The organism is Clostridium gelidum (genome assembly GCF_019977655.1).
In the GTDB taxonomy this organism is placed as follows: domain Bacteria; phylum Bacillota; class Clostridia; order Clostridiales; family Clostridiaceae; genus Clostridium; species Clostridium gelidum.
This window is the reverse complement of sequence record NZ_AP024849.1, coordinates 5,812,672-5,870,342: the sequence shown is the minus strand read 5'-3', so window position 1 is coordinate 5,870,342 and position 57,671 is coordinate 5,812,672. Positions and strand designations below refer to the sequence as shown.

Annotated in this window: 56 protein-coding genes, 1 tRNA gene, 3 pseudogenes and 1 riboswitch (1 of these 61 running past the window's edge); of the genes and pseudogenes, 47 read left to right on the top strand and 13 right to left on the bottom strand. The window is 27.6% G+C overall.

Annotated features, from left to right (window positions below; genetic code table 11):
• Nucleotides 1-246 precede the first annotated feature (246 nt).
• From psyc5s11_RS26900 to psyc5s11_RS26840, 13 genes are all read left to right on the top strand, one after another.
• Nucleotides 247-1,008, top strand: a complete 762-nt coding sequence (locus tag psyc5s11_RS26900) for a sigma-70 family RNA polymerase sigma factor (protein ID WP_224035501.1) — start codon at nt 247-249, stop codon at nt 1,006-1,008.
• A 20-nt stretch (nt 1,009-1,028) separates the two neighbouring features.
• Entirely contained in the window at nt 1,029-1,391 is a 363-nt protein-coding gene (locus tag psyc5s11_RS26895) for a DUF1492 domain-containing protein (RefSeq protein WP_224035500.1), read from the top strand.
• Between the two features lie 197 nt (nt 1,392-1,588).
• Nucleotides 1,589-3,067, top strand: a complete 1,479-nt coding sequence (locus psyc5s11_RS26890; RefSeq protein ID WP_224033258.1) for an ISLre2 family transposase — start codon at nt 1,589-1,591, stop codon at nt 3,065-3,067.
• A gap of 187 nt (nt 3,068-3,254) precedes the next feature.
• Nucleotides 3,255-4,031, top strand: a complete 777-nt coding sequence (locus psyc5s11_RS26885) for a hypothetical protein (protein WP_224035499.1) — start codon at nt 3,255-3,257, stop codon at nt 4,029-4,031.
• 126 nt (nt 4,032-4,157) lie between these two features.
• The gene (locus psyc5s11_RS26880; protein WP_224035498.1) at nt 4,158-4,580 is read left to right on the top strand and encodes an RNA polymerase sigma factor; all 423 of its coding nucleotides are present in this window, start codon (nt 4,158-4,160) and stop codon (nt 4,578-4,580) included.
• A 126-nt stretch (nt 4,581-4,706) separates the two neighbouring features.
• Nucleotides 4,707-5,732, top strand: a complete 1,026-nt coding sequence (locus tag psyc5s11_RS26875) for a hypothetical protein (protein WP_224035497.1) — start codon at nt 4,707-4,709, stop codon at nt 5,730-5,732.
• Nucleotides 5,733-5,769: 37 nt separating this feature from the next.
• Nucleotides 5,770-6,969: a hypothetical protein gene (locus tag psyc5s11_RS26870; RefSeq protein ID WP_224035496.1), complete on the top strand. Its 1,200-nt coding sequence runs from the start codon at nt 5,770-5,772 to the stop codon at nt 6,967-6,969.
• A gap of 231 nt (nt 6,970-7,200) precedes the next feature.
• Nucleotides 7,201-7,791 (top strand): recombinase family protein, encoded by a 591-nt coding sequence (locus tag psyc5s11_RS26865; protein ID WP_224035495.1) that lies wholly within the window; start codon nt 7,201-7,203, stop codon nt 7,789-7,791.
• A 179-nt stretch (nt 7,792-7,970) separates the two neighbouring features.
• Nucleotides 7,971-9,146 (top strand): hypothetical protein, encoded by a 1,176-nt coding sequence (locus psyc5s11_RS26860; RefSeq protein WP_224035494.1) that lies wholly within the window; start codon nt 7,971-7,973, stop codon nt 9,144-9,146.
• Between the two features lie 236 nt (nt 9,147-9,382).
• The gene (locus psyc5s11_RS26855) at nt 9,383-10,282 is read left to right on the top strand and encodes a hypothetical protein (RefSeq protein ID WP_224035493.1); all 900 of its coding nucleotides are present in this window, start codon (nt 9,383-9,385) and stop codon (nt 10,280-10,282) included.
• A 50-nt stretch (nt 10,283-10,332) separates the two neighbouring features.
• Nucleotides 10,333-10,893 carry a hypothetical protein gene (locus psyc5s11_RS26850; RefSeq protein ID WP_224035492.1) on the top strand — a complete coding sequence of 187 codons (561 nt, stop codon included), beginning with the start codon at nt 10,333-10,335 and terminating at the stop codon, nt 10,891-10,893.
• A 117-nt stretch (nt 10,894-11,010) separates the two neighbouring features.
• Nucleotides 11,011-11,217, top strand: coding sequence for a hypothetical protein (locus tag psyc5s11_RS26845; RefSeq protein ID WP_224035491.1), 207 nt, complete (start codon nt 11,011-11,013; stop codon nt 11,215-11,217).
• A 674-nt stretch (nt 11,218-11,891) separates the two neighbouring features.
• Nucleotides 11,892-12,638: a hypothetical protein gene (locus psyc5s11_RS26840; protein ID WP_224035490.1), complete on the top strand. Its 747-nt coding sequence runs from the start codon at nt 11,892-11,894 to the stop codon at nt 12,636-12,638.
• A gap of 294 nt (nt 12,639-12,932) precedes the next feature.
• Here the strand turns inward: psyc5s11_RS26840 and psyc5s11_RS26835 are convergent, their stop codons facing one another.
• Nucleotides 12,933-13,253, bottom strand: coding sequence for a tyrosine-type recombinase/integrase (locus tag psyc5s11_RS26835; RefSeq protein WP_375542026.1), 321 nt, complete (start codon nt 13,251-13,253; stop codon nt 12,933-12,935).
• A gap of 176 nt (nt 13,254-13,429) precedes the next feature.
• Nucleotides 13,430-14,110: a transposase gene (locus psyc5s11_RS26830; protein WP_224035489.1), complete on the bottom strand. Its 681-nt coding sequence runs from the start codon at nt 14,108-14,110 to the stop codon at nt 13,430-13,432.
• Between the two features lie 76 nt (nt 14,111-14,186).
• On the opposite strand from psyc5s11_RS26830, the gene psyc5s11_RS26825 reads away from it, so the two are divergent.
• Both psyc5s11_RS26825 and psyc5s11_RS26820 read left to right on the top strand, forming a co-directional pair.
• Complete coding sequence (locus psyc5s11_RS26825) at nt 14,187-14,345, top strand: hypothetical protein (RefSeq protein ID WP_224035488.1); 159 nt, start codon at nt 14,187-14,189, stop codon at nt 14,343-14,345.
• 801 nt (nt 14,346-15,146) lie between these two features.
• Nucleotides 15,147-15,479 carry a hypothetical protein gene (locus psyc5s11_RS26820; RefSeq protein ID WP_224035487.1) on the top strand — a complete coding sequence of 111 codons (333 nt, stop codon included), beginning with the start codon at nt 15,147-15,149 and terminating at the stop codon, nt 15,477-15,479.
• A 68-nt stretch (nt 15,480-15,547) separates the two neighbouring features.
• Here the strand turns inward: psyc5s11_RS26820 and psyc5s11_RS26815 are convergent, their stop codons facing one another.
• The 3 genes from psyc5s11_RS26815 to psyc5s11_RS26805 form a co-directional block, all read right to left on the bottom strand.
• Nucleotides 15,548-15,946, bottom strand: coding sequence for a hypothetical protein (locus tag psyc5s11_RS26815; RefSeq protein WP_224035486.1), 399 nt, complete (start codon nt 15,944-15,946; stop codon nt 15,548-15,550).
• A gap of 98 nt (nt 15,947-16,044) precedes the next feature.
• Nucleotides 16,045-16,266: a BhlA/UviB family holin-like peptide gene (locus psyc5s11_RS26810; protein ID WP_224035485.1), complete on the bottom strand. Its 222-nt coding sequence runs from the start codon at nt 16,264-16,266 to the stop codon at nt 16,045-16,047.
• A 16-nt stretch (nt 16,267-16,282) separates the two neighbouring features.
• Nucleotides 16,283-16,813: an RNA polymerase sigma factor gene (locus tag psyc5s11_RS26805; protein WP_224035484.1), complete on the bottom strand. Its 531-nt coding sequence runs from the start codon at nt 16,811-16,813 to the stop codon at nt 16,283-16,285.
• Nucleotides 16,814-17,952: 1,139 nt separating this feature from the next.
• Here psyc5s11_RS26805 and psyc5s11_RS26800 point away from each other — a divergent pair.
• The 5 genes from psyc5s11_RS26800 to psyc5s11_RS26780 all read left to right on the top strand — a co-directional run bounded on the left by psyc5s11_RS26800 (nt 17,953) and on the right by psyc5s11_RS26780 (nt 23,259).
• Complete coding sequence (locus tag psyc5s11_RS26800; protein ID WP_224035483.1) at nt 17,953-18,327, top strand: hypothetical protein; 375 nt, start codon at nt 17,953-17,955, stop codon at nt 18,325-18,327.
• Nucleotides 18,328-18,499: 172 nt separating this feature from the next.
• Nucleotides 18,500-20,110 carry an IS1182 family transposase gene (locus tag psyc5s11_RS26795; protein ID WP_224035482.1) on the top strand — a complete coding sequence of 537 codons (1,611 nt, stop codon included), beginning with the start codon at nt 18,500-18,502 and terminating at the stop codon, nt 20,108-20,110.
• Between the two features lie 350 nt (nt 20,111-20,460).
• On the top strand, nt 20,461-21,096 hold the full coding sequence (locus psyc5s11_RS26790) for a recombinase family protein (protein ID WP_224035481.1): 636 nt from the start codon (nt 20,461-20,463) through the stop codon (nt 21,094-21,096).
• Nucleotides 21,097-21,697: 601 nt separating this feature from the next.
• Complete coding sequence (locus psyc5s11_RS26785) at nt 21,698-22,426, top strand: replication initiation protein (RefSeq protein ID WP_224035480.1); 729 nt, start codon at nt 21,698-21,700, stop codon at nt 22,424-22,426.
• Nucleotides 22,427-22,821: 395 nt separating this feature from the next.
• Complete coding sequence (locus tag psyc5s11_RS26780; protein WP_224035479.1) at nt 22,822-23,259, top strand: hypothetical protein; 438 nt, start codon at nt 22,822-22,824, stop codon at nt 23,257-23,259.
• 428 nt (nt 23,260-23,687) lie between these two features.
• Here psyc5s11_RS26780 and psyc5s11_RS26775 read toward each other — a convergent pair whose 3' ends face one another.
• The 3 genes from psyc5s11_RS26775 to psyc5s11_RS26765 all read right to left on the bottom strand — a co-directional run bounded on the left by psyc5s11_RS26775 (nt 23,688) and on the right by psyc5s11_RS26765 (nt 27,228).
• On the bottom strand, nt 23,688-24,032 hold the full coding sequence (locus tag psyc5s11_RS26775) for a hypothetical protein (RefSeq protein ID WP_224035478.1): 345 nt from the start codon (nt 24,030-24,032) through the stop codon (nt 23,688-23,690).
• A gap of 193 nt (nt 24,033-24,225) precedes the next feature.
• Nucleotides 24,226-25,635, bottom strand: coding sequence for a S8 family peptidase (locus psyc5s11_RS26770; protein ID WP_224035477.1), 1,410 nt, complete (start codon nt 25,633-25,635; stop codon nt 24,226-24,228).
• Between the two features lie 1,110 nt (nt 25,636-26,745).
• Entirely contained in the window at nt 26,746-27,228 is a 483-nt protein-coding gene (locus psyc5s11_RS26765) for a hypothetical protein (protein ID WP_224035476.1), read from the bottom strand.
• 322 nt (nt 27,229-27,550) lie between these two features.
• Between psyc5s11_RS26765 and psyc5s11_RS26760 the strand changes: the two genes are divergently transcribed.
• The 5 genes from psyc5s11_RS26760 (at nt 27,551) to psyc5s11_RS26740 (ending at nt 31,938) form a co-directional block, all read left to right on the top strand.
• Entirely contained in the window at nt 27,551-28,207 is a 657-nt protein-coding gene (locus psyc5s11_RS26760; protein WP_224035475.1) for a hypothetical protein, read from the top strand.
• A gap of 406 nt (nt 28,208-28,613) precedes the next feature.
• Entirely contained in the window at nt 28,614-29,147 is a 534-nt protein-coding gene (locus psyc5s11_RS26755; RefSeq protein ID WP_224035474.1) for a hypothetical protein, read from the top strand.
• Nucleotides 29,148-29,258: 111 nt separating this feature from the next.
• The gene (locus psyc5s11_RS26750) at nt 29,259-29,957 is read left to right on the top strand and encodes a DUF3800 domain-containing protein (RefSeq protein WP_224035473.1); all 699 of its coding nucleotides are present in this window, start codon (nt 29,259-29,261) and stop codon (nt 29,955-29,957) included.
• A gap of 14 nt (nt 29,958-29,971) precedes the next feature.
• Nucleotides 29,972-30,595 carry a hypothetical protein gene (locus tag psyc5s11_RS26745; RefSeq protein WP_224035472.1) on the top strand — a complete coding sequence of 208 codons (624 nt, stop codon included), beginning with the start codon at nt 29,972-29,974 and terminating at the stop codon, nt 30,593-30,595.
• 620 nt (nt 30,596-31,215) lie between these two features.
• Nucleotides 31,216-31,938 (top strand): MEDS domain-containing protein, encoded by a 723-nt coding sequence (locus psyc5s11_RS26740; protein ID WP_224035471.1) that lies wholly within the window; start codon nt 31,216-31,218, stop codon nt 31,936-31,938.
• A 167-nt stretch (nt 31,939-32,105) separates the two neighbouring features.
• Here the strand turns inward: psyc5s11_RS26740 and psyc5s11_RS26735 are convergent, their stop codons facing one another.
• Both psyc5s11_RS26735 and psyc5s11_RS26730 read right to left on the bottom strand, forming a co-directional pair.
• Nucleotides 32,106-32,507: a hypothetical protein gene (locus tag psyc5s11_RS26735; protein ID WP_224035470.1), complete on the bottom strand. Its 402-nt coding sequence runs from the start codon at nt 32,505-32,507 to the stop codon at nt 32,106-32,108.
• Between the two features lie 141 nt (nt 32,508-32,648).
• Nucleotides 32,649-33,680 carry an alpha/beta hydrolase gene (locus psyc5s11_RS26730; RefSeq protein WP_224035469.1) on the bottom strand — a complete coding sequence of 344 codons (1,032 nt, stop codon included), beginning with the start codon at nt 33,678-33,680 and terminating at the stop codon, nt 32,649-32,651.
• A gap of 323 nt (nt 33,681-34,003) precedes the next feature.
• Between psyc5s11_RS26730 and psyc5s11_RS26725 the strand changes: the two genes are divergently transcribed.
• The 5 genes from psyc5s11_RS26725 (at nt 34,004) to psyc5s11_RS26705 (ending at nt 38,889) form a co-directional block, all read left to right on the top strand.
• Nucleotides 34,004-34,666 (top strand): phage replisome organizer N-terminal domain-containing protein, encoded by a 663-nt coding sequence (locus psyc5s11_RS26725; RefSeq protein WP_224035468.1) that lies wholly within the window; start codon nt 34,004-34,006, stop codon nt 34,664-34,666.
• A gap of 114 nt (nt 34,667-34,780) precedes the next feature.
• Nucleotides 34,781-36,112, top strand: coding sequence for a replication-associated recombination protein A (locus tag psyc5s11_RS26720; protein ID WP_224035467.1), 1,332 nt, complete (start codon nt 34,781-34,783; stop codon nt 36,110-36,112).
• 165 nt (nt 36,113-36,277) lie between these two features.
• Entirely contained in the window at nt 36,278-36,751 is a 474-nt protein-coding gene (locus psyc5s11_RS26715; RefSeq protein ID WP_224035466.1) for a hypothetical protein, read from the top strand.
• A gap of 232 nt (nt 36,752-36,983) precedes the next feature.
• Nucleotides 36,984-38,261: an HlyC/CorC family transporter gene (locus tag psyc5s11_RS26710; protein WP_224035465.1), complete on the top strand. Its 1,278-nt coding sequence runs from the start codon at nt 36,984-36,986 to the stop codon at nt 38,259-38,261.
• 178 nt (nt 38,262-38,439) lie between these two features.
• Complete coding sequence (locus psyc5s11_RS26705; protein ID WP_224035464.1) at nt 38,440-38,889, top strand: nucleoside deaminase; 450 nt, start codon at nt 38,440-38,442, stop codon at nt 38,887-38,889.
• Between the two features lie 29 nt (nt 38,890-38,918).
• Here psyc5s11_RS26705 and psyc5s11_RS28285 read toward each other — a convergent pair whose 3' ends face one another.
• Together psyc5s11_RS28285 and psyc5s11_RS26695 are read right to left on the bottom strand one after the other, a co-directional pair.
• Nucleotides 38,919-39,473, bottom strand: coding sequence for a CDP-alcohol phosphatidyltransferase family protein (locus psyc5s11_RS28285; protein ID WP_224035463.1), 555 nt, complete (start codon nt 39,471-39,473; stop codon nt 38,919-38,921).
• Between the two features lie 109 nt (nt 39,474-39,582).
• On the bottom strand, nt 39,583-40,101 hold the full coding sequence (locus psyc5s11_RS26695) for a flavodoxin domain-containing protein (protein WP_224035462.1): 519 nt from the start codon (nt 40,099-40,101) through the stop codon (nt 39,583-39,585).
• Nucleotides 40,102-40,343: 242 nt separating this feature from the next.
• On the opposite strand from psyc5s11_RS26695, the gene psyc5s11_RS26690 reads away from it, so the two are divergent.
• The 17 genes and pseudogenes from psyc5s11_RS26690 to psyc5s11_RS26610 form a co-directional block, all read left to right on the top strand.
• Nucleotides 40,344-40,433, top strand: a tRNA-Ser gene (locus tag psyc5s11_RS26690).
• 107 nt (nt 40,434-40,540) lie between these two features.
• Nucleotides 40,541-40,850 (top strand): annotated as a pseudogene (locus psyc5s11_RS26685) (IS1595 family transposase); the annotation flags it as partial.
• Between the two features lie 151 nt (nt 40,851-41,001).
• Nucleotides 41,002-41,772, top strand: a complete 771-nt coding sequence (locus psyc5s11_RS26680) for an alpha/beta fold hydrolase (protein WP_224035461.1) — start codon at nt 41,002-41,004, stop codon at nt 41,770-41,772.
• Between the two features lie 88 nt (nt 41,773-41,860).
• Nucleotides 41,861-41,943: riboswitch (cyclic di-GMP riboswitch) on the top strand.
• A 59-nt stretch (nt 41,944-42,002) separates the two neighbouring features.
• Entirely contained in the window at nt 42,003-43,724 is a 1,722-nt protein-coding gene (locus psyc5s11_RS26675) for a methyl-accepting chemotaxis protein (RefSeq protein ID WP_224035460.1), read from the top strand.
• Nucleotides 43,725-44,602: 878 nt separating this feature from the next.
• Nucleotides 44,603-46,603 (top strand): methyl-accepting chemotaxis protein, encoded by a 2,001-nt coding sequence (locus psyc5s11_RS26670; RefSeq protein WP_224035459.1) that lies wholly within the window; start codon nt 44,603-44,605, stop codon nt 46,601-46,603.
• Nucleotides 46,604-46,849: 246 nt separating this feature from the next.
• Nucleotides 46,850-46,990, top strand: coding sequence for a hypothetical protein (locus tag psyc5s11_RS26665; RefSeq protein ID WP_224035458.1), 141 nt, complete (start codon nt 46,850-46,852; stop codon nt 46,988-46,990).
• A 616-nt stretch (nt 46,991-47,606) separates the two neighbouring features.
• Nucleotides 47,607-47,813 (top strand): annotated as a pseudogene (locus tag psyc5s11_RS26660) (LrgB family protein); the annotation flags it as partial.
• A gap of 48 nt (nt 47,814-47,861) precedes the next feature.
• Nucleotides 47,862-48,452, top strand: coding sequence for a hypothetical protein (locus psyc5s11_RS26655; protein ID WP_224035457.1), 591 nt, complete (start codon nt 47,862-47,864; stop codon nt 48,450-48,452).
• A 20-nt stretch (nt 48,453-48,472) separates the two neighbouring features.
• Nucleotides 48,473-49,144 carry a FadR/GntR family transcriptional regulator gene (locus psyc5s11_RS26650; protein ID WP_224035456.1) on the top strand — a complete coding sequence of 224 codons (672 nt, stop codon included), beginning with the start codon at nt 48,473-48,475 and terminating at the stop codon, nt 49,142-49,144.
• A gap of 568 nt (nt 49,145-49,712) precedes the next feature.
• Nucleotides 49,713-51,422: a methyl-accepting chemotaxis protein gene (locus psyc5s11_RS26645; RefSeq protein WP_224035455.1), complete on the top strand. Its 1,710-nt coding sequence runs from the start codon at nt 49,713-49,715 to the stop codon at nt 51,420-51,422.
• A gap of 103 nt (nt 51,423-51,525) precedes the next feature.
• On the top strand, nt 51,526-52,701 hold the full coding sequence (locus psyc5s11_RS26640) for an SAM-dependent methyltransferase (protein WP_224035454.1): 1,176 nt from the start codon (nt 51,526-51,528) through the stop codon (nt 52,699-52,701).
• A 13-nt stretch (nt 52,702-52,714) separates the two neighbouring features.
• Entirely contained in the window at nt 52,715-53,812 is a 1,098-nt protein-coding gene (locus psyc5s11_RS26635) for a hypothetical protein (RefSeq protein WP_224035453.1), read from the top strand.
• A 280-nt stretch (nt 53,813-54,092) separates the two neighbouring features.
• Nucleotides 54,093-54,443, top strand: a complete 351-nt coding sequence (locus tag psyc5s11_RS26630) for a CidA/LrgA family protein (protein WP_224035452.1) — start codon at nt 54,093-54,095, stop codon at nt 54,441-54,443.
• Complete coding sequence (locus psyc5s11_RS26625; protein ID WP_224035451.1) at nt 54,440-55,144, top strand: LrgB family protein; 705 nt, start codon at nt 54,440-54,442, stop codon at nt 55,142-55,144. The genes psyc5s11_RS26630 and psyc5s11_RS26625 overlap by 4 nt, the downstream gene beginning before the upstream one ends.
• A 21-nt stretch (nt 55,145-55,165) precedes the next feature.
• Nucleotides 55,166-55,756 carry a hypothetical protein gene (locus tag psyc5s11_RS26620; protein WP_224035450.1) on the top strand — a complete coding sequence of 197 codons (591 nt, stop codon included), beginning with the start codon at nt 55,166-55,168 and terminating at the stop codon, nt 55,754-55,756.
• Nucleotides 55,757-55,776: 20 nt separating this feature from the next.
• On the top strand, nt 55,777-56,448 hold the full coding sequence (locus psyc5s11_RS26615; RefSeq protein WP_224035449.1) for a FadR/GntR family transcriptional regulator: 672 nt from the start codon (nt 55,777-55,779) through the stop codon (nt 56,446-56,448).
• Nucleotides 56,449-56,591: 143 nt separating this feature from the next.
• Nucleotides 56,592-57,390 (top strand): annotated as a pseudogene (locus tag psyc5s11_RS26610) (class I SAM-dependent methyltransferase); the annotation flags it as partial.
• A 208-nt stretch (nt 57,391-57,598) separates the two neighbouring features.
• Here psyc5s11_RS26610 and psyc5s11_RS26605 read toward each other — a convergent pair.
• Nucleotides 57,599-57,671: the end of a methyl-accepting chemotaxis protein gene (locus tag psyc5s11_RS26605; RefSeq protein WP_224035448.1), read on the bottom strand. 2,000 nt of this gene lie beyond the right edge of the window; the window shows 73 of its 2,073 coding nt (coding positions 2,001-2,073); its start codon lies beyond the right edge, outside the window; the stop codon is at nt 57,599-57,601.

Sequence of the window (57,671 nt, the reverse complement as noted above, 5' to 3'; positions counted from 1 at the left end):
ATGGATTTATACTAGGTAAATGCTAGTGTTTTTATTGGAGCGTACCGTAACAAAACGTAAGGTTATCTGTAGTACTCATACTAAGAAATACTAAGATTTAATGAAACGCTGATGTTAAGAAATATTAAGATTTAAATGGAGTACTCCATTAAAATACTTTAATAAATTATAGCTATAGCTGAACCACAATACTATTGATATATTAAATAAATTTACTTGAATTATAGAGCATGAGGAGCTGAGAGCATGACCAATGAGGAATTAGTTGTATTATATCAAGAAGGAGATAAACAAGCCTTAGAAAGCCTAATTAATAATAATCAAGGAATAGTAAGAAAGCTTGCAACTAAATATAATGGATTGAATAAATTAATTGAGTTTGACGATCTAGTGCAATCTGGAACTATAGGTTTAATTAATGCGGCTAATAAATATGATATTACCATGGAGAATAGAGCTAATTTCATCACTTATGCTTTTCAGTACATTGAGAGAGAAATTTATAATTGTGTTAATGGCAGGAGCTCCAAGAATATAAATAATACTAAATTCTATAAAACTTTCAAAAGCCTTAATGAGATGGTTGGAGAAGACGACGAAACAGAGTTGTTAGAATTAGTAAATAGCCACGATAATGGGATTGAAAATATAGACGAGCAATTATACCTAAAGCAGCTTAGAAACGAACTGGAAGGGGCCATGATAGATTATAATACCCTAAGGGAAAGAGAAGTATTAAAGCTTCATTATGGGTGGAATATTAAGCCTATAGTATTATCAGAAATAGGCGAACTTCTTCAGGTGAGCATAGAAAGAGTAAGGCAAATTGAATGTAATGCCATAAGAAAGCTTTTCAACAGTAAATGGGGCAGGACTAAGGGAAAGCAGTATGCTGAGGAGATAATAGGCCCTTATACCTATAACTATAGAAATGTAGAAAAGAAAATAGATTTTGATGAGTACTTCAAGGAAATAGATATGAAGATTGAGAGCATATTTGATTTTTAAATATGAAAGGTGGATTGTGCATGGATCAAAAGGAGATCAGAAGATTAACCACGGAAAGATTAAATAATATAAATGTTATATCTGCTAAACTAAATCATCATAAAAGAAATTTAGAAGCAGCTCAAAAACTAGAGCAGAACCAGGATTATATTAAAGAATTGAAGTTAAAGATTTTGGAGTATGAAACTGAATTAATTAATATAAAGAATGCTATAGAATCATTAGAATCATTAGAAGATAGGGAGAAACAAGTAATAATATTAACTTTAGTTCAGAAATTAAGCCTTACAGCTGTAATAAATCAAGCTAATATATCAAGTGCTACAATATATAGAATTAAAAATAAGGCAATTGATGCCATAGGAGAGATATTATATTGTTAAAGATAAAATCCGTAAAAATAACGAGTAACACTTCATAATGGAAAATAAATAATGTATTGTTAGAGTATAATTTTAGTAGGCAGAAACAGTAATAAAAACTGTATAAATAGTAAAAGGAGATGCGAAAGCATCTCCCAAATACATAAATTATCCATTATAATTAAGTTGCTAAGACTAAATAGAATGGAGTTATATTTATGTATGAATTAAGTTTAAATGATAAAGGAATGACTTTCAAGGAGTTAGAGAAAAGAATTTATAAATATGCTTGTGACGAAGCTTGTAATGCTTTAAAAAGTATATTAGAATTTTTAGATGAAAAACTACTTAATGAAAGAGATAGCAAGGTTTACCGTAATAAAGGTCGTAAGCAAACTTGTTTGAGGACTATTATGGGGAACGTAGAGTATTCTAGGCGCATTTATGAATTTAAACTTGAAGATGGTAAGAAAGCAACTAAGTACCTTTTGGATGAGTATTTAGGGATGGACACTTTAGGAAATGTGTCTATAAATCTCGTAGAAACTATTTTAACTAACGTGACGGAGGTTTCTTTTAGAAAGACATCTGAGAATATTAAAACTATGTGTAATCAAGATATTAGTGCTCAAGGCGTTTGGAACATAGTTCAAACACTTGGGGAAAAGATTAAAGAAATAGAAAATCGTAAAATTGAGTTAAATGACAAAGGTGCATTAAAAGGCGAAAAGGAAGTACCAGTATTGTTTCAGGAGCAAGATGGAGTTTGGCTCTATCTTCAAGGTAATGATAGACCAAAAGGGAAAAATAAAAAGAAAGAGTTAAAACTAGCAGTATCATATACTGGCTGGACTTTACGCCCAGGGAGCAAAAAAGAATATGTGGTTGTTGATAAAACTGTTTGTGCAAGCTTTAGCAATTCCAATCACTTTAAAAAGCTTGCTAGCGCAACAATTTCAGAAAAATACAATGTAGATGAAATTCAAACTAGAATATTAAACGGTGATGGAGCAAATTGGATTAAAGCAACTTGTGAGGATGAAGACATTCATTTTCAGCTAGATCCATTTCATGTAGGCCAAGCGATTATACGTAAGGTAAGTGATAAAAGAGCTCAAAAGCAATTACTAAAACTATTTAGAGAAGGTAAAATTGATGAAGGTCTAGAAACTATTGTAAATATGATGATACTTACAAACGAAAAAGATATTGCATTTAAGAAGCTTACTGAATTATATGATTACTTTGTTCACAATAGAGATGGATTAATACCGTATAAATTAAGAAGTGACATAAACATGCCTACGGCGCCGGAAGGCATGGAATACAAGAATCTAGGCACAATGGAACATAATATTTGTGATGTATTAGCTCAAAGAATGAAGGGCAGAAAAATGAGCTGGTCTATTAATGGTGCAGATAATTTATCTAAAATATTATCTGAAAAATTTAGTAATAGGTTGTTTGATACTGTAGATAAAATCTACAGAAATATTATTTCTGATGATGTTATTGATACAGTAGTTGCAAAACTACCATTAACAGTATTTCAAGCGAATAAAGAATCTAATAAGTGTAAGGCATATAAGTGCAATAGTGCACAAATTCCGTATAGCGGAGCTGCCGCAACGTTAGGTAGAAAAATAGTACGTGATTTATGTGGATTAAAATCATTTAGTGATATTAGTTATAGTTAAATATACAGTATGGGTAGGGAAATTTTAAAAATGCAATGTAAAATAATGGATAATAATTTAAATAAAATTCTTGCCAACTTTTACTTGACTCAACCTAATGTATTTGAAGTTGAATAATATATTATCAAAATATGCTACAATTAACAGAGAAGAAAATTAGATAATTCTATTTTGGGGGTATATATGGATGCATGAACCTGTTTTGTTAAGTCCATTATTAAAAATAATTGTAGTAATATCAATCATAGATACAATTGTAACTATTCTGTGCATTTTTATTGAATTATTAGGATTAATTATAAACAAATTTATTTCTAATATAATAAATTCAATAATTAATAAAAAGATTAAAACTATTCTAGCTAATATAGCATTTAAGTGTAAATCTATTAATACTTTAAATTTTAATATTGAATTGAATCACATAACATCATTATTGATAACCTGTATGATTTGTTTATATTCAGTGGAGGTTTTTTATAGATGGTTTTATTTTGGTATTCATTTTTTAGGCAGTAAATTTAATTTAAATGCTGATGCATGCGCATATTTAAGTTTAACATTGTTATTAACAGCTATATCATATTATCCTGAAAAAATTTTTTTAAGTGTATTAGTTGGTGCAAACAGAGTTTTTAGTAAAATAAGACCTAAAAAAAATAATACTATTAAGTTAGCTTTTTATAGAAAAATTGTTATATTAATGAGACCTAAATTGTGGGTATATTTAATTTCTGTATTCATTACAATTATTAATTCAATTGAAAGAATTTCTAATATAGAAATTTTGAGTAATCAGTTATGGTTACAAATAAAGCCGGTTGTTATTGAGGCAGTATTAACAATGATTGTAATTGATCGTTTTATAAATTTGTTGAAAAATGAATATACACAAATAAAAAATGAGGTAAAGGAAATTAAGAGAGAATCAAAAGAAATAATTTATTTTGAGAAAGAATCCTAATAGTATGTATATATCTAAATGTAGTTAGTGATAATTCGAAGGTATAATATAGTTAAGGAAAATATAAGTAATTTGCTAAATAATGTTTTTAGATTATTCATAAACAAAATTGAGGGAGTAAAATCAATGTATTTGTACAAAAAAGAATTAATCAGAACCACAAAAGAATTATTAAAAAATATCCAAGTCTTAAAAGAGGATCCTGCGTTAGACATAGAAAAAAAGTTTGGATTAAAACATTTATCTGCAGCATTAAAAAAATTACCTGTAGCAGATAAACAGTTAATAGGTTATAGATATTTTGAAAATAAAACTTATCCGGAAATAGCTAAATTATTATTTATGGATATAACAACAGTTAGAAGAAAGCTTGATAACATAACTTTAGAGGTTGGCCGTAAAGTTTATGGAATGGAAAAGGAGTTTTGGGATGCTATACATGGGGAGAGTCACTATAAGCACTTAGAGGAAATGTTTTATAATAGGATTGTTAGAGAGGTTAAAAGGAATGTGTCCCAAAAGTTTCCTTACCTAGAATTAAAGTTATAAAAATATATGAGCACCTGCAGAAATGTAGGTGTATTTTATTATGTAATATATTAGAATTGATGTTTATATTTTGTATAAAATGTAGTAATATAGGGATTAGGATAATGATAGGGAATGGGGGATATTATGAGCAATGGAGAAAGATTTAGAGGTTTAGTTGATCAATTATTAAAAGAAAGTCCGCAATATAGGAATGAGATAACAAATTTCTTGAACTATCTAAGAGATAGAATGCTAGAAGATAAAGTGTTTAATTTAAATGTAAATCACATTGATAATTATTTTGTATATTCTTATGATACTAAGATTGGTTCAGTACCAACGCTAACTACACATATTTCTGCTCTTAAATTATTATTTGATTATTTAATAAGAAATGAATTTGATTTTAAGTCTTTATATGCATATATATCTACAGCAGGATATAAGGAAAAACTAAGTGAGCAACTTGAAAAAAGTTTTAAGAAACCAGTAATAGATACAACTCTTTTAAATTCCATATTATATAAAATGGATAATCATATAATGAATAATATTTTAAAGGGATATAAAGGTGTTAATGATAAAAAAAGATTTCTTGAAATTATGATCGCAAGACTGTATGCTAAATTAAATTTAATTATACCACTAAAACCAAGTGAAATGCTTGATTTAAGAGTATATAATGTTGAAGATAGCAGCACAAGAACAATAACTCATAATGCAATAGATATTAAATTACCTAATAATATTAGGAATGAAATAATTCAAACTATAAATTATGTAAAAAGAGAATATAATAAAATTTACTCAGAAAATGACAAGATATTTCACTTTTTGTATGGAGTATTAGATAAAATTCCGTCACCATCAATTGTTAGTGATTCGTTTATCAAAACGTACACAGAACTTGGGATAACTGAAATGTTAAAGCAAAGACCCGGAGGGAAAAGAGATAAATTTATTTATCCCCCAGAAACATATAAGATAAAAGCCATTATTAGCATGTTAAATAATGGTACAAATATAGTTTATCTCAAAAAACTTACAGGATTAGATGTAAAAGCATTGTTATCTAATTATGACATTGAAAAAGAATTACATAATAATGAAGTTATATCAATTAATATTAATAATGGAATAGTAAATTCTGAATATTATACATATTTATAGGAATGAAAGTGTTTAAATTGTAATAGAAAATTTAATTATGTTGAATTTAATTAAAGGATGTTATGGTATGAATGTAGATGAGATTAAAAAAACTATGGAGTTAATAGAAAATAGTAAGCCAATAATAAATAAGACAAAAGGATTATCGGGTATATATATTGACGATAGCATAATTCTTGATGATACATCTTTAACTAAGGCATGTATACTATTTGATAATATTATGATTAATTATATAAATCCAAATTTATATATACATACTATTTATAAAGATTTTGATTTTGATAGAATAAAAGATATAAAGCAAAATGGTATTAAATTGAATTTTGAAAAAGGTTTTTATGGACAAGTTGAGAATTATAATTTTATTAATTTTATTAATTTAAATAAAGAGTTAGTAGAAGAAGGGATATTAACGCCACGTGTTTTTAATAATATTCCTAAACTTTCACAAAAATCTGATAAAGAAATTCTTTTAGAATTACTAAATGATAATCATGAGCAAATTTTAAATTTGGTAGAACATTTAGAATTAAAGCGGGAAAAAAATATTTTTTGTGTTGATGAACCATTTTTGTATATTCTTAAACTGATAAATATTAATTCATCGTTTCTAGATGCCATAATAAATAAGAAAATAGTAATATCAGAAAAAAGAAATATAATAAATTATGCAGTGGAATGTAGTAAAGATGTAAAAAAAGTAAAGGTATTTAATAGTGAAGATTTTAGAATACAAGATTATGATATAAAAGATACGGATATAAATTTAAGTATAGATAGCCTTATTTTAGATACATTTAATATTTTGGTTCCTAACTTCCCCAGCTTGAAACCAGATGAGATATTAGAAGTTAGATACAAGTTGAAAGATGAATTAGGAGCATATAGAGCGTTAATAAAGGATCTATCAAAGCAGTATTCAAATAATAGGGAATTAAATAATTCAGAAATAATTCAAAGGGAATTTACAAATAAAATTAATGATATAAATTTAAAATTGAAATCTGAAAAAAGTAAATTATTTAGAAATATAGTTACATATGCAACAGCTTTCCCAACTGCAAGTGGAATATTAACAGGTGGAAATTTAAAAAGTATAATTGCATCTTGCTTTGGGAGTATGGTAAAAATAGCATGTGATGCAAATGAATATTATGATAATAAAAGAACAACAATGAACGCATCAACTGCATTACCATATGTATTTCTTATTAAAGCTAGAAAAATAAAATAATATTTAAAGAGGCATTATAACAAAGTTATAGTGTCTCTTGCAATTTAAGAGGGATTAAATAATTTGCACCAAAAAACTATAGTATGATAAAACACTAAGAAAATGAAAGAAAACATAATAAAACTTACCTAAAATTGACATTATCTTTATCTTACAGTGTATCATTGGATTTGAATAGTTTGATGATACATATTAAGATAAAGATAATTTTATTATAAGGGATGATATATTATGATTTATAAATATGAAAGAGTTAGTACTAAGAAACAGAGTGTAGGCAGGCAAGAAATGATTCTTGATAAGCTAAGAATTGCTTTTGATAAAGCTTATACGGACAAAATAAGTGGAAAGGGTATTGATAGGCCTGCATTAAATAAATTGAAATTAGAAGTTAATGAGGGGGATATAATCTATTGTGAAAGTATAAGTAGATTAGGAAGAAATGTTGATGATCTTAGGGCCACATGTGATTATTTTAAAAATAAAGATGTAACAGTTTATTTTGTTAAAGAGGGGATAAACACGGATGGTGATGGTTATAAGTTTATACTAACTATTTTAGGTGCAGTTGCAGAGATGGAGAGAGAAAATACAGTTGAAAGAGTGCAGCAGGGTGTCGCAAGGTGCATTGAAACTGGAACAACTAAAACTGGTAGATGGTTTGGAAGAGAAGAAAAAATAGTTGAGGATCTGCCTAAAGATTTTAAGAAATATTATGTTAAGATGATTAATAAAGAATTGAGCAAGGTTGAAATGGCTAAGTTGTTAGGCGTGGGAAGAGCGACTTTATATAGATGGATAAAATTATATGAGAAGAAATAATATTTGGTTAGTTAATAGTTAAGATTCAACTTAAAAAGTACTAATTCAAGTGATGAATGAAATTAACTCATATGTAAAAATATGAGTTTTATTGTGTTAATAAAAGGTTGCCGACAGTATCATCAAGGTATAATATATATAATATGGAATAATTACGAAATTTATAATATGGGGGAAATATGGAGTCAATATATCAAGCATTAAAAATATTAGATAAGTACGAAAAAGATCAATCTGAGGATATAGTTAAATATATTAATTATGCTAATAAAGTTAATAAATCTAAGCCGAAATATGAATTAGATCATGTAGACGTAAAAATAATTAAATGTATTATGAATCCTAATAATGAGCTAAATACTACAAAGTATGGAAGTGGTGATAAATTTAGAACTGAGCAAGGAATAAAAGTGAAGGAAGTATTATCTGTCATAAATATGAAATTGGAAGATGAATACGAACGGATATATGGCTTGATAATAAGTGGGTATATAGAGCCACTTATTCCGATTACTAGTGAAATAAGTCAAGTTTCCGATGCGATTACTAAGTTAGGTATAAAATCGAATACTAAAGATTATGCAATTTTATTACTTGTTTTATATAAATGTGCTTGGTTGGTAGAACAATTTGGTGACGTAGATTTATCTTTGTCTCAAGAGGGATATGAAGCTTATATAAGAATATTGTTTAATGAGTTACATTCTTATGAAGAAAATGTTAATAAAATAGTTAAAGAAACAGCAACAAAGAATAATGAATTCACTGAAAAGATAAAAGAAAGTGAAAAAAAATTAGAAATAGTACAAAAAAATTTAAAAGATAGCACAACTCAATCAATAACAATTTTAAGTATTTTTGCAGGAGTTGTTATGGCTTTTACAGGAGGAATGTCATATATATCACAAGCGTTAGCAGCGCTGAATAGTATAGGACCATACAGAGCCGGTATATTTATCGTATTAATAGGGTCTGTGATGTTTAATCTGATTTTTTTATTGCTATACATGATTGGAAAACTAACTGATAGATATATAGGTAGTTACAATTGTAAAGGTAAGGATCCAAACAAGGGATGTACTAATAGAACAATGGCTTGTTGTATAAAAAGATATCCATATATTATTTGGTTTAATCTAATAAGCTTAATGATCATTTTAACAATAGTAATAGTTCTTTTTTTAGATAAATATGATTTGTTTGTACATAGATTCATAGATATAGTAACATCGTTTGCATGGTACAAGCTGTTTCAAGATATGGCCATAATAGCTTGTGTTTCAATCATATATATTGCATTTGCACTTTTGGTAAATATTATTTGGAAAATTGAATGTAAAAATAATGAGCAGTAACCAGGAACCAGGAACAACCTAATTATGGATCATTATTTTTTAGACTTTATAATAAGTGTATATTTAGTTGATTTGTGAATCCTTTAAAAATTAACTTTGATTAGAAAAAAGATTATAAGAACATCTATAGAAATATAGGTGTTTTTTTGTTGAAATAAAGGAAAATTAATGAAAATATCGAATAGCATAAATAAGTATTAAAATATTTCTATGTAATTTGAGAAGGAGTGGAAAATATGAGAGAAAAAATGCCAAAGGCTAAAATGGAATGGTGCTATTATAATCATGATGGAAAAATGGAACCACTTAATATTCAAAACATTGAAAAAGAAGATTATGAAGCAATTTATAAAGGTAAATTAAGTTGTATTGAAGGATGTGAGGCAAGAATAAAATTTACCCAAAGAATAAATGGTAAAAAATTTTTAAGTACGTGGAATAAAGAAGGAGAAAAACACAATCCTGATAATTGTCCATACCATATAAATTATAAGGGGATAATAGGTCGGAAGAATTTAATAGAAAAGCAAGAGAAGGTTAAATTTTCAGAAGAGCAAGTTATGGAATCATTAAAAAGAAAAATTAGAAATTTACAGATAGAATTTAATGGTGAGGATTTACCAAAAGATAAAGCAAATACAAATAGAGTGAAAAATACAGGAGAAGGGGAAGAAGTATCAATAACTGATGATGAAAGTGGTTTGAACGGAACCGGTGCATCTAAAGGAAGGATTACATATATTCAAGCAGAAACTATAAATGGAGTATATCATAGACATTATAGAGGAGTAGTTGGAGAAGTTGATAATATACAGTATGGATATACTAATGGAGAGTTTTGGGCATATATCAACTTGAAAAATAGATATAATAGGACAAATGTATATTTCCCAGAGTCATACTATGAGGGAAACGAGTTCAGATTAGACGAATTAAAAAGGGTATTAGATATTTTAAAGATTAAAAAGGAGAAAAATTCAGAAAAAATAGTAATTGGCTGCTATGGGCAAATAAAATTAAAAGAAGGAACTCTGAATGATTTTAATATAAATATTATTAATCCAAAACATATTATAGTGAATGGATCAACAATGAATGAAATACACAACACTGGAATTATAAAATCTTTTGAATAATAAATGAAACTATAAGCCATTAGGGAATATTACAAAAAGATGGGGGAATTATGAAGAGAAAAATATTTATTGAAGGTACTGAATATGGAGCAAAGGCATATATAGGATGGCAGGATAAGGAATTATCATTATACGGGGTTAAAGAGGGATATAAAAGATCAGCAGATAGTCTTGTTAATATTGCTATAAAAGAAGGAAGTAAGCATAGGATTGACATATTAGATCTATATATATATCCTATTATGTTTTCATATAGACATTCAATTGAGATTAGTCTAAAACTAATATACAATAGGGCTTTTGGAGAGTTACCAAAAGGTGGGCATGATATGATAGCAATATGGGATAAGTACATTGTTAATGGAGTATTAGATAAGATGCAGCTGTTAATAGATGATAAAGAAATTAAAGAAATCAGAAATCTTATCAAAGAATTACAGGGAGAAGATTCTAAGGGCGATGTATGGAGATATTTGATGAATAAAGAAGGAAGCTTATATTTTACAGAGTGGGATTTTATTGATTATGCTAATTTGAAAGATACTATCAATTATTTATATAATTTTTTAGATGGTGTATATAATACAATAGATGATATATTAAGTGATTAGTAATGTTGTATGTAAATTCTTCAATTAATTTTCAAGTTTAAATATAAGATAAAAATACCGATATTCTATAAATATATGTAATGATACAAGTTATTTTTGAAGGAGATGAATTTAATTATGACTGATAAAGAATTAAAGGAGAAAGTTCAACACTATCAATTACAAGCTTCTGCAGCAAATAACGGAGGAAATACAGAAACAGCATATAGAATAATGTGCAAATGTAATGATTTTGTTTGCGAAAATGTGGATGGATATTGGCAAGGTGTAGCCGGAGAACTAGGAGTAACAGAAGATATGTTGTATTATAAAAGTCATCGATAATATAAGCTTTTTAAGCATTTGTATTAAAATTATTCTAGATAATGTTAACATTATCTAGAATGATGAATTTAGTATATTTCTGACCACACTCCGACCCAGTTAATTATAAAACTATATTGTTTGGGCTTGTCTATAGTAGGTTAAATGGCTTAAAACCATATGCAAAATCTAGGTTTTAAGCCATAACAATTGAGTGGGAATAATAATGCATTTAATGAGAGTAATAATTAAATAAAAGATCATATAAAGCATCTATAGAGAAATATAGGTGTTTTATTTATAGATAAAATTTTGTATATATCGTATATACAATTATTAGCAGCATTAATATTATATGAACCCTTTATAAGGTAACAGTAGTATAAGTACCATATAAATGATAGACAAAGGAATATTAAAGTGTGGATTTAACATGGATGAATAACTTATAGGAATACGGTGGTATAAACTCCATACAAAAGTGTTGAAGTAAAATATAAAAGATAAAAATATAAGATATAAAATTCTTTTACTTCATACTGTTATAATAAATAAACATGAGATATTATACAGTAAAGTTACGTAGTACTTATTGCTTATATTGATTTAAGGAATATTATGGTATATAATGTGCATAAATCTTATATAAATTTGCAACTATATAAGCAATTTAATGTATATAAATGGGGGAAAACATGATTACAGAAAATAGAGAAGTCTTAACAGATAATGTGGTCGGAAGACTGTATCATATAATTTATCAACTTAAAAGTGATGTTAGTGAAAATGCTGAAAAAGTGTTTTTAAAAGTTTTTTCTTTGGATGAAAATAATAAGATAGGAATTTTTACAAATTATACAGAATTACTTAAAATGTGCACTTTAGGAATTAGTCAGATAGAACAGTTACAGTCTAAGAATTTACATAAATACCAATTAACTTTAAATCAGACTATGAATGGACTTACTAAGATAAATTTTAATACATCTAGTGGAATGAGAGATTTTAGTAATCATTTTGATGAAAAGCTTATGATTTCTCTTGAATATTGCGCAGATTTTTTATCTGAACATAGTAATGAAGAAGATATTGAAGATGAAAAAATACAGGAACTGATTGAAGAAATTAATGTATTAATTGAAGAAGTTTTGGTATGTAATTTTAATGATGAATTAAAGAAAATACTTATCTATCAATTAAATAATGTGAGAGAATCATTATTTAAATACAAGTTATATGGTGCTGAGGGTGTTGTAAATAATATTTCAACAGCATTAGGAACTTTAATTTTAAATCGAGAAAAAGCTAATGATGAAGAAAGTAAGATTACTATAAAGAAAATTTTTGAAATTATTGGAAAAATAAATACTGTTATGAGTTTTAAAAATAATAGTGAAAATTTATTAAGTTATTTATGTAAAAAAATAGTTGATAGGGAATAAAAATATTACGAGGTTAAAATATAAAGATATAACACTTGAAATTGTACTATTGTTGTACTATATTATTTTAAAAAGCAAAAAATAATAAAAAATTTCAAGATGTTTAAAAGTGTGTAAGTGCTCATCTATAAAGGCTTTGTAAGATATAATCTTATATTGCTGAACATTATAAGATAAGCATTATTTTACCCACTGGGAGTACCAAACAAAAGCTGCAACCATTGATATAACTTGGTTGTAGCTTTTGTTATATACAAAATACCGACATTTAACCGACATTTCTAAGCAAAAAAATTATAGGTCATCAAATATATTATCCAATAGGTCTGCAGTTTGCTTCTTCATGGAAGGTAATACATGACTATAAGTATCCCATGTTATTTGAGTTGATTTATGACCAAGCCTTTCAGATATTACTTTTATATTCTCGCCTTTAAGTAATAATATAGTGGCATGGGTATGTCTTAAACCATGTATGCTAAATTGGGGTAGCTGCAACTTCATTAATCTATAAATTCGTTTATGATTATACTGTTTATTAAGAAGTCGATTTATATTCATTGTTATCCGACGGTATCCATAGATACCATGTACATCTTCATAAAGTTTAACAATTTCTTTTAGTATTAGTGAATTCTCTTTATCTAATTCAGTCTCTGAACGGTTAATCCATTTGTAGTAAGATGATCGTGCAATATTAGCTAAATTGCATAAATCAGCTATTGGATAGTCGTTTTCCTTATGTAATTCTTTTATAGAAATATATTTATATTCTTGAAATATTCTAGTACTTATCGCCTTCTTTCTACTTCCTTCAATTTTTTTAAGAAATCAATCTCCATCTTTAAACGTGTATTTTCTGATTCGATAAGTTTCAATTGTACAGATAATTTTTCCGATTCAGTAAGCTCAGTAGCTTCTTTACGCTTACCGCGTCGGTCCATTAGTGCCTCATATCCATTAGCTTCGTATTTTCTTACCCATGCATAAACTTGTTGATAAGAAACTTTAAATTTATTAGCAGTGGCTTGATAATCACCATTATTCGAAATGCAGAATGCAACAATCTCAATTCTTTCTTCATAAGTAGTTTTTCTTCCATTAGTCATAATTCTATCTCCTTGCTTACTATAAGATTTAAATATTTTATGACCATTATACTTCTTAATCCAATCTCTGAGAACACGAGGAGATGAAATTTCATATATGCAGCATATATTTCTTAAAGAACCTTTTCCGGTTAGATAATCTTTAACTGCATTAAGTTTAAGCGAATCAGAATAATATTTATTTTTTGTAGAAACTATTAAATTTGCTTCCCCAACATCATTATATATTTTCAACCAGTCATAAAATGTGGCACTATGAATTGCCATCTCATCACATATCTGTATAACTGCTTTTTCTCCTGATAGATATTCTTTAATTCCTTTCAATTTCTCTTCCAGAGAACATTTCGTTTTTCTTGACATTAAAATCCCCCCTTTATAGAAACAGTTTTATTATTTTAACTGTCTACTATAAAGGGAGCATATCATAAGATTACATTTGGGAGTTTTAAAGGATACCGATAATTCGACTATATACATACCTGAAACATTTATAGTTAAAGGATCTAAAGATAGAGATAGAACTAGGCTTACTGAAAGACAAGAATTTAAATCTATTACTGAAAGAGATAAAATACTTTTGTCTAGCTTAATTTAGTATATTAAATTTAAGATTGCACATAATAATACCGAAAGAGGTGATTGTCATGGGAAACGATTTTGAAGATGATTATTGGGGATTACTCCAAAAATAACTTTTAAATCCCCATAATTACACTTATTTTCACATGAAGCCAGGGTTTAAGAATAAACCCTGGCTTTATCCATTTTAGCTACCCCTATTTGAAAAGTTATAAAATATCATTAAAGCCTAGATATACCAACTGTTTCAGCCTTAAAGTCTTAATATCCATAATTTATACATGGAGAGGAATTGACCAAGAATAAGGCTATAGACTAGATTGAGCGAAACAATCACGATATGCGAACGTATGGTTACTTGATAGAATTATTATTCGTATAATAAATTTTATTAAAGAAGATAATTTATTATATAAGAAGAATAAAAGACCAAAAAGATTTATTTAAAAAGATTGCTAAAGATCAAGGCATGAGTATGAGTGAATTTATAGTTGCTACCACAGAACAAAGGGCAAGGTGGAAAGAAATTGCTTGAAATTACGGAGAGAATTCGTGGGAACATAGATAAGAAAAAGTTACCCAAGAGAAAGAGATTTATGTTTTTTGGGAGCACAGTATAAAAAATATCACTATAGCGATATTCGTTAATTAATTTATGGAAAATGGAGTGTGGCACGGCGAAACCAACTAAGGAAATTAAAATTAAACACAAGGTCGCTTCAAGAAGGGTTGATAGGAAAGATTATTAACGGTATACTTGTTTTACAATATTATCTATAAATTGAATTTTTCGATAAATAAAAAAAGGGGGGGGTAAATGAATTGGTCAGTTGAATTAGGGGTTTTAATATCAATAATATTTTTCTTATACAGTATACTGTGTTATATAAAAAAAGATATTTTTTTTACTATTAGACGTGATAATAGGTTCTTAATTATAAATAAAGATAAGTATTTGAAATTACAATTAAAAATTAACTTAATAAGTTTTACTTGTTTAATGATTTTAAGTTTTATGAATAGATATTCAAAAATAAATATAACGTATATTATTTATTTTAATCTGATTTTTTGGACATTTAATTATATATTAAAAAGAATTACTCTTTTAAAAAAATATGCAGAATTATTAGAAAAGTCAGGTCAGTAATAAAATTTTGACGAAAAGTCCCTAACAAAAAAGATTCAGCAAGTTTTGCTGAATCTTTTTTGTTAATGTTATTCTGACATCCATCCGCTACCGCAATGGATTCTTGTTATCTCAGCCCCTGAAGGGAAATAACCTGGTTTACTACCTCTTAAACCACTATCATAATAACTATACGTCACTTCAATCTCTACAAGATCACAATAATCATTATTAATCATATCTTGACCATCAATTATTACGTTTATAACATCTTGTAAATAACTACTAGCAACTTGAAGTCCTACAACTTCTGATAATGCAGCAATACTTACTATTGCTCCAGGAACACCTAAAAAACCAGCAAATGTAGCTGTCCATCCTAATGCATTTGATGCATTATCTACATTCTGTTTCATTACATTAACGTCAGATAAAAATTTTGTTAAATGCTTTAAATTAAAAGCACCTTTTTCTCTTCGCTTTGCCATACTATATTCATCCTTTCAAATTTGTATTTTAAGTTGGCCAACTTAACTGTTTTACACTTACTAAAAGCTTATTTCATTGTATTTTGTAAACCTAATATTTAATTAAATTTATTTTTTATTTCAGTAATAGCTGAATTTATTGAATCTAAAGTATTCAATTTTTCTGTAAGTTGTTTAATTATATCTTGATAGTTAATTTCTCTTTCTTCTTGTTTTGAATCTCGAGTTTCCTGTGCTTTTAATATGTATACTATAAGTACACAGCTTAATATTGCCCAAATTCCTTGAGTTGTAGCGATATTTATTAGTTGATCATACATAAAATCCCTCCCTAGTCTAAGCTAATAAATCAGCTTTTAAATTTTTAAAAGCAATTCTTTGAGTTTTATTTACAGCTTGTCTTGATATTTTAAACATTTCAGCAATTTCTATATCTGATAATTGCAAATAAAATTTATAAAATATAATTTTCCTTTGTTTAGGACTTAATGATGAAATTAAATCATTGAAAATAATATCTGAGTATTCATCATTTTTCTCTTCACAATTGATTACATCTAGTATTTCTGTTTCTGAGGTAAAAATCATTAATGTTTTATCTTTATCAACCTTATGAAATAAAGCTATTGACTTGTTTTTAATACATTTATTAATATACATTGATAAATCTTTATCCGTTTCAAATTTCTTTGGATTTATTAAGTTTAAAAATTCATATAAATAAATAATGAGATCTGTTTCTGCTTCAGGATATTTCAATTTATAGCTTAGGTATTTAATTTTTGATTTAAAGTAAGCCAAAATATCAATAAAGTTTTCTTGATTATTTTGAAATATTGTAATTTGCTGTAATAAATTTGTAGGCATTTAATCCCTCCTAAACTTTCTTGAAAGTTTTAATCTCCTACTAAAAGTAAATCATTAGCAATTATGTAAACCTTAATTTAGAAAAAGAGAGAAATAAATATTATTTTACATAAATATGACATTTTTACTCCTTGATTTTGAAAAAACAAAAAAATAGCGAATATCACAATCATGATATCCGCTATTTTTTTGTTTTTTTCGAAATTAGATATTAACGCCAAATTAAAAATAACTCTATTGCTAGAGTTATTTTGGATGTTAAATTCCTTTTTTATTATTAAATATAATAATATTCATAAACGAAAACTATTTTTTATTCTCACTTATTATTATAATTCTTTTAAATATCTATTTCTTATAAACTTTCTATACTATTCCTATAATTTATCTATTATATATATTTTCTTTATTTTCTTATATTATCTCTTTAATATAAGTGGTTCAGTCAACATTTGTAACAAAAACTCATGTTAAGGATATAGTTCCGCAAGCCCTTGTTTTCAGATCTTAAATAAAAGAGTTATATATCATTTAAGCTAATTAATGGTTTCTCTTTTTTAACGCCTACATAACTCCATATCATATATATGTATTTATTTTCCTCCCAATATTATATATAATAATACTTGCCCGATACTTTTATAAAGCCTTCTGTATTACAATTATTATCTTCTACGTTATTAAAAGTTTATATTTCTTAATCAAAGAAAGGAGAAATAAAGTGAGCCAATCTATTTATTTTTTAGGAGAATACTTTTTTCTATTACTTTCTCTGTTACTATCCCTAATTGGTATTAATTGTTATTTTAATTTATTTAAAAATATTAATACACTCAAAATTAATCGTGTTAAAAAAAAGTATACTATAACTGATGAAAAAGAATATTTGAAATTTGAAGGAATATATAGTTTGCTAATAGGAACGTTATCTTTTATTAACTTCTTAGTAATTGTTTTTAAAAAAGATTTAATTTTTCCGATAATATTAGTTACTACAGTTATCATAAATATTATAATTTATCTCTCAAATAATATTAAAAAGAAAATTTTGAGGAATAAATAATTTTAGGTTTACAATATTTATTAAATTTCCCTTAGGTATATTGAAAAGCAAATTAATTATGAAGGGAGATTTTATTATGTCAAATGTAACAGACGACCAAACACAATATACTTTTGTATCAAAACAAGATATTGAAAGACAATTTAAAACTATAGGAGGAATTGACGCAATCGTAAATTCTCATGCAGCTACAATCACTAATGCGGTTGTTTCATTCTTTGCAGCTTGTATTAAAAAAAGTATTCCAGGAGCACTTGCTATAAGTGTAATACAAGGTGCTGTAGCCGCTCAGTATGAACATTTAAAGTCACTTTTAGACGAGTTCTCTAATGAATCTGATTGGTGTATAGTAATAACAACAGTTTATGGATTTACAGGTTGGAGTGGTGGATATCCTACCTACAGCAAAATAGTTTCTATTAGATGTGATGTAGAAACTGGTGAAGCATAAAATTGCAAAAAAAATAATTAATATATACATTTCAATCTAATATTTAGAAGTATATAATAAGGAAGGGGCTGTTGCAAAACTAACGTAGTTAATTTTGTGGCAGCTCATTTTTTTATAAAAAAAATAAAAAATGTGAATTCAAAAGAATTCACATTTTTAGTATAATTAAATTATGTTAAAAACCAAATTATACAATAAAAATTATAATCAATTTAATGATAATTATCAACTTATATTACCATTAAATTTAGAAAACTTAATACCAGAAGATGATTCAGTCCGCTTGCTAAGCCATATATTGGAGGGATTAAATTATACAAAGTTGTATCAGGCGTACTCTTCCGTTGGAAGAAAACCGGCAGTGGAACCAAAAATCATGTTCAAAATAGTATCGTATGCTTATTCTCAAAATGTTTATTCTAGTAGAAAAATAGAGAAAGCATGCAAAAGAGATATAAATTTCAAGTGGCTACTTCAAGGCTATAAAGCACCTGATCATGCTACCATTAGTAGATTCCGTAAAGAATATCTTTCAAATGAAGTAATTGAAGATTTATTTTATCAACAAGTTAAATATCTAGCAGCTCAAAATGAAATATTATTTGAAAATGTATTTATTGATGGTACTAAAATCGAAGCGAATGCCAATCGTTATACTTTTGTTTGGAAGAAATCCATTTATAAAAATGAGGCAAAAATGTTTGATAAGATTCTTACTCTTGCTGAAAATATCAATCTTGAAGAATCGAGAGACTTTATTGCTAAAAAAGAAACATTGATAGATGATATTGATAAAATTCTCGAATGGCTTTTATATGAAAAAGATAAAAGAAACATAGAGTTTGTTCACGGTATTGGTAAAAGAAAAACTGCAATTCAGAAATGGATAGAGCAACTATTTGAATATAAAGAAAGACAAGAAAAATATAATTTCAGTAAAAACATATTATCAAAAAGAAATAGTTATTCTAAAACTGATACAGATGCAACTTTTATGCGTATGAAAGATGACCATATGAGAAATGGTCAATTGAAACCTGCATATAATGCACAAATCGCAGTTGAAAGTGAATACGTAACCGGGGTCGGAATATTTGATGATAGAAATGATATAGCAACATTAATACCTATGCTTAATAATATGCAAGAAAAAATTGGGTATAAATATCTTAATGTAATTGCAGATTCTGGTTACGAAAGTGAGGAGAACTATTTATTTTTAGAATCTAACAATCAAACTCCGTATATAAAACCACAAACTTATGAAAAGTGGAAAAAAAGAAGTTTTAAAAATGATATTAGTAAACGTGAAAACATGAAATATGATGCAGAATCAGATTTATATATTTGCCATAATGGTAGAAAGTTGATTCCGACCTCTATTATTAATAGAAAATCCGCCAGTGGATACAAATCAGAGGCTACTATCTATGAGTGTGAAAGTTGTGATAACTGTGCTCATAAATCGAAGTGCACGAAAGCAAAAGGAAATAGAAAGATGCAAGTTTCAAAAACTTTTGTGGAAAAGCGTGAAATATCTTATAGAAATATCACAACTGAATTTGGAACTAAATTAAGAATGAACAGATCTATTCAGGTCGAAGGAGCATTTGGAGTTCTAAAAAGTGATTATGAATTCAATAGATTTTTAACACGTGGAAAAAATAGTGTTAAAACTGAATTTATTTTGCTTTGTTTTGGCTACAACATTAACAAATTGCATTTAAAAATACAAAATGAAAGAAGCCAAAATCATCTTCATGAATTAAAATATACTTCCTAATTATGGAATGAAATAAGTAGGTTTATTTGAGTGCGCTTGAAATTCAGAAATCTCCCCAAAATTGATTTGATATTTCAATTTTGGGGAGATTTCTTTCTTTGAATCGAAAAGGAGCATCGCTCCTGATCGAAAATCAATCATTTTGCGACACTCCCTTTTTTATTATATTTTATTACTATATATTTGTGTATAAAATCATATGTATTCATAAACAAAGAAAGAAAGAGAAAAAGAAAGAGAAACACTTGATAAATAGGTGTAATTAATCTCAATAAGTGTCTATGATATTTGTATATGATTTTATAGACAGTTATAATAATATCATAAGATAAGTGAGGGGATTTGATTTTATGATATTGGGGTATATGAGAATAAGCACACAAAAGGAAAAGCAAACTACAGATCGTCAAAGAATAACTTTAGAGCAGTACGCAACAGATAATAAATTTAAGTTTGATGAAATACTAGAAGAAAGAATATCTGGGACTATATCAGCAAATAAAAGACCTATATACAATGAATTAAAAGCTAAGATAAGGAAAGATGATATATTAATCATTACTGATGTTGATAGGCTAGGGCGTAACGCTGATGATGTTATTATGGAATTTAAGAAGTTAAAGGCTGATGGTATTAGAGTTATTGCATTAGATACTCCATATCTGAATGAATGGGAAAAGGTTCAAGATAGTTCAATCTATAACATGATAGCTGATATATTTATCACTTTAAAGGCTCATATGGCTCAACAGGAGAGAGAAAAGACAGTTCAACGTATAAATCAAGGTTTGGATGTTGCAAGGGCAAAAGGGAAGGTATTAGGAAGACCAAAAACAGAACTACCAAAAGACTTAAAAAAACAATATGATAAATTTAAAAATGGTGATTATGGTGATATGTCGGCTACAGGATTTGCAAAGGTAATAGGGATTGGAAGAAGTACTCTTTATAAATACATTAATATTATAGAGGGTAAAAATGTTTAAGCAATAGAGTAATTTATAAATAAACCATACCTGGATTTTCGGGGTATGGTTTAAGATAGTAAAGTAATATATGAATAATCCATATTTTTGAGTTTCGATTTTCGAACGTCAAAGTATTTTCAATGGATAAGTAATATTAATTGAGTTAGGAGTAAAAGCCTAGCTTATTTTATTGTGTTTAAATTGCTACACCTATAATTTACGACATTACTTTTTAGATTGGGTTATCTAGTAGTTTGACAGTACTAAAAATCAGGGTAAAAAAAGTATGTTTAAATCACTACACCTATTACTTTAAATTAGGTACTTAAGATAGTAACTAATTTTACTACACGATAATCATGTTCCCTTTCTACCTTAAGAGATTCCCTTTTAGACTTATTTACTCCCTTATAAACTTAGTTGTTCCCTTTGAAACTTAATAACAGTATCTAATACTAGTTATACCAGCTAGTTTCAATTACCTAATAATTTATTATAAAATATATATAATAATATTTATAGATAATAAGTAGCGAAAAATATAGCTACTATATATCTTCTTTTTTTAATTAAGTTATTATTGTATTTTTACCTTAGAAAAAGTATAATTTATACAGAGATGAATATATTGGAAAGTACTGAAAGAAAAACAAAAGTTAGTAATTATATATTAAAAAATATGTTTGCTAATTATACAGAAATACAAATAAAATTCTTTATGATGGTTATTAATAAGGCTGTATCAGCACATTATGCAAAGACTACAGAAGAAAACAGAGACGATATATATAATTATGCTAGTCAAGAAATAACAATGTCATTAGACTTTATAAAAAAATATAAGGGTAAAAAGCATATGACTAAAATAGAAATAATGGATACAATGGAAAGTCTACATATTGTATTAAGATTAATAAATGCTGATGGCTACTTGGAAACACTTTCTGCTATTGAAAAAATAACATATGAACATGATAAAGAACAATTCAGAATAATATTGACAGACGAAGCAATGGAATACTTGATATTAGTTTCTGAAAATTATAGTTGCTTAGATTTAGAGTTTTTAAAAGACTTAAGGGGTAAATATGAAATGGGTCTGTATATGATTCATTGCATGTATAATGAGCTTAAGCAGAAAAGCAAATATTATACTATTGAAGAACTTCAAGACTTCTTAAACATAACTAGTGGTGGTCAAACAAGAGATACTTTAAGATACATAGATAGTGCCAAAGAAAAGTTAAAAGATAGAGGCCTAAAATTGGATTATGAAATAAGCAAGAGAGGCAAAAAAATTACTGACATTGTTTTTAGATTTAGGCAAAAAAACCACGGTAATATATAAAAAAGGGATAGATTAATTTGAATTAGTAAATAAAATAGTAGTTTCGTTTATATATGAGTATCTCAAAAGGGTACTCTTTTTTTTATGTAACGATATTAGTTGAACATATAAAATATTATTAAATGGTATTAGATCCTATTTGAAAAGGCACGTAGCAAGGTGCTAGTCATTAAGACGAGTGCTAACTCTAGTAAATACAAAAGGGCATATAAAGGCGTTTACGTAAATAGATTTAATGAATAAGCATAATATCAGCAGAAATACATTGAAAAAGTTAAAGGTAAGATTAAATCATAATTGAGTACCTAAGATATTCTACTGTTTTTATTTGGAATATGTGGTGTAATAATTAGTATATAACATAATTTTGAAAGAAGGCAGTGAGGGGAAGAAATATGAAAAAGTTAAATTTATTGAAGAAATATAAAGTTATTAATATCATGGTAATTAGTTTTATAGCTTTATTATTAATTGGATGTAATTCTAATAACAATGTAAAATCTGAATCTGTAAAACAAGAAGCTAAAGCAAATACTGTTGAAAAACAAAATGAAAAAGTGTCTCAAGTAAAAACTGAGGATCCTAACGCTATAAATGGTTGGCTTAAATATGAAGATAGATGGCATTATTTTGAAAATGGTTCTCCTCAGATGGGTTGGATAGAAGATAATAATAAATGGTATTATTGTGATGAATTGGGTTCAAAGATAGGTTGGTATATGATTAAGAATGAGTGGTATTATTTTTCTGAAACAGGGGAAATGTTAACTAATACAACCACACCAGATGGATATACTGTTGATTCTAATGGACATATAGTACAAGAAGGTTAAGAGGTGCAGTAAATTTGAATAGAGGGAAGTTATAAAGCTACTCTTTTATTTTGCAATAAAATCTGTATTTTAAGCCACCGTACAGATAATTTAAGAGATTTTAAAAATCAAGGTAATTCTCCAATTGCGGCTCAACTTTTAGCTGTAGTCTCAGAGCCTCAGTTATGAACAGTGAAATAAGCTCTAGTAAGCTCTCTGATTGTTCTCTATTTATAGGGATATTAATTTATTGAAAAAAGAATGCTCTCAATTAAGAAGCCACTGAAAAACTAAAAACATTTACTCTTATAGATACAGATGTATATTTTCACAGGTCAAATATATCTAAAAATATTAAAGAGAGCCATCAGAAATGATTCTGATGGCTCTCTTATTTTACCAACTCAAATAGCAAAAGATTAATGGCACTTTTTCAGTGCCCTCCTCAATTAAGCATTACCAGAAATATAACCCGTATATAGAGCAGTATAATATCCGGTATCTGAATTATATTTTGTGTTGTCTAGATGCAAATTTCCACTGCATTTAGATCCACCAATATATTCTGTGACATAAAGATAGTCTTTAATTTGAGAAGTACTTGTATATACTTTTGTTCTTTCTCTGTAGAAGGTCATCATAGCTTTTGTACCTATTGTACCTGGTTTTGAAATTTCAACAGATGATGTCGTTGGGTCTGAAATTTTAGTATTAGTAGCAGCGTACACTGGCATTCCACTTAATACTGAAGCAGTTAATAATAGACTTAATGTTTTTACAATTTTATGTTTCATAAGATTGATATCCCCCTTTTAATTTATTTCAATATAATTATAACTCATTATTTATGAAAAAAATGTCAAAATAACTGTATATATTAAAAAAATATAAAAAATTGGATAATTTCAAATATTTTATATTAATTACATGTTTTTTGAGATTATGTATAACTTATAATGATTGCATAATTAGATGTGAAATATACTATTATTGTATAGCTTTATATGCATTAACTATTCCAGCACCATAGTATTTACTAGAGTTATTATTATCTAATTTGTCAGCAGTTTTATATATTTTTTTTGCTACTTGTTTTGGAGTAATATCATTATTTTTGCAAATGATAAGAGCCGCTACAGCTGATACTTCTGGAGCTGAAATAGACGTTCCTTGTATCCAAGTATAATCAGAATTAATAGCTGTTGTTAAGCACATATCTGAGATATCAGATGATTCAAATATATCGCCTCCAGGTGCTGATATATCTATAAACTTTTTTCCATAATTTGTGTATGATGCAAACCTATCATCTTTTCCAGTTGCTGAAACAGTTATAACATTTTTAATATCACCAGGTGCTTCATATGTTAATCCAGTATAGCTAAATCCCTGAGCACCATATTGTGAATTAAGATAGTTAGTTAAATTTTTGTTATTATCACAATCTAGTGATTCATTTCCAGCAGCAGCAATAACTGTAACATTATTTTCAGTAGCATATTTAATTGCTCTTTTAAATAATGAATATTCAGCCATGTCAGCACCTATGTTATATTTAATGCCTGTATCAGGATCAGTCCAGTAACATTTCCCCTTTAAATCATAAGCACCAATACTCAAATTAATAACTTTCACTCCATCATTAACTGAAGCCATTATCGCTGATGAACAAATTGTGGCATTGGTGTCTCCATGCTGATTTAAAATACGATAACTTTTGAAACCAATGTTTGGAGCAACACCTTTTGTTTTACCATTCGCAGCAATTATTCCAGCAACATTTGTTCCATGCCCTAATCTATCAGTTACATCATCTGAATTTCCAGTTTCAGATGAATCATTTCCAAAGTTGGCTGGAACTAAGTTTTTTCCGCCTAAAAAATTATCAACTAAATCGGGGTGAGTTGTATCTACACCAGAGTCTATAATTCCGACAACGACATCATGATTTCCTGATTCCAAATTAAAACTTTCACCATTATTAGTAACTCTTTTTATATTCCATTGATAATTTTGATATAAATTATCAGATGCAAATATAGAGTCATCTTCTGAACCCGTAAATTCTTCTGTTTTTTCATTTGACAGTTTAATTACATGGTTTGGAGATAAGGATTGTACACTATTTTGGGATTTAATTGTAGGTATTAGTTTAGCAGGACATTTGACTTCAATTCCTCCTAAGTCAGGAAACTCATTTACAATTTTGCCTCCAGCATTAGTTACAATATCTTTTACATTTTTATCAATACTATTGTCATTAAATAAAATTACTAAATTTATATTTTTCTCACCTGTAGTTGCAGCAGTAGCTACAGTATTATTAGGTAATATAGTAAAACTAAAAACAACTATACTGGTTAAGAAATATATTAGTTTTTTTTTTGCGTTTTTCATTTTGTGCCTCCATTCTTAATATAACTTATGCCTATACAATATAAATATATAGGCATTTATAGATAAGGTATAGTTTTATTAATTATTATAAATATAATAGTAGAAAGTTAGTAGTTTTTTACACGTAACAGATAAGATGCAGACAATAAACCACTGGGGGATATGGTTCATTATAAATTGGTATTGCATTGATATATTTAGAATAATAATCAGTCTACACATTACATTATATTACATAATAACCCACTACTTACTCAATTGATATATTACTACCATTTCTTATGTCTTGTAAAGTTATATTTAGAGAATTTGCAGAATCTAATTGATTTGATTACTATAGAATTCTTTGAAAAAGCACATAAAGGAAAAAGTATACTTGAGTATCACAAAAGCCTTACCTTTTGATAATTTTGACTGTTTTACTTTATTATTTGAACACTAGAATTTTTTTATGATGGGGTGGGGTGAGTTCAACAAAATCCACGTTAATGAATATAGTTTCATAAATGAACGTTTTTAGAACTATATTGAAAGTCTTAAAAATAGCTGATTTATAAGTGATTTTTAGTTCCAAAACTATTACCAAAAACAAAGTATCAAAATAACTCTAATATAACCTTTATGGTACTTACTTTTGGTTATAGTTGGCTTAACGTGGGTTTTGTCGGAAATGCTGGCGCTACCCCTGTTAAAACAAAATGAATGGATCAAGCAGCAATTAGATAATTTAGTTATCGAATGTTTGAATATTCATATAAATGCAAACCAAAAAACGCTCGCCTTATAGGGACACAGACACGCAAACATACTCCAATCAGACAGTACACTCATTTGTAACAACATCTGAAGTGGCATTCTATCTAGTATAAGCAATATTATAGCAATACCTTATCTTATAATATCAAAAATATATCTGATATATCGTAAACTACATTAGGTTTTTCGCAAATTTAAGGGTCCAACATAATGTTGAAGGTAACGAAACAAATAACACTTCCTAATTTGCTTTCTTATGTATTACTGGTCCGGTATATAAGAAATAAATAAGATAAAAATTCGGATGTTGGTAAATGAGACATCCGAAATAATTATTTTGTTTAGAAAAATGATTTAATATTTAATTCTTCTAATTTTGCATTCATTATAATAATAATCTTCTAATCCTTTTTTTATATCTAATAGTTTTCCATATGGAATAGTATCCCAACAACATATAAGCCATCTAATCGCATTGTATAATTCTTTAGCAAGAGGGTCCCACATTCTATTAGATGTATTAGTACCATTTCCACCACCGCAATCTCCTTCACTCATTAATGGATTAAATAGCTGTGGCCTTTTAAGATCAGCAAGTTTTATTAAATGTTCTCCGGCTCCACTTCCACAAGTTATAATTTTTTGGATATTTTTATTTTCTTTATTAACGCATAGAAATTCATAATATTTATTTGTCAATTTATCGTGGGCATCACTGTGCTTGGTTTTTTCATTCAATAATCTCGCATATATTAATAATTGAAGATCATAATCTCGAACTATGGATTGCCTAGTTCCTTCTCTGTAACAATCCAAGTGCTCTAATTTTTTATACATAAAATTACTTCCTTTTATATTGATTATAATTATTATATTTAGTAATGCAAATTTTAAAAGTCTTAAATAAAATTAATTTAACAATGTATGTTACAGAAACAATAAAATATATGATTTTTACTAATTTGTTAAATATTTGTAATATTTAAAAGGAATTTACCTACTTTTGTATAATTATATTATATGGGAAGAGGTGAATTGGATGGCACAAAAACCAGAGATAGCGCAACAACCTAGAAGGATATTAAATGAAAGAGGAGAGCAAATTAAGGAACCTGTTTATATGGCTCCACCTAATCCGACAAAACCAACAAAGAAATAAATGAGTGGAAAAGAAATACTTGAAATAGTAGATATACTTCCAAAATTATTAATCTATTTGTTACCAGGAGTATTATTCATTAAAATTATAGAATATCAATTGAGCGTTAATAGATCTGAAAATAAGTTTAAATTTATATATTACATATTAGTAAGTTATATATTTATTAATGTTGGAGAATTAATCTCTAAATTCAGATATGGTTATTTTGATATTTATACATCGGAATTTACTTTTGGAACGATTGTATTAAGTATAGTAATAGGGTATGGAGTTGGACTCTTTTTAAAAAGTGATGTTTCGCTTGATGCATTAAGATTTTTTAAGATTTATAGAACTAATAATTCAAGTATATTTGCTGATATAAAGGATATTGAACTAGGAACTTGGGTAAAAGTATATTTAAATGATGATAAAATAGTCTATTCTGGAGCGTTTAGGGAATATGAAAATTCTTTTGATTATGATAAAACATTTATAATTTTAAGCAGTTATATTAGTTACTCATATGCTAAATATGCTAAAAATGATATTGATGAATGTATATTCGTGAATGATAGAAATAAAACTCAATGGGTGGCTATTAAAGTTAAAAATATTAACCGGTTAGAGATTGATTATTCTGCCCAAAGCAAAAAATTGAAAGAAATAAAATAAAAAGAGCATCTATAGAAATATAGGTACTCTTATTTATGGATAAGATTTGGTATATATCATATATACAAGTAATACAATATATACAATTATAATCAGTATTAATATTAACAAAGTGAAAGGTAATTGTGGTATAAAGGCCATATGAATGAAATACAAAAGAATATTAACATATAGAATTTAATCTAGATAGATGATTTACAAGAAGACAGAGGTATAAACACCATACAAAATCATTCAAATGTAATATAAGATGATTAATAAAGAATTGAATAAAAGGTTATAAGAGCATCTATAGAAATATAGGTGTCTTTTTTTATTAGACCAAGGTAAGACAGTATATCTATTGTAAAAAAGAATGATAATGGTATAGAATTATTATTAATAAAAATGATAAGGGGGAATGTTGATGGAAGATCAAAAAAATGATAATAAGAATGCTGAAAATAGTAATGAATTATTAAAGGGTAAAATAAAAGGATTAAATTTATTTACAGTGTTGCATGCATTGTGGATCTTAGAAATTTATTATCTAGGATTAAATTCACTTTGGAATATTGTTCAAAAATTTAATATTCAGATTCAATTACCTATATTAGCAGAAAAATGGAATTCAATATTATTAAATTACTTTAGAGAGTGGTATGCTTTTTCTTTTTTTGTTGGAATTGCTTTAATTATATGTGGATTTGTTTTTAAGATTATCAATGAAATGCCAATAATTAATAATTATAAAATTATATGCCGATATTGCGATTATGGGTGGCATGCAGGATTTATGGTGATTTTAATATATTTCACATATATAATATATTTAAAAGCCTCAATATACTACTTGCTTCTAGTATTAATAATATGTTTATCTATACGCGCGTTTATATGGTGTATAAAAAAAGTTTTGAAATATTTGCATGATAAGTTTGGAATTGAATTCAGTTTATAATCTATAAAGTTATCCACAGAAAAATAAAATTGTGGATTGTGTGGATAACTTATTGAATATATAAAAATACATGTGATATAATTTGTTTATACTAGATTGAGAGGTGAACAGATGATTAATATATATTGTGATGAAAGTTGTCATTTAGAGATGACTGAAAATAATAAAAATGAACAAAAGATAATGGCCATAGGTGGAATTACTTGTGATGCTGAAAAAGTTAAAGAAATAAATGAAAAGATAAGACTTATAAAAAAGAATTATGGAATAAATAGGGCTGAAATTAAATGGACAAAAGTAAGTGAGCCTAAATTAGAATTTTATAAAAATATAATAGATTTATTTTTTGAAGAGGATAATTTGAAATTCAGAGTTATTATAAAAGACAAGCGTGAAATATATTATACTCAATATAATCATGATGATATATATTACATAATGTATTTTTATTTACTTAGAGAAATGATTTCTATAAATCAAGAAAATTCTATATATATAGATAAAAAAGATACACGTGGTGGTCAAAGAGTTCAGAAATTAAAAGAATATTTATGTCACCAAAAGATGGATTTCGATCTAAAATTAATAAATAAAATTCAAATTGTTACTTCTAGTGATTGTGAGTTAATGCAGTTAACAGATATATTTATAGGTGCTATTACTTATGCTAATAGACTAGATGACCATAGAGAAAATACAAGTAATACAAAAATAGAATTAGTAAATTATATAAGACTCAAAACAGGATTGACCTTATTAAATACTGTTCCTATTAGTTATAGTAAGTTTAATATTTTTGTTTGGAATTAGGTGGGGGGGTTAATATGTATTATGGATTGAGCACTCCAAAGAATTTTTGCGAAAATGAAATAGTTTGTAGTAATTTAATTAGTGTATATAATGATCTTAAGATAAAATTTTTCTCAAAAGAACATAGGCCAAATCTTAAGGGAGTATTTATATTTGTAGAAAATTATAATGAATTTGGAATTAATAAAAGATTTTTACATTCAGTATCAATTAAAGATAAACAATATTATAATAGTTATCCTTGCGTTAATGACATTACAAGTATAGTATGTACAAGTAAATGTGATGTGAATTCTAATGAAAATATATGTTGTACTAAATCACAACGTAGAGCGATTTGTTATTATAGGTTAGCAAGAATTCATTGGATTTCAGAGATTATTCAATTAGCCAATAATAATGATATTAATATTAAGATTTGGAGTAAACTTTTTACTGATAGAACAACTGGACAACAAAATATTAGAAAAAGATTTGTTTGGTATAAAAATGGGTTGGCCAATTTTGTTATTATATTTGAAGAGAAATACAGAAATGAAAAATTATATTGTTTGAAATTTGTAACTGCATACCCTGTATTTGGGAGAAGGGCTCAAGATGGTTTTTTAAATGATTACCAAATATTTTGTAATAAATAAAAAAACCGGCTCTCCCGTAAGAGTCCGGATGTCTCCTTCTACCCTAGGTAGATGAGATAATTAACTGTTGTTCACCTTTAATTTAGCATGATTATAAAAAAAAGTCAAGCTTAATTGCTAACAACAGTTGAATATGATATAATTATATCTTTAATGTAGTCTATGCGATCACATTAATATTATGAACTTAAATCTAAAGAATTATTCAAAATAAATGTAATTAATATATTTTATTAATTATTGAAATAGTGGTCGGAATACCGACAAAATACCGACATTTCATAAATATATATAAGTGTACAAGCTATTTTATAAATATATACGATTAAGTTTAAATCTATGAAAATACAAGCCTTACATAGAATTATCTTTGCAAAAGAATTTGTAAAAATATACAAGGTTTTTCCCACTGGGAGTACCAAATAATATTAAAAACGGCTTAAACATACGTGTTGAGCCGTTTTTATTGTTGAAAAGGGGACAGAAGGTTTAGAATATAGGAGATATGTAGAATGATAAATAGCACAAATTTTAATTTATTTACAATAAAAGACAGATATTTACACAAACAAGTGTTATAATTTATAAGAAATAAAAATTTTGTATAGTGAGGTGCGATTATGAAAACTTTATGTAGTAAGTGCACGATTAATCATCGTATTGAAGAGTATAAGGAAAAACTAAATACTAGTATAGAGGAAAGAAAAAATAATTTATTAGATGATGAAGTAGTTCTTATAAGTCAGTTTCTTGATAACTTTATATATAAATGTGTATCTTGTAATAGAAATATACAACATTTATCTAGATTAAACTTAAAAAATGTATTTGGAACACATACAACATTGTATTATTATGGAGAACAACACTTACTTGTAGATTTATACTTTTATATAAAGGAAGGAATAAAAAATAATGAACTTATATACGTTTCTATGGAAGAGAATCTTTATAATAAGTTATTAGATTTTCTTAAGGCTAATAAAGTTTCTATTGAAAATATTAAATTTAGGTCTGTAAAAGAATTAATTTTGGGTCATAAGAAGGGTGGTTTTATTGGCTTAAAAGAAACAGCAATAAGCATTTTAGGAAATAGCAATATTGAAAAATATAATGGGCTAAGATGGATTGGTCAACCAAGTTTTGCGATTCAAGGTACTTCTGAGAAAGACTTTTTAGATATGGAAGTAGACTTGAATATATTTATAAAAGATATGAATGCATCTCTTCTCTGTGTATATGATGCTTATGATTATATTCATGAAGGTAGAGTTATTAATGAAAGAGTTATAGAAGAATCATTACAAACGCATTCATTTATTTTAAACAATTTCGTTTCATAAATAAGATAATAATTTTATAAAATAGAGAAATTATAGTGAGCCTGTAATAAGGATCTTTCTTTATTGATACAATATCTGTAGCATATAGGATAAAGAATTATAGATGGACAATCCCACCTATAATTTTTTATCATATTTCATACTAATGCATAACCTTATTATTTAGTTTAGTCGAAATAAAGCCTATTAGTTATATTAGAATTACTACTTGTTCCTGAAATTCCTGTGTTTGTACCACTTTTTAGTAGTTGAGATGCACCAGTATTTTGCCATTCTTGAACTTGATTAATAGCTTCTTGAGGAGTTTTTCCCAATCCTACAAGTACACCTAATAAAATAAATTTCTGATAGGCACGGTTTGTATCCATTCCTTGCGTAGTTTCCCTTAAAGCATAAGTAACTAGTGGATCAATATATCTAATCCAATCATCAGGAGTAAACTTGGATGTATTTTGCTTTACTTGCCTATCGTCAGGAATATCAAATCCCAAATTAATGTTATTTATATCACTCATATAATTGTCATCTATAAGTTCATTAATAGTTTTAAGATCAAAAAAAATACCCATAAAGACCTCTCATATATTTATATATTATAAAATGTATGATGGAAGGAATCAAAATGTGCTTTAATAATTTATTTTTTACCAAATTATAAATATTAGACTAATTACTTATTCTATTGTTTTAACTTGATTTTATTACTATTTTTATTTTTTAAATTCATTTTGGAGATATAAAGAAATTTGATTTAATGCTTCATCTGCCTTATTTGTAATCTTATCCATTGTAATAAATCCGTGAGTAACACCATTAAATCTTATAATCTCTGATTGGATTTCTGTTTCATTTAATTTATTTCCATAAGCTTCGCCTTCATCTCGAAGAGGATCAATTTCTGCAGTTATAACAAGTGTATCTGGTAATTGATTAAATTCATTTGCCAAAAGAGGAGAGACATATGGATTTTTTCTATCTTCTTTTTGTGGTACATATAATGAAATATATTTTTCCATTTCTTCTTTAGAAATATTAAAGTCATTAGAAAAATCAGACCAAGATTGAGTATTTAATTCATAAATGTTTGTAGAAGGATATATTAATACCTGACAAGTTATGTGAGGACCATTTTTGTCTTTTGCCATTAAGCAAACTGCTGCTGAAAGATTTCCACCGGCACTATCGCCAGCAATAGCAATATGATTTTCATCTCCATTTATACTTTTTGCATTTTTATTAGTCCATTGTAGTACATTATATACATCATTAAGTCCAGCAGGAAAAGGATTTTCTGGGGCAAGACGGTAATCTACTGATATGACTATTGCTTTTGTATTTTTTGAAAGCTTTCTGCAAACATTGTCATGAGTATCAAGATTTCCTGAAATCCAGCTACCACCGTGTGAATAAATAATTATAGGAAACATATCTCCACCTTCAGGTGTATATATACGAACTGGTATTTCTTCAGAGTTTATTTCTACAGTAATATTTTTGATATTTGAAAATGGTATAGGTGGTTTAGATGATTTAATAGACTCATTATTTAATCTTTCTCTAATATCCTCTATGGATTGCTCGTTAGTTGATTTAGGATTAAGGATTTTATCTAATTGTAAGTTTACTGCAATATATGTATTGATTTTGCCACCCTTTGTTTCAGTTAAGTTTTTTATAATAAAAAAGCCTGTTACAATAAGTGCAAATATACCAACTAATAGAATCTTATTTGTCCTTTTCATTTTATTTACCTCCATTAATTATAGTGATTACACTGGCTCATTTAGATGAAAATAAAGAGTATCCATAAAATACAGATACTCATTAAAAATTTAAGTAGTATTATAATTTACTTATTAAGTGTAATTTATTCTCATGTTTAACAATTAGGCTAGCCTTATTTTATTACGAGATAAAATTTGTAGTATTTTTATAAAAAAAGTTTATTGAACTTATGTAATTTTATTAAATAAAACATATATCTTAAATGTAAGGAATATTTAAACAATAGTAATTTAGATATTGATAGCGATTAAAATAAAAGATTTTAAGGAGAATGATGGATATGAGAGAAAGAAAGTACGTAAAATTTAGAGTTGATATGTATAATGATACAAAATTTAAAATAATAGATAGAAAGCCTGAAAGAGATCTTATTCACTATGTTTGGACTAGGATTGTAACTTTGGCTGGCAAGGTTAATTTAGAGGGCGATTTATATATGTCAAAAACCCTTCCATATACAATTGAAACTTTAGCAATAGAATTTAATAGGGATATTGAACAAGTTAAATTAGCATTAGATGTGTTTATAGAATTAGAAATGGTTGAACTTATGGAAGGCAATATTTATAGAGTGAAGAATTTTGCAAAGCATCAAAATATTAAGGTGAAGGAAAAAATTAAAGTTACTAATAACGAGGGAGACATAAAAAAAGAAGAAATTAAGTTAAAAGAAAATTTAGAAAGTAAAATAGATAATAATGAAGTTAAGGAATTTAAAAATGAGATAAATCAAAATGAAGTGGAAAATGCTATACACAAAAATGGTCCTATACTTCTACAGTCGAAAAAGAACAGTAAGGTGAACAAAAATAAGAAAAAAGCTTCGAAAATTGAAGATACTGATGGGGAAACAGAGGATACTAAAATTATTTGTTTTTATGATTCTGATGAAGGAAGACCTTTAGAGGAAGGTGAGCGAGTCGTCGAGGCATGGTCATTTTGATTTCCTAAACAATAGCTATTTTTTAATGCCTATTGAATTGTTTACCAAGTGGGATTATAATATTTACAATAGAACATATGTGCTCATAATTTTAAAGGAAATTAGGTGTAATTAATGGATTATATGCAGGGATCTCTTTTTGAAAATGTAAATAGATCTCCTTTAGCGGACAGGGTTAGGCCAAGAACATTCGAGGAATACATTGGCCAGGAACATATTTTAGGAAAAGGAAAGGTATTAAGACAACTGGTGGAATCAGACAATATTACTTCTATGATTCTTTGGGGCCCGCCTGGCGTTGGGAAAACTACACTTGCTATGATTATAGCCAATATGACCAACGCACATTTTATAACCTTTAGCGCTGTAACGACAGGAATCAAAGAAATCAAAGAAATCATGTCAAAAGCAGAATTTAGCAAGATGATGGGGACACGAACTGTAATATTTGTTGATGAAATTCACCGTTTTAACAAAGCTCAACAGGATGCATTTCTCCCTCATGTAGAGAAAGGAAATATAGTTCTAATTGGAGCAACTACAGAAAACCCTTCTTTTGAGATTAATTCAGCGTTGCTTTCTAGAAGCAGGGTGTTTGTACTTCAATCTCTACAAAAAGAAGATATTATAAAGTTATTAAAAAATGTATTAAAGGATGAAAGAGGTTATGGAAACGGTACTATTGATATTTCTGATGAGCTTCTTGCCCTAATAGCTGCATACTCCAATGGAGATGCCAGAACTGCCCTTAATGTACTAGAAATAGCAGTGATGAGCGGTGAAATAAAGGGAAGAACTACTGTAATAAGTAAAGAAATTGTGGAAGGATGCATCCAAAAGAAAGCATTGTTATATGATAAAAATGGAGAGGAACACTATAATCTTATATCTGCTCTGCACAAATCTATGCGTAACAGTGACCCGGATGCTGCAGTCTATTGGCTGGCAAGAATGTTAGAAGCTGGTGAAGAACCTTTATACATTGCAAGAAGACTAATCCGGTTTGCTTCAGAAGATATAGGACTTTCTGACCCTAGGGCACTTGAGATGACAATAGCGGTGTATAATGCAGTTCATTATCTTGGCATGCCTGAGTGCAATGTGAATTTAACCCAAGCTGTAGTATATTTATCTATAGCTTCTAAGTCTAATGCACTTTATATGGCTTATGAAAAGGCAAAAACAGATGTTCAAAACACTATTGCAGAAGGAGTTCCTCTACATCTTAGAAATGCACCAACAAAGCTTATGGAAAATCTGGACTATGGTAAGGGTTATCAATATGCTCATGATTCAAAGGATAAAGTAGTGAATATGCAGTGCCTGCCAGAAAATCTGAAAGATAGACAGTATTATCAACCTACGAATCAAGGTGTTGAAAAAAATATAAAGGAACGCTTAGAGCTTATTAAAAAGCTGAAGGCTAAAACAAAAAATACCCAGTAAATTTTACAATTTTATTAGTAATTTTTATAAAATTGATGTTATATGTTACAAAAATTAAAAACTGAATACCTTTTCTCTTATTTAAGATGTATAATAGAACATAATGATATTTTAAGTAGTTTGGAATATTGAATATAAAGATAAAGGTAAAGAGAGGTGTAAAATATGGAGGTTATTCTAGAGCAATTCATTCCATCAGATAAACCTAAAAGAATTAGCAGCATGCTAAAAACCATATCAATTATTTTTTTTATAATAGCAATAATGGCTACTCTTGCATCAATTATAATTGCGATAGCATTAGGGATAGTAGGATTAATATTTTTTGCAGGAAGTTATCTTGTATATATTGATTATGAATACGAATTATATAATGGAGATATAACAATAAGTAAAGTTTATAATGCAAGCCGAAGAAAAATTGCTCAAAAAATTGATAAAGATGCAGTTCGAAGAGTATATCTTACGGCAAGAAAAGATGCACTCAAGAAAGGTGTTACAGCATATTATAATACTAATTTAGAAGGACTAAATGTATATACTTTTGAATTAAATAATAATAAAGTAGTACAATTAGCATTAAATGGAGAATTAGAGAAAATAGTTAAAATAATTTATGTTCATAAGATAACATATTAGCAGAAAATATAACTATATTCTTTTTAACAGTAAATGGATACCTATAGACTAGACATATGAAAAAGTATGTGGTCTATAGGTATTTTATTTTAGGTAAAGTAAACGAATTTTAACTTAGCAAGATTAGTATTAAATCGAAGTTAAAATAGTGGAATTATATTACTTTTTTTTAGATTGTGATATAATAGATTACAATATATAAATATTTAAATTATTAGGAGAGTGATTATTTTTGGACCCCAATTATACGTGGCAGATAATTAGTTTAGTTGTACTAATTGCATTATCTAGTTTTTTTTCAATGTCAGAAACTGCACTTATGTCTTTGAGTCAAATAAGATTAAGACATATGGTGGAAGAAGAAGTTACAGGCGCTGAATTAGTAGAAAAGCTTACTAAAGATCCAAACAGACTTTTAGGAACAATTTTGATAGGGAATAATGTGGTGATTATTGGAGCAACAGCAATGGCTACGGTACTTGCAACAGATATTTTTGGTAATAGAGGAGTTGGAATAGCAACTGGAATTATAACAGTTTTAGTGCTTATTTTTGGAGAAATAACTCCAAAGTCTATTGCAAAACAGAAATCAGAAGCTATTGCTTTAAGAGTTGCAAGACCCATAGGATTCTTAGTAATAATATTTAAGCCATTAGTCTATATAATTATTGCTATTTCTTCAATGTTTATTAGAATTTTGGGTGGAGATCCGAGTGGAGAAAAGTCTTTTATAACACATGAAGAATTGAAGACTATGGTTGGAGTAAGTGAACAAGAAGGTGTTTTGGAAAATGATGAAAAAGAAATGATATTTAATGTATTTGAATTTGCAGATCTTCAAGTTAAGGATGTGATGGTTCAAAGAGTTGATATTATTTCAGTTGATAAAGAAGTAAGTTATGATGCGGTCATGGATGTTATTAAGAATGAACAATTTTCAAGAATTCCAGTTTACAATCAGACAATAGATAATATTATAGGAGTTTTAAATATTAAAGATTTGGCTACAATTGAAAATTTAAGAGCTAATTTTAATATTTCTAAATATATAAGAGAGCCATTTTATACATTCGAATTTAAGAAGATTGTAGAATTATTAAAAGAAATGAAGAAAACAAGGAATCATATTGCAATTGTATTGGATGAATATGGTGGAACTGTGGGATTAGTTACAATCGAAGATTTGGTAGAAGAAATAGTTGGAGAAATTGAGGATGAATATGATGAAGAAAAAAATCCTGTTGAATTTATTAAAGAAAATGAATATGTAGTTGAAGGTAGCTTAAGACTTCATGATATTAGTGATTTAATAGGAATTAATATAGATTCAGAAGAATTTGATTCTGTTGGTGGACTTATGATTGAAGATCTGGGAAGAATGCCAGAAGAACAAGAAGAAGTCATAGTCAATAACATAAGATTTATTGCTGAAGAAATAGAAAAGAATAGAATTAAGAAGGTTAGGATGATTATTAATATTGAAGAAAGTAAAGTTGCTAATGATATGTGAATGATATATACAAACAAGCTGTCTAAAGGCAATTAGATAAGGTATTAAAATAGAAGGGATATTTTTCTAGTAAACTAGGATATCCCTTCTATTTCTTTAATTAATCCTAAAGTGTATGGATTTGTTATTTTATTTAACTTACCTAAATAAGAAAATTGATAATAGGAGCATAAGAATAATGGTTGATTTTATGAAAGTGGCAAAGGAAGAGGCCATTTTAGCAATGAATAAAGGTGAAATTCCAGTAGGTGCAGTGATTGTAAAAGATGGAGTTATAATAGGAAAAGCTCATAATTTAAAAGAAACTTTAAAAGATAGTACAGCTCATGCAGAAATATTAGCGATTAAGGAAGCTTCAAAATATATTGGCAATTGGAGATTAAATGGAGCTGAAATGTATGTAACTTTGGAACCATGTCCAATGTGTGCTAGTGCTATTTCACAAAGCAGAATATCTAAAGTTTATATAGGAACTTTTAATAAGGATATGGGGGCTTGTGGTTCACTAATAAATCTCTTAGATAATAGGGGACTAAATTCATTTGTGGATGTTAAATGGATTTATGATGAGGAATGCTCAGCATTATTAACAAAGTTTTTTGAAAATAGGAGAAAAAACGAATTATAATTAGTTATAGAAATAGTAATAATAATTTTTTATTCATTATAAGATTTGTATACTTTAGTATGTATTAAATTAGAAATCCTTAAGGTACTTGATATAAGTGTACCTATTATTAAAAATGAAATATATGCAGAGCAGTACTGTGACAAAAAAGGAATTACAACTACAAAGGGAACACCCTGATAAAGAGCTGTTACAACTCGTCCTACTTTGTCAAACATAAATGGAATTTTATTAGAGGACATTCCAGCATAATATGAAGTTATATTAAATTCAGCAAATTTGAAAATGAGTATAAAAGTATATGTAATAGAAACTAAATTATATATATTGAACAAGATACTTGTACAGAGCACAAAAAACAAATCGCAATAAGGATCTAATATACTACCGAGTTTAGATTGAATGCATAGTTTTCTAGCAATTCTTCCATCGATGAAATCTGTTAATATGATTAAAGAAAGAACAATCAATTGTAGAACATTATTCTTATTAATAAAAAGTAATATGAATAAGATAGTTAATGGTACTCTGAGCAATGTTAGGGTATTAATAGATAGTTTCTTAATTAATTCCAAATTTCTCACCTAGCGATACAGCATTAGTTTTGCTACCTTCTTTATCAGAATAAGCAAATTTAACCTTTCGTAGTGGGTTTTTACTCAACAATATTTTTTTAAACATATTTTCACTCCTTTAATCATTCATTACACTCGCGAATTTCAAAATTTTCTCATCTGAAATGGTGGAAATATTAGTTTTACCATCAACTTTAATATTGAGTTCATCAGTTTTATTTTTAGAATTTAGAATCATCTTAACAATTTGTCGTTCAAAAAAGTTCATCTTTTTAAAATTAAAAACTGCACCTAGTGAATCAATGATAGTTGCATGATTAATTAATTCATTAGAAAAAGATTTTTCAGTATATGAATTAATCTCGTCTTTTTTATCTGTCATACATGATATAAATAGTCCGAAAGGTTTAGCCATAAGTGAAACTGAATTAGTATCACAAAAATTTTTTATCTCAGCTTGTACATTGCCTACGTAAATAGAACAGCCAACAATTACTTTGTCATAATCAGAGAGATTTATGTTTTTATTTTCTTTTAGATTTATTATATTAACATCACCATTTAATTTTTCAGAGAGTAAATTAGCGCATTTTTCTGCTGCACCATATTTTGATGCAAATAAGATTAAAGTTTTCATAGTTAAAATCACTCCTTTTATATATTTGAAGATTTACTAACTCATAGACGCTTGCATATTTGTTACGACTTCAATTATTATCTATAATTGAAATTATATCATAAAAAAATATTCAGTTGAATTAAAAAAGTATGTATGATATCATGAAAAAGCATTAAAAGATTGATAAATGAAACTCGACTCACATACGTTCGCTGAGTAAGTGGTTCACTTAAAATCATAGATGTTAGTTTTCTACTTATGGAGAGATGTCCGAGTGGCCGAAGGAGCACGCCTGGAAAGCGTGTATAGGGGCAACTCTATCAGGGGTTCGAATCCCCTTCTCTCCGCCAATGAAGTTAGATGCGAAAAATGCCTGATAGCTTAGTAATACTAAGGTTTCAGGCATTTTTTATGTTTTGTGAGTTATTCAAATACTACCGCAAATTGCAGTTAAAATAGTTATGTTCAATTTACTAAAGATTTTCATTAGACCATAAAGGGTATAAAAAAGAGGAAAACATAAAGAATTAATTTACCATATTCAACACATTAATGATGTACACAGCAAATTTAAAAAGTGGATGAACAGGTTTAATGGCGTTGCAACTAAATATATCAACAATTATATGTATTGGTTTAAATGGCTACAATTGTTTGAAAATGACAAGGAAGTGGTAAAAATCCAAAACTTTATGCTTCAATGTAATGTAGCACACGATGATACAAAGGTAATTGATTTTAGAGAAAGAGAACCGATATTTGTTTAGTTATATACATTATATTGAAATTAATATTATAATATAGTATATAAACAGACTATAATTCAAAAATCAATTTTAAGATATACTGGTTTAGTAATTAAAAAAATGTGAAATGAGATTACTTATATAATATTCGATATATAGATGGGGGATAAATATGATATTTAAAGAATTTGGCAACAAAAATATGCCAGTTATCATTTTTCTTCATGGTGGCGGACTGTCATGGTGGTCATTAAAACCACAAATTGAAGCATTGCAAAAGGATTATTATATTGTTACACCTATTATTGATGGGCATGGTGATGATTGGAATAATACTTTTGTAAGTATAAAAAAATCCGCAGAACAGGTTATTAATTATATAAAAGAAAATTGTAATGGAAAAGTTTTTGCAATTTGCGGTCTTTCTATTGGTGCTCAAATCGTTGTTGAAATAATATCACAAGAATGTGGTATCACAGAGAATGCTGTTATAGAAAGTGCGTTGGTTTATCCTATGAAAATGGCAGTCACATTAACTGTACCGATGTATAATGTGTGCTATGGGCTAATTAAGAAAAGATGGTATGCAAGACTACAGGCTAAAACATTAAATGTACCATATGAATTATTTGAAACCTATTATGAGGATAGTTCACGAATGACAAAAGAAACACTAATTAATATTACGAAAAGTAATGGAGATTATTCAATATCTTCAACATTATGCAAGACGAAAGCAAGAACATTAATATTAGTTGGTGAGAAAGAATTATCAATAATGAAAAAATCAGCAACACTACTTCACGATACCATTAATGGTAGTTTTTTAAAAGTCATTACAAAAAGTGGACATGGAGAAATTAGTTTAATTCATCCAGATAAATACCTTGATTTATTGCAACGCTTTTTTGCAAATAATACAAAACATAGCCAAACATTATAACTAATAGTATAAAATATGTACATCTGTATATGTAGGTGATATAATAAGAATATAAGTGAATATTATAATATTTTGTAATATAATGTCATGAAAAGTTGGAAACGATGATGATTTCTTTTATTTGGGCACCTTAAGAATTCGGAGTTAGTGGTGCAACCTGCCAACAATTAAGTTATTAATTGTTGACAGGTTTTTTTATTGAAATTTTAAGTAAGGGTAGGAGATTAAAAATGAGATGGCTTAATAATTTAAAGGTAGGTAAAAAATTAACATTACTTATAGTATGCTCTTTAATAGGGTTACTTGCAGTAGGTACAACTGGATATTACTTCTTACTAGCATCTAGTAAAAGTATTGATTCCATGTATAATGAAAGATTATTGTCTAGTGAATGGTTGAGTGAATCTAGAGTGCATGCAAGAGCTATTACAGCAGATATTTATAGACTTATGGTAACAACGGATAAAAATGAAAATGATAGTTTAATTAAAGATATAGATACTCGTGCCGGAGAATTTAATAATTATATGAATCAGTATAAAAATTTAAAGTTGGATTCATTTGAAACAAGTAAAATAAAAGAGATAGAGGATAACTTAGCTAAGTATAGAGAAGGGAGGAAAACTGTTATTAGTTTAGCTAAAGAAAATAAAAATCAGGAAGCATATGAGTATTATGGAAAAAATGTTGATACATATGTACAAGCTTTCATGAATGATTTGGTTAAACTTGGTGAACATAATAGACAAATTGCTGAAGAAATAAATAATACTGATAAATCAAATTTTAAGGTTGCAGTAGGAACATTTTTAAGTATAGTTATCACAGGATCAATTTTGATAATTTTATTAGGATTACTAATAACAAAACGTATTACTAAGAGATTGAATGATTTTGTAGTATTTATAGGTGCATTGTCAGAAGGAAATTTTTCAATGGAAGTATCATCAGAGAATCTTCAAGATAAGAGTGAGTTTGGAATAGTAACCAATGCTTTAGATAAGATGACAAAGAATATTAGAGAGTTACTTAAGCAATTAGGAAACACATCAGAGCAATTAGTGTTATCATCAGAAGAATTAACTGCAAGTGCTGAACAATCAGCAGATGCATCAAATCTTGTCGCTACTGCTGTAACTAATATGGCACAGGGTGCAGATGATCAACTTGCATTTGCCAATGATACTACTAATGTAGTTGAAAATATATCTGAGAAAATAAATGTAGTATCTGAAAATACAAAATCAGTTTCAACATTGACAGATAATGCTGAGGTTTCAGCGAATGCTGGTGAAGAAGCAATAGAAAAGGCTATTAATCAAATGGAACTAATAGAGAAGAAGACTAATGAAACATCATCTATTATTAGTGAGCTTGAAGAAAAATCAACTAAGATTGGACAAATTATTGATACAATTGAAAGCATATCAGAACAAACAAATCTACTTGCATTAAATGCAGCAATAGAGTCTGCAAGAGCAGGAGAAGCAGGAAAAGGGTTCAGTGTAGTAGCAGATGAAATTAGAAAATTAGCAGAACAGTCACAAGAAGCAACAAAAGAAATAGCTGAAATTATTAATGATGTTCAAAATAAAACTAATAGTGCAGTTTCAGTTATGAATGAAAACTCAAAAGAGGTTGATGCAGGAGCAACGGTTGTAAATGTTGCAGGTACAAGTTTCCGTGAAATACTTAAAATGATAAGATCAATATCTGAACAAATTCACGAAATATCAAAGTCAATTAATGAAATAAGTGTTGGAACTAAAGCATCAGTTACTTCAGTAAATAATATACAAAATATAAGCATGAACATAGCGGATGAAACACAAACAATATCAGCAGCGGCAGAAGAACAGTTAGCATCTGTTGAAGAAATAGCTTCATCTAGCAAGATTTTATCTCAGATGTCTGAAGATTTGGGAAGTATTATAGCTAAATTTAAAGTATAATTTATAATAGCTTGTTTATAATTATTTTTAGGAATTTAAATTATAAACAAGCTTTTTTTGTTTTACAATTATAAGAATAAATTTAAGCGTTATTATTATTTAAGTCAAGCTTTGGTGGTTAGTGTTTGATTTTCTATTTTTTAATCTAACTTTTACTAAGTTCTTCGAGTCAGCAATAAAAATATAGCTATGTTTTAAGTTGATTAACTATATAGGATTATATAATGAACTATTGGAGACAATAATTATAGGTGAATTATTAATATTTTGTAACAATATTGAAGTTTATTAGAAAGTTAGATATTATTTAATAATTAAGTAGTTGTAAGAATTATTTTTAAAGGAGTAACTTAATTGTGATTTATGAATTTTTTATAATGCATTATCACGCCACTTTTTACCCAGTTAATATAATTTTTAGTTGAATATAAACTATACACGATTTTTTCTTAGAAATGAGGAGAACGTGTATAGTTTTTTTTGTTATACATTACCTTATTTTTAGAAGAGGAAGTGTATTTTATGAGAAAAACAATTCAAATGGAGAAGAAATATAACAACAAACAATGGTAAAGTTTAATTTTTAAAACATCAATAACAAAATAAAAGATAATATATCAAATATTCGTTTGATTTGATAAAATAAATTTAAATGAAACAATAAATGTCGAAAAAATTACATAAAAATAGAGGAAATAAAGTATTTGTGTAGAATAATGTATTAAATGAAAGAAAAAGAGAAAAGAACAGAAAGAAATTTATATAGAAAATGGATAATGAAAGAAAAAATTTAAAGATAGTCAATTAAACAAAGAAGTTAAGATAAAAGTTTGAAAGAGTATTTTACAAAACCTACTAAAATTGAGGAGGGGATTTAAATGAAAAGTATAAGAATAAAAATTGTCTTAGCAATCAGTCTTTTATTATTAATTGTTTGCATTGGGTTTGGGATCTCTTCATATTTTATTACATCAAATATTCTAATTTCAAATGTAGACATGGAATTGCCGCAATTGGCTCAGCAAGGTACTTATGCCGTAGAAAAATCTCTTGCAGAACAGTGGACATCACTTGAAGTCCTTGCATCAAATGATAAAATTAGAGACCCTAGCGTCCAAATGGATGATAAAATAAAAATCATGAAAGAAGAAGCAAAAAGAACTGGAGATATTAATATAGCATATGCAGATATTGATGGAAATACCATAGCACCAAATGGTAAGGTTGTAAGCATAAAAGATAGAGAATATTTTCAAAAGGCTATCAAAGGTGAAAAATCTGTATCTGATCCTATTGAAGACAAGACAAATCCTGGATCAATGATTATGAACTATGCTGTTCCTGTAAAATGGAATGATAAAATTGTAGGCGTGATTTTCAAGGTAAGAGATGGAAATAATCTCAGTGAGATGACAAATAAAATCGTGCTTGGAGCATCTGGAAAAGCATATATGATTAACAGTAAAGGAACAACTATTGCAAACTATAATAAAGATCTTGTAATAAAAATGGATAATATCTTTGATAATCTTGCTAAAAATCCAAATTTGCAAGACATGGTGAATGTTCAGAAAGAGATGCTAAAAGGTGGGGTAGGCCCTGGGCACTATACTTACAATGGGGCAGTTAAATATATTGGATATGCACCTGTAAATGGAACACAGTGGTTTTTAGCAGTAACAATACCTCAAAATGAGATTTTGTCAGGGTTAGACTCACTAAAAATATCTGTTTTAGTTATTGCTATAATTTTTTTATTGATAGGAATAGCCTATGGTATATTATTTTCAAAGGCAATTACAAAACCTATTATTTCCATGGCAGAGCATCTTAAAATTATGGCGGGAGGAGATTTTACTAAAGATATTTCTGAATCACTCTTAAAAAATAAAGACGAGACAGGAATTTTAGCAAAATCTGTTGATACAATGCAACGTTCAGTACGTGATGTAATTAAATCTGTTAAACGAGAATCCACGTTCGTATTAGAATGTACAGAATTAGAGAAAAAAAACATGCATGAATTGGTTCAGCAGATTGAGGGAACTTCAGCTACAACACAGGAATTAGCAGCAAGTATGGAGGAAACAGCTGCATCAGCAGAAGAAATGATGGCTACTTCACAGCAAATTGAAAGTGCAGTTCACTCTATTGAAGAAAATTCACAAAAAGGTGCAATTGAAGCAGGAGAAATTAATAAAAGAGCAGAAGAAACAAAGCAGAGTGTACAATATTCACAAAAAAAATCTAATGAAATATTTGCAAATACAAAGATAGAATTAGAAAAAGCCATTGAATCATCAAAAGTCGTAGAGCAGATAAATGTACTTTTAGAATCTATAATGAATATATCATCGCAAACAAACCTTCTTGCACTAAATGCTGCTATTGAAGCTGCAAGAGCGGGAGAGGCAGGAAAAGGATTTTCAGTTGTAGCTGATGAGATAAGAAAACTTGCAGAACAATCAAAGAATACAGTAATAGAAATTCAAAATACAACAACTAAAGTTACAGAATCAGTGGTAAATCTTTCTGAAAGCTCAAATAGATTATTAATATTTATGGATACAGATGTAAAAAATGATTATGAGACTATGCTTAATACAGCGCATAAATATAGTAGAGATGCAGAGTTTATTGATAATCTCGTAACAGAATTTAGTTCAACTTCTGAAGAACTTTTAGCCTCAATAAGTGATGTGCTAATGACCATAGATGGAGTGGCACAAGCAGCTAGTGAGGGGGCTGGAGGTACTACAGATATAGCAAACAGAGTTTCAGACGTAAATAGTAAATCTACTGATGTATTAGAGGAATCTTTGAAAGTTAAAGCAAGTTCAGAAAAATTAATGGAAGAGATATCTAAGTTTAAAATTTGAAATAATAAAATATTAAAGTGTTTAATACGTTAAAATTAAACTGTTATAATTATAATAAAAAGTATCTGCTTAGTTAGGTACTTTTTATTTCCCATAAAATACTACTGAATAAATTTCCAAGTAAATAATAAAATTATATAAAAGGTTGAATTTGATTTAGGAAACTATGCTAATAGACTGTACTCCAACAGAATTGGGGATGTTAACTGTATTTGAAGCCAAGTTACTCAACTTGAACGTGAGTATATGTTAGCAAGGAAGAAGGAAAGTATTTCAATTGCAAAAGCTGAGGGAAAGTATAGAGGGAGAAAACCAATCGAAGTAAATAAAGAAAAGTTACAAGTGTGGTTTGATAAGTTTGAAGGGAAGAAAATAAATATAGATTAACCGCAATTTACCACTAGAAATTGTAATCTACCATATTTTTTGTAATCAAAATTGTAATCAGATAATGAGATAAAAACTCACAGACGTTGAAAACACCAGAGTTGTGGAAATACTGAGAAAGCTTTCGAATCCAATTCTCTCCGCCACAGCGTTTAGATACTAGGATAGGTACTCAACACACGACACTATATAACACACGTTTAGTTAGAAAAAAATAACTAGACGTGTGTTATTTTTTAAAAAAAACGTGTATGAGGAGATGTTAGTCCGAATAATGAAAAATAACAATTTTTAAACATAATAAATAACAAAGCAAAAGATTCTGACTATGCAAAAGGCTTAATAAAATGTATATCAGTGGAATAATGATGGTTGAATTATTCCACGGATATATGATATATTAGCATTAATTAGTCTGACCACTATACCAATAATTATTTTATAGAGGAATTGATTTTTTTGAAATATCTAAAGCAATTAATGATTATTTTGATAGCATATTTTTTATGTGTGATTATACAAGTGTTTTTTAGATTACCTATACCAGGTACCGTTCTTGAATTAAATTTTCTTTTCTTAGCCTTATCTTCTGGCATTGTTAAAACTAAAATGATTTGGAATATTAGGTTCTATTATTGGACAATTCTTGTATAAAATATTAAAGATAAATGATAAAGTAGCTATGGCAATTGCTATGGGTAGTGGATTACATGCTGTTGGAACAGCTAAAGCTATGGAAATAGGTGAAACTGAAGGCGCTATGAGCAGTTTAACTATTGCGATTTCAGGAATTATGACAGTACTGATAGCACCTATACTTTGAAATTTATTTTCAATATTTTTTAATTAAATTATTTATGGAGGTATTATTATGATTGATAATAAAAACAATTCCTCAAAAGGAATAGGCCTAATTAATAAGTTATTCAATTCTATTGATAATTTATTAATTGAAGGAAGGGAACAAAGATTAAAATTAAAACTGAGTAAAGAAATAAAAAACAGTATATTTACAGATGAAATTGTAATGAAACTTAATGAAAATGACTTCTCTGGATTAATTGATCAGGAAGACAATAATATATCAATGCTTTTTTCAAGTATATTCCCTATATTTATAAAGAAAGGTGATATCATATTTAGACTATATAAACATAAAATTGAAGTAGATTTATCTGATGAAATGAATGATAGATACATTTATATATTTTCTGATGGAAGATTAACTTCTGGATTATTTCAATGTTTCACTCTTAGTGATGATGAGTATATATATGGAGTAAAAAGAATAATTGATTCTATTCCACTTTTTAAAACTGCTATCATCAATACATTAGAAAATTTCCAAAAAAATATTGATATACATAACAATAAAATAGAGAATTTAAAAAATAGGGAACCATTAGCAGAAAAAAATTATAATGAATTACTTAATTATTTATCAGAAAGCAAAGAAAATTGACTTTTGAGAGGAAGATATAAATGTTAAGTCCTGTAAAAAACACAAAAATATATGAAATGGTAATGGAACAGATAAAAGATCTTGTTAAGAAAGGTGAATTAAAGAGTGGAGATAAATTACCTTCTGAAAGAGAGTTATCTGAGAAACTCGAGGTTAGCAGGGCATCTATTAGAGAAGCTCTAAAGGCTTTGCAGATGCTTGGTCTTATTGAAACTAAGCATGGTGAAGGAAATTTCATTAATGAGAATTTCGAAAATAGTTTACTTGAGCCTTTATCTACTGTTTTTTTACTTCTTGGAAGTAAAAGTGAAAGTGTTCTTGAGCTTAGAAAAATAATTGAACCAGAAACAGCAGTACTTGCAGCAAAAAATATAACAAATGAGCAGCTTATAGAGTTAAAGGAAATAATGGAGGAACTAAATAATACCTCAGATGCTGAAGTTTGTGCTTCTCTAGATAAAAGATTCCATTATAAAATAGCACAAGCCTCTGGCAATCACTTGATTTCAACTATAATGTTTTCAGTATCTTCCTTGATTGAAAAACATATTGAAAATTCAAAAATTAATACTATTAATAAAACATTAGTTAAAGCTCAACATGAAGAAATATGGAATGCTTTAGAAACTCATAATGGCTCATCAGCTAAAGCTGCTTTAAAGAAACATTTAGAATTAAGTGATGTTTTTTAAATTTTTAAGGTTAAAACCGAATATGATTTTGCTGTATGGTTAACTAAATTTGGAATTAAAGCATACTGTATAATGTTAGCAGCAATTTAATCTGCATAATTGGAAAATGTGAAAGATTCTCTTTACTTGGATTTGGAGCAAGTGTTTCAATCTGCCAATTGAAATTAAGTGATTTTTATATATTACTAATTTTATTGGCTTTTTTTATTATCAAGAATTTCATATAGGAAAAAATTAAATTTATATCCTTAATATTAGCCTATATCAAAATATAAAGTAAATAGAATTAAAGATTAGGTGTAAATAAAAATATTTTAGAAATATAGTGGAAAAAGTCATATTATTGGGATAATAGTGGTTGAATTATTAATAAATATGTGATATATTACGATAAGTGGTAAGACCAATATACCACCATACCAGTAATCAAAACAACAAGCAATTTGTTGTTTTGATTACTGGTATGGTGAAGACTCTATATTGCATATTCAGTACTTTTATTTGTGGCATTAAGTGCATTGTCACAACTTATTATAGATAGATATTTAATAGTTTGGAGGGAATAAAAATGGAGTTATTGAAAAACATGAAAGTAAAATCAAAATTAATTTTGTCATTTCTGATTGTAGTCATCTTAATTGGCCTAGTAGGTGGAGTGGGTACGATGGCATTAAAAAAGATAGAGAAAAATGCAGAAGAAATGTATGCTTCAAATCTTAATAGCGTAAAGTTAATTTTATCGTTAAAGGGAAATCTTAAAGAAATAAAAGGAGATCTTTTAACTATTATTAATTCAAGTGATAAAGCTGAAATACAAACAGTAGAAAAAGATATTAATAGTGCTGTTGATGAAGATGATGCATATATAGATGAGTTTGATAAACTATTTAAAAATTCAAAAGAAGATGGATGGGAAGATTTTAAGGATGATCTGGCTTCATATAGAAGTGCTAGAAAAGGTATAGTTGACGCAGTTAATTCTAATAATTTGAATGAAGCTCAAAAACAATATTTAGCAATACAATCAGTAACAGAGAAGATGTTTACTAGTCTTGATAAAGTAGTAAAAACAAATTCAAATGAGGCAAAATTGGCAGATGACTCAAATCGATTGACATATGCAAAATCAAATATGACTATGATTATTTTAAATATTGTGGGAATAGCATTAGCCATTGTACTTGGAATACTAATTGCAAGAGATATGACAAAGCCATTAACTAAAATAAAAGTTTTTGCTGAAAAGTTAGCTAATTATGACTTTTCATCTTCAATTATTATCACAAGAAAAGATGAATTTGGACAAGCAGCTATTGCTTTAAATATAGCTCGGAAAAATGTAAATCAGTTAATTCAAACAATAATGGAGCATTCTAATACTATAAGTGCTTCAAGTCAAGAACTATCCGTATCAGTGCAGGAAATAACATCAAAGGTTCAAAATATAAATAGGGTGGTAAGTAATATTACAGATGGAATGGAGGGAGCTGGCGCAACTTCACAAGAAATAAGTGCATCTATCGAAGAAATGGATTCAGGAATTAATGAACTTTCTAGTAAAGCTATGGAAGGAAGCAATAATTCAAATGAATTAAAAGAAAAGGCTATAAAAATTAAAAACAATAGTCAAAAGGCCATTAAGGAAACAGAAAATTTATATATTCAAAAGCAAGAAAGAATGCTAAGAGCTATTGAAGATGGACAAGTAGTAGAAAATATTAAAGTTATGGCTGATACTATAGCAAACATAGCAGAAGAAACAAATTTACTTGCATTAAATGCAGCAATAGAGGCAGCAAGAGCAGGAGAAGAAGGAAGAGGGTTTGCAGTAGTAGCAGAAGAAGTTAGAAAACTTGCAGAGCAGTCATCTGAAGCTGTAACATCAATCCAGGATACTATCTTAAAAGTTCAGCAAGCATTTAAAAGCAGCATAGATAATGGCAAAGATTTACTTGAATTTATAGATAAAGATGTAAAGGCACAGCTTAAAGCTTATGAAGAGACAGGAAATGATTATTATGAGGATTCTGAGTTTATAAGCAAAATGTCTGAGGAAATTGCAGCTATGTCAGAAGAAATAACTGCTTCAGTAGGTCAAATAAATGAAGCAATGCAAGATATGACAGATATAGATCAAAACTCAATTGACCAAATGGAATCAATAAATGAAAGCATAGAACAAGCTACAAATTCTTTAGAAGAAATAGATTTAACAGCTGACGGACAAGCAGAACTTGTAGAAAACCTTAATGAAATAATACTAAAATTTAAAGTTTAATATATTAAATGGCCATGTTTTTGGATTGTTAACATCAGATTATCATTAATATTTATATAGATTTGATGATTAAATTTAAATATAGAAAAAGGAGATGAATGTCATGATTATTGACAAAATATTTTACAAAACATTATTTAAAAACTTATTTTCAGACACTTTTGAACTTACACTTTGGGATGGAAGCTCAGAAATTTATGGAGAAGGAAAAGTTCAATTTAAAATAATTTTCAATGAAATTATTCCTAAAGCAGATATCATTAAGGATCCTTCATTAACTTTTGGTGAGGCTTATATGACTAAGAAAATAGAAATTGAAGGAAGCGTTCAAAATGTTATTGAGTCTTTATACAATAATAAAGAAAGCTTTTTAACCAATAGTGATAAATATGCAAGTTTACTAAAGATGGCTACAAATAACATTAAAAATAGCAAAAAAAACATTGAGTTTCATTATGATATTGGAAATGATTTTTATAAATTATGGTTAGATGATACTATGACATATTCTTGCGGATACTTTAAGTCTAAAGATGATTCTTTAATTCAGGCGCAAAAGAACAAAGTAGAGCATATTCTTAAGAAACTGAATTTAAAAAAGGGAGAGACCTTACTTGATATAGGATGTGGCTGGGGTGAATTGATTATTTCTGCAGCAAAAGAATATAAAGTAAGAGCTATGGGTATAACCTTAAGTTCCGAGCAATTGGAAAAAATTAATGAAAGAATAAAGAAGGAAGGCTTGGAAAATCTAGTTAAAGTTCAACTTGCGGATTACAGAGAATTAAAAAATAGAACTTTTGATAAAGTAGTTAGTGTAGGCATGCTTGAACATGTAGGACAAGATCACCTTGCAGAGTATTTTTCAGCTGTGAAGAATTTATTAAATGACAAGGGTGTATCTTTACTACATTGTATAACAGCTACAGATATTGGAGGAAATAATACATGGATTAATAAGTATATATTCCCAGGTGGATATGTGCCAGCAGTTAAGGAACTAGTTAACTGCATGTCAGACGAAGGATTTTGTTTAAATGATGCAGAAAATTTAAGACTTCATTATGAAAAAACTTTAGAACATTGGTCAAAGAATTTTGAAAATGCATTGCCTGAAATAAGAAAAACTAAGGACGAGACTTTTATAAGAATGTGGAGATTATATCTAAATGCTTGTGCAGCATCCTTTAATTCTGGGAATATAAGCATTCATCAATTTTTATTTAATAAAGGTGTAAATAATGATTTACCATGGACTAGAGATTATATGTACAAATAGTTAAATAGAGCTTATGAAATTCACTAGTGAAATCAGATATATTGATATCAAGAATATAAAGAAGTTAGATGATAAAATGAAAAGTAATGATGGAGAAAAATCAATTAAAAACATTATATCTTTAATGAAATTAAGCCACTTGAAAGAATTGACTAAAATTTTTGAAATACATGTAGGTGGAAAGAGGAAGGAAGATTTTGTAGAAATTATATCATTTTATATTAAAAATAATATTTCGGTAATAATAGGTGATTTTATTACATACGAAGAATATGATTTTATAAAAGAAATATGTGACAACAATTATACAATATCATTAAATAGAAATTATAATATAAAAGAAGATGTCAAAAAGTCTTTAGAATATCTAGGAATAATATATTCATATTATGATTTTAATGAGAAAAAGATATCTATGCCATTTGAAATAAGAGAAACAATAAAATCAAAGATATCTAAAATTGAGGTTATTGAACATTCAAAAGAAAATCAAGAACTTATAGAGTTGTTTAGAGCTTTATTAGATATATATGGAGTGATACCACAGGATGTATTATTAGATTATATTGTTCAAGATTTTAGAATGGAATATGAAGTACATGAAGCAATTAAAACTTTGTGGAGATATAATAACAGATATAATTTGTATTATAGTGATTATAAATTAAACTATTGCAATATAAATATTATCGATATAAAGTCTCTTAATGAAAAACTATCAACCAAATCAGATATAAATTATAAGTATTATGATAAAAGTCAGATTAAAAATAGGAGTAATAGAAATTTGCATTATATCGAAAAAGAAATATATGTTGTATTAAAGAGACATTTCAAATCATCAGAAGTTACTTTGAAGCATTTAGACTACATAAGAACTATGATTAAAAATGATATATCAAGCAGGGATATAAGTAAATATATAATGAATGAAACCAAAAGAATGGGTGAACAGGGTAGAATAATTATAGAAGGATTAGTAGATATGGCAAGAATCTACTATCCACTATGGACACTAAAAGGACATTCATTAAATGATTTGAAATCTAGCTGTAAGCTTATGCAAGTTAAGGATTTAAGGAAATATAAAAAAGTTAAAATAAATTTGTAAGTGTAACTGTTCAGCTTTTAAGAAACTAAGAAAGAATGTGTTTTAAATAATTATAAGGTACAGTAGTGATTTCTATAAAAAATTAATCTACATTATTGGTGAGTCACCAAACGTAGATTTAATGCTTACACCTAAGCAAAGGATTGAATTGGGTGAAAAATCTAGAAAAACAGTGAAAGTGGTATATAATATTGATTGAATTATTAAAAAATATATGATATATTAACGATACTGGTCTGACCATTATACCGCAAATTATTTTACAAAGGAAGTGATTTTTTTGAAATATCTAAAGCAATTAATGATTATTTTAATAGCATATTTTTTAGGTGTGATCATACAAGTAATTTTTAATTTACCTATACCAGGTACAGTTCTTGGATTGATTTTTCTTTTCTTAGCTTTGTCTTTTGGCATTGTTAAAACTGAAATGATTGAAGATATATGCGAAGTATTAATATCTCATATGTCATTTTTATTTATTCCGGCTGGTGTTGGCCTAATGACATCATTTGATATACTTAAAGGTAAAGTTGTAGCATTTTCTTGTATAATTCTTATTTCTACTTTTATTGTTTGGATTGTAACTGCATATGTTGTTAAATTTTTAAGAAAGGTGTGCTCAAAATGAATGATATAATAACCTCCCCTGTTTTTGGCGTGTTAATATCTATAATTGCTTATGAGATAGGTGCTTTAATTAAGCAAAAACTCAAGCTTTCAATTTTTAATCCATTACTTATTGCAATAATAATTTTAATTATATTTTTATTTAAGTTTAATATTAAATATGATGATTACAACAATGGTGGACAAGTGATTTCTTTCTTTTTAGCGCCTGCAACTGTAGCCTTGGCATTACCTTTATATAAAAAGTTTTCTCTATTTAAGGAAAATGCGCTGCCTATTCTAGCAGGTATCTTAGGTGGTGATGTATTAGGAATAATATCTGTAATTGCACTTTCAAAGTTATTTAATCTTTCAGGTGAACTTACAAAGTCATTAATACCTAAATCTATAACAACACCTATAGGAATGGCATTAGCTAAGCAACTAGGCGGTCTTCCTTCTATAGCTGTAGTTGCTATTATAATTACTGGAATATTAGGTTCTATTATTGGACCATTCTTGTATAAAATATTAAAGATAAATGATAAAGTAGCTATGGGAATTGCTATGGGTTGTGCATCACATGCTGTTGGAACAGCTAAAGCTATGGAAATAGGCGAAATTGAAGGTGCTATGAGCAGTTTAACTATTGCAATTTCAGGAATTATAACAGTACTTATAGCACCTATACTGTGGAATTTATTTTCGGCATTCTTTAATTAAATTATTTATGGAGGTATTATTGTGATTGATAATAAAAACAATTCCCAAAAAGGCACTGGTCCACTTAATAAGTTATTTAATTCTATTGATAATTTATTGATTGAAGAAAAGGAACAAAGATTAAAATTGAAACTAGCGAAAGAAATAAAAAACAGTATATTTACTGATGATATTGTAATGAAACTTAATGAAAATGACTTTTCAGGGATAATTGATGAAGAAGATAATAATATGGAAACACTTTTTTCTAGTATATTCCCTATATTTATAAAGAAAGATGCTATTATCTTTAGATTATACAAACATAAAATTGAAGTCGATTTATCTGATGAAATGAATGATAGATACATTTATATGTTATCTGATGGAAGATTAACTTCTGGATTATTTCAATGTTTCACTCTAAGTGATGATGAGTATGTATATGGAATAATGAGAATAATTGATTCTATTCCACTTTTCAAAACTGCTATTATTAATACATTAGAAAATTTTAAGAAAAACATTAATGTATTTAGTAATAAAATGGAGAATTCAAAAAATAGAGAACCATTAGCAGAAAAAAATTATAAAGACTTACTTAATTATTTATCAAAAAGCAAAGAAAATTGATTTTTGAGAGGAAGATGCAAATGCTGAGTCCTGTAAAAAGCACAAAAATATATGAAATGGTAATGGAACAAATAAAAGATATTGTTAAAAAGGGTGAGTTAAAGAGCGGAGATAAATTACCTTCAGAAAGAGATTTATGTGAGAAACTTGAGGTTAGCAGAGCATCTATTAGAGAAGCTCTAAGAGCCTTACAAATGCTTGGCCTTATTGAATCTAGGCATGGTGAAGGGAATTTTATTAATGAGAATATTCAAAATAGTTTACTTGAACCGTTGTCTATTGTTTTTTTACTCCTTGGAAGCAAAAGCGAAGATATTCTTGAACTTAGAAAAGTAATTGAACCTGAAACGGCAGCCCTTGCTGCAAAGAATATAACCAATGAGCAGCTTATAGAATTAAAGGAACTAATGGATGAATTAAATAATAATTCAGATGCTGAAATTTGTGCTTCAATAGATAAAAAATTTCATTATAAAATAGCACAAGCATCAGGTAATCATCTGATTTCAAACATAATGTTTTCAATATCTTCTTTAATCGAAAAGTATATTGAAAATTCAAAAATTCATGCTCTTAATAAAACATTGGTTAGAGATCAACATGAAGAAATATGGAGAGCTTTAGAAACTCATAATGGTTCTGTAGCTGCGGCTGCTGTAAAGAAACATTTAGAACTAAGCTATGTTCTTTAAGATTAATTCTAAATGTTTTTTTGTGGTTAAATAAATTTAAAATTAAATCATATTATATTATATAAGGTTAGTAGTAATCTAATTTGCATATTTTCATTAGAATTTTAGTTTTACTAATTAATAAAAATATGTAGATGACTGTCATGATTATTGACAAAATATTTTATACAACATGATTTAAAGAATTATTTTCAGATACATTTGAATTAAAATTATGGGATGGAAGTTCAGAAGTTTATGTACAAGGAGAAGTCAAATTTAAAATAATTTTTAATGAACCCATTCCTAAAGTGGATATTATTAAAGAGACTTCTTTAACTCTTGGTGAAGCTTATATGACTAAGAAAATAGATATTGAGGGAAGCATTCAAGACGTTATAGAATCTTTATATAATAATAAGGAGAGCTTTTTATGTAATGGTGTTAAATATGCAAGTTTACTAAAGATGGCTACTAATAATATAAAAAATAGCAAAAAAAATATTGAGTTTCATTATGACATAGGAAATGATTTCTATAAATTATGGTTAGATGATACTATGACATATTCTTGCGGATACTTTAAATCTAAAGATGATATATTAACTACAGCGCAAAAGAATAAAAAACGAAGTACTAAGTGATTTGGTTGAAGTTAAACTCGTAGATTACAGGGAACTAAAGAACAGAAAATTTGATAAAATAGTCAGTGTAGGTATGCTAGAACATGTAGGACAAGACCATCTTTCTGAATACTTTGAGTCTATAGATAATTTGCTAAATGATAATGGTGTATCTTTACTTCATTATATAACATGCATAGTTGGTGAAAATAATACTTGGATAAATAAATATATTTTCCCAGGTGGATATGTTCCAGCAATTTCATAATTAATTAATTGTATGTCAGAAAAAGATTTTAATGTAGTTGATGTAGAAAATCTAAGATTGCATTATGGAAAAATGGAAAACCTAAAAGGTGGTATTACGCAATGCCAATCATATTTGTTTGATTTATAATTTGTTCTACGTTCAGACGCAGGCTTTACAAGGTTTGTAGATATATGGAATCAAAAGAGACACAGTTTTGAATAAACTGTGTCTCTATAGCAACTGATAGATACAATACATACAAATATACTACAAAACTAATCTACCATTTTTTAATATATCATGATTTAAATTTTGCGATTACATCCCTTAATTCTTCTACAACTTGTTCAGATTTTTTTGCTGATTCAACA

Coding starts and splice junctions, on each gene's coding strand:
- psyc5s11_RS26900 (WP_224035501.1), top strand. CDS start 247: ATGACCAATGAGGAATTAGTTGTATTATATCAAGAAGGAGATAAACAA.
- psyc5s11_RS26895 (WP_224035500.1), top strand. CDS start 1,029: ATGGATCAAAAGGAGATCAGAAGATTAACCACGGAAAGATTAAATAAT.
- psyc5s11_RS26890 (WP_224033258.1), top strand. CDS start 1,589: ATGTATGAATTAAGTTTAAATGATAAAGGAATGACTTTCAAGGAGTTA.
- psyc5s11_RS26885 (WP_224035499.1), top strand. CDS start 3,255: ATGCATGAACCTGTTTTGTTAAGTCCATTATTAAAAATAATTGTAGTA.
- psyc5s11_RS26880 (WP_224035498.1), top strand. CDS start 4,158: ATGTATTTGTACAAAAAAGAATTAATCAGAACCACAAAAGAATTATTA.
- psyc5s11_RS26875 (WP_224035497.1), top strand. CDS start 4,707: ATGAGCAATGGAGAAAGATTTAGAGGTTTAGTTGATCAATTATTAAAA.
- psyc5s11_RS26870 (WP_224035496.1), top strand. CDS start 5,770: ATGTTGAATTTAATTAAAGGATGTTATGGTATGAATGTAGATGAGATT.
- psyc5s11_RS26865 (WP_224035495.1), top strand. CDS start 7,201: ATGATTTATAAATATGAAAGAGTTAGTACTAAGAAACAGAGTGTAGGC.
- psyc5s11_RS26860 (WP_224035494.1), top strand. CDS start 7,971: ATGGAGTCAATATATCAAGCATTAAAAATATTAGATAAGTACGAAAAA.
- psyc5s11_RS26855 (WP_224035493.1), top strand. CDS start 9,383: ATGAGAGAAAAAATGCCAAAGGCTAAAATGGAATGGTGCTATTATAAT.
- psyc5s11_RS26850 (WP_224035492.1), top strand. CDS start 10,333: ATGAAGAGAAAAATATTTATTGAAGGTACTGAATATGGAGCAAAGGCA.
- psyc5s11_RS26845 (WP_224035491.1), top strand. CDS start 11,011: ATGACTGATAAAGAATTAAAGGAGAAAGTTCAACACTATCAATTACAA.
- psyc5s11_RS26840 (WP_224035490.1), top strand. CDS start 11,892: ATGATTACAGAAAATAGAGAAGTCTTAACAGATAATGTGGTCGGAAGA.
- psyc5s11_RS26830 (WP_224035489.1), bottom strand. CDS start 14,110: ATGTCAAGAAAAACGAAATGTTCTCTGGAAGAGAAATTGAAAGGAATT.
- psyc5s11_RS26820 (WP_224035487.1), top strand. CDS start 15,147: ATGAATTGGTCAGTTGAATTAGGGGTTTTAATATCAATAATATTTTTC.
- psyc5s11_RS26815 (WP_224035486.1), bottom strand. CDS start 15,946: ATGGCAAAGCGAAGAGAAAAAGGTGCTTTTAATTTAAAGCATTTAACA.
- psyc5s11_RS26810 (WP_224035485.1), bottom strand. CDS start 16,266: ATGTATGATCAACTAATAAATATCGCTACAACTCAAGGAATTTGGGCA.
- psyc5s11_RS26805 (WP_224035484.1), bottom strand. CDS start 16,813: ATGCCTACAAATTTATTACAGCAAATTACAATATTTCAAAATAATCAA.
- psyc5s11_RS26800 (WP_224035483.1), top strand. CDS start 17,953: ATGTCAAATGTAACAGACGACCAAACACAATATACTTTTGTATCAAAA.
- psyc5s11_RS26795 (WP_224035482.1), top strand. CDS start 18,500: ATGTTAAAAACCAAATTATACAATAAAAATTATAATCAATTTAATGAT.
- psyc5s11_RS26790 (WP_224035481.1), top strand. CDS start 20,461: ATGATATTGGGGTATATGAGAATAAGCACACAAAAGGAAAAGCAAACT.
- psyc5s11_RS26785 (WP_224035480.1), top strand. CDS start 21,698: ATGAATATATTGGAAAGTACTGAAAGAAAAACAAAAGTTAGTAATTAT.
- psyc5s11_RS26780 (WP_224035479.1), top strand. CDS start 22,822: ATGAAAAAGTTAAATTTATTGAAGAAATATAAAGTTATTAATATCATG.
- psyc5s11_RS26775 (WP_224035478.1), bottom strand. CDS start 24,032: ATGAAACATAAAATTGTAAAAACATTAAGTCTATTATTAACTGCTTCA.
- psyc5s11_RS26770 (WP_224035477.1), bottom strand. CDS start 25,635: ATGAAAAACGCAAAAAAAAAACTAATATATTTCTTAACCAGTATAGTT.
- psyc5s11_RS26765 (WP_224035476.1), bottom strand. CDS start 27,228: ATGTATAAAAAATTAGAGCACTTGGATTGTTACAGAGAAGGAACTAGG.
- psyc5s11_RS26760 (WP_224035475.1), top strand. CDS start 27,551: ATGAGTGGAAAAGAAATACTTGAAATAGTAGATATACTTCCAAAATTA.
- psyc5s11_RS26755 (WP_224035474.1), top strand. CDS start 28,614: ATGGAAGATCAAAAAAATGATAATAAGAATGCTGAAAATAGTAATGAA.
- psyc5s11_RS26750 (WP_224035473.1), top strand. CDS start 29,259: ATGATTAATATATATTGTGATGAAAGTTGTCATTTAGAGATGACTGAA.
- psyc5s11_RS26745 (WP_224035472.1), top strand. CDS start 29,972: ATGTATTATGGATTGAGCACTCCAAAGAATTTTTGCGAAAATGAAATA.
- psyc5s11_RS26740 (WP_224035471.1), top strand. CDS start 31,216: ATGAAAACTTTATGTAGTAAGTGCACGATTAATCATCGTATTGAAGAG.
- psyc5s11_RS26735 (WP_224035470.1), bottom strand. CDS start 32,507: ATGGGTATTTTTTTTGATCTTAAAACTATTAATGAACTTATAGATGAC.
- psyc5s11_RS26730 (WP_224035469.1), bottom strand. CDS start 33,680: ATGAAAAGGACAAATAAGATTCTATTAGTTGGTATATTTGCACTTATT.
- psyc5s11_RS26725 (WP_224035468.1), top strand. CDS start 34,004: ATGAGAGAAAGAAAGTACGTAAAATTTAGAGTTGATATGTATAATGAT.
- psyc5s11_RS26720 (WP_224035467.1), top strand. CDS start 34,781: ATGGATTATATGCAGGGATCTCTTTTTGAAAATGTAAATAGATCTCCT.
- psyc5s11_RS26715 (WP_224035466.1), top strand. CDS start 36,278: ATGGAGGTTATTCTAGAGCAATTCATTCCATCAGATAAACCTAAAAGA.
- psyc5s11_RS26705 (WP_224035464.1), top strand. CDS start 38,440: ATGGTTGATTTTATGAAAGTGGCAAAGGAAGAGGCCATTTTAGCAATG.
- psyc5s11_RS26695 (WP_224035462.1), bottom strand. CDS start 40,101: ATGAAAACTTTAATCTTATTTGCATCAAAATATGGTGCAGCAGAAAAA.
- psyc5s11_RS26680 (WP_224035461.1), top strand. CDS start 41,002: ATGATATTTAAAGAATTTGGCAACAAAAATATGCCAGTTATCATTTTT.
- psyc5s11_RS26675 (WP_224035460.1), top strand. CDS start 42,003: ATGAGATGGCTTAATAATTTAAAGGTAGGTAAAAAATTAACATTACTT.
- psyc5s11_RS26670 (WP_224035459.1), top strand. CDS start 44,603: ATGAAAAGTATAAGAATAAAAATTGTCTTAGCAATCAGTCTTTTATTA.
- psyc5s11_RS26665 (WP_224035458.1), top strand. CDS start 46,850: ATGTTAGCAAGGAAGAAGGAAAGTATTTCAATTGCAAAAGCTGAGGGA.
- psyc5s11_RS26655 (WP_224035457.1), top strand. CDS start 47,862: ATGATTGATAATAAAAACAATTCCTCAAAAGGAATAGGCCTAATTAAT.
- psyc5s11_RS26650 (WP_224035456.1), top strand. CDS start 48,473: ATGTTAAGTCCTGTAAAAAACACAAAAATATATGAAATGGTAATGGAA.
- psyc5s11_RS26645 (WP_224035455.1), top strand. CDS start 49,713: ATGGAGTTATTGAAAAACATGAAAGTAAAATCAAAATTAATTTTGTCA.
- psyc5s11_RS26640 (WP_224035454.1), top strand. CDS start 51,526: ATGATTATTGACAAAATATTTTACAAAACATTATTTAAAAACTTATTT.
- psyc5s11_RS26635 (WP_224035453.1), top strand. CDS start 52,715: ATGAAATTCACTAGTGAAATCAGATATATTGATATCAAGAATATAAAG.
- psyc5s11_RS26625 (WP_224035451.1), top strand. CDS start 54,440: ATGAATGATATAATAACCTCCCCTGTTTTTGGCGTGTTAATATCTATA.
- psyc5s11_RS26615 (WP_224035449.1), top strand. CDS start 55,777: ATGCTGAGTCCTGTAAAAAGCACAAAAATATATGAAATGGTAATGGAA.